Raw genomic sequence first — 55577 nt, forward strand, 5'->3', positions numbered from 1 at the left:
CTCCAGCCCGCCGGGCCTCTGCCCGAATCTGCCCCTCGATAATCCACAGTGGTATCTTAGGCAAAGCGACCCAAACGGCCACAGCCAGCAGGAAAATTACCACATTTCGCACAGTCCTCTGTCCACGGGTCAACCGAAAGGCGCTTTTCTTCATGGCTGTTCCTCTCACGCCAGCCCCAGGGCGTTGGCCCCGCCGGACAGCACGTCGCTGACGCCCTGACGAAAGTTCTTCCACTCCTCCTTTTTGTCGGCCAGCAGTTCCCGTCCCCGCCTGGTCAGGCGGTAATACTTCCGCTGCCGTCCCGTGGGGGCCTCCTGTTGGTAAGAGGTCAGATACTTGCCCTGCTCCAGGGCATGGAGGATAGGGTAGAGAGTGCCCTCCTTCATCTGAAAGGCATCGTTGGATCGGCGGGCCAGCTCCTCAATCATCTGATAGCCATACATATCTCCGCTCTCCAGCAGGGACAGCACCAGCAGCGTACTGCTCCCCGCCATCAGGCCCTTGTCAAACTTCATTTCGTTCATCCTTTCTTTCCTGGGAAATCTTCCACGCCAAATACCTCGTTTCTCTAGGTATAGAATACCTAGAGAAACGAGGTATGTCAAGTGCCTTTTGACAAATATCATAGAAAAAAGCCCTCCGGCCGTTTGGCCGGAGGGCTCATTTGATCCTGTTTACTTCATCTCGTGGCTGTTCAGCAAACCCTGCTTGATATCCCACAGCTTCTGAGACAGGTCCACATAGTAGTTATGGGGGTTCTCGAACCGCTTGACCTCGTCCCACAGGGCATCCACCTGCCGTTGGCAGTAGGCCCGGCTGGTCTGCAGGTCGGGGACCTGGTACACCAGCTCGCCTCCCCGGAACACAGGAACCAGCAGCTCCCGGGCCTCGATGCTGGTAAAGACCTTTCGCTTCCAGGTGGCGTCCGGGTCAAAGAGCTCCAGCGGCTGGTCAAAGTCAAACTCCTCGTCGTGGAGGCAAATCAGGTCGGCCTCCGCCTTTCCTGTGTCCTTGGAGAAAATACGGTATACTTTCTTAAAATGAGGTGTGGTAATCTTGGCGGCGTTCTCGCTGATCTTGATCTTGGGAATGATATTGCCCTGGTCGTCCTCGATGGCAGCCAGCTTATACACCCCGCCAAAGACGGGCTCAGAGCGGGAGGTAATGAGCCGCTCGCCCACGCCAAAGGAGTCAATACGGGCCCCCTGGCGGACCAAGTCCCGGATGATATACTCGTCCAGGGCATTGGAGGCCACGATCTTGCAGCCGGTCAGCCCCGCCTCGTCCAGCATCTCCCGCGCCTTCTGAGACAGGTAAGTCAAGTCGCCGGAGTCCAGCCGGATCCCACACTTGGTGATCCCCTGGGGCAGCAGGACCTCCTGAAAGGCCCGGATGGCATTGGGCACGCCGGACTTGAGCACGTTATAGGTGTCCACCAGCAGGGTGGCGTTGTTGGGGTAGAGCTGGCAGTACGTCTTAAACGCGGTGTACTCGTCGGGGAACATCTGGACCCAGGAGTGGGCCATGGTGCCGGTGGCGGGGGAACCATACCACTGGTCGGCCATGGTGCAGGCCGTGGCCGAGCAGCCGGCGATATAACTGGCACGGGCGCCCAGCAGGGCGCCGTCCGGCCCGTGGGCCCGGCGGGAGCCAAATTCCGCCACAGGCCGGCCCTCCGCCGCCCGAACGATACGGTTGGATTTGGTGGCGATCAGGGATTGGTGGTTCAGGGTGAGCAGCAGGAAGGTTTCGATAAACTGGGCCTGGATAGCGGGCGCCCGAACAGTGAGCAGGGGCTCGCCGGGGAATACGGGGGTGCCCTCCGGCACGGCCCAGATGTCGCCGGTAAACCGGAAGTCCCGGAGGAAGTCGAGGAACTCCTCGCTGAAGCAGCCCTTGCTCCGAAGATAGCCCAGGTCCTCCTCGTCAAAGCGCAGCTCCTGGATATACTCGACGACTTGGGCCAGGCCGGCGGCCAGGGCAAAGCCGCCCTTGTCGGGGACCGAGCGATAGAACACGTCAAAATAGCAGATCCGGTCGGCCAGCCCGGTCTGGAAGTAGCCGTTGGCCATCGTCAGCTCGTAGAAGTCGCAGAGCATGGTCAAGTTGGTCTTTGCTTTCATTTGAGAAAGCCTCCTTAGTTTCGGGTGACAAGACACCCCGTCATTGCTCCTATTATAATGCCCCTCTACGGAAAAGGCAAGAAAAAGGCCAAAAAAAGCCCAGGACATCCCGCTCTTGCCGGGAGTAAAGGTTCCGCTCCCTGGGCATACTGTGGGGGAATCCATATTTTATACCGAGGAGGGAGCTTTATGTCCGACAATATGCAGGCCTTTGCCCACAGCCAGACCAGGGAGAACCTGATGCGTGCTTTCGCGGGGGAGAGCCAGGCCCGGAACCGTTATACCATCGCCGCCGGCATTGCCCACAAGGAGGGGCTGGAGGTGCTCCGGGGTGTCTTTTTGTTCACCGCCGACCAGGAAAAGACCCACGCCAAGCAGTTCTATGGCCAACTGGCCCAGCTTAACGGCCAGACCATCCAGATCGACGGCACCTACCCCGTGGACCTGTATGACAACCTGCTGGCCCATCTGCGGGCGGCCCAGCATAACGAGTATCAGGAGTGGGAGCACGACTACCAGCACTTTGCCCAGGTGGCCATGTCCGAGGGCTTCCCCCTGGTCGGTAAGCTATTTGAGAATATCGCGCGGGTAGAGCAGACTCACGGAGACCGGTTCGGAAAATTCGCTGACCTGCTGGAGAAAGGCCAGTTGTTCTTTTCTGACGTGGAAGTGCAATGGACCTGCCTCCACTGTGGCTGGGTAGTCACCTCCACGGCCGCCCCGGCTCAGTGTCCTGTCTGCCGCCATCCCCAGGGCTATTTTGTCCGGGTGGAGCTGGCCCCCTGGAACTAAAAAGGCACAAAGAGGCCGCGGTCTATAAAGACCGCGGCCTTTTTTATTTCAGATAATTCAAGGGGTTAACAGCGCTGCCGTTCACGCGGACCTCGAAGTGGCAGTGATTGCCAGTGGACCGGCCAGTGCTGCCCGCCTTGGCGATAACTTGGCCCTGGTACACCTTCTCCCCAGCGGAGACCAGAAGGGAGGAGTTATGGGCGTAATAGGTCTGCGTCCCGTTGTCGTGGGTGATAATGACCAGATTGCCGTAGGTACCCTTCCAGCCCGCGAAGGTGACGGTTCCGCCGTCCGCTGCCTTGATGGAGGCGCCGTAGCTGGCCTTGATATCCAGACCTGAGTGGTAACTGTAACTGCCAAAAATATATCGGCCGCCGAAGTAGGAGTTGATCTTCCCCTTAATGGGCCAGATGAAATAGCCCTTGGAGGCTGTCTTAGGCTTCTCCTTGGTCCCCACCGCTTTAATGGTGGTGGTGGGCTCCCGGAGCGTGGTGGAGCTCTGGATGTCCCGCTCCTTCTCCACGCCGTTCACATAGGTAACGGTGGCCTCTACCAGCGCCTCGCCCTCCTCGCCCTGAACGAGGATCTTGGAGTCCCCCTTATACATGGAGCTGTCCTCCTGGGTCTCCACGGGGCAGGCGATGGCCTCGTGATAGGTGACCTCTTCCACGGTCTCCACCGATACGGTGGGGATGACCTCCTTCACGTTGACCACGTCTCCGATCATCAGCCGGTTGATATCCGCCTGGGGATTGAGGGCCATCAGATCACTGAGGGACATGTCGTTGGCGTAGGCGATGCCGTTATAGGTATCCCCCTTGACCACGGTGTAAGTGGTCTCGCCGGTGGTATTGGCCGTCAGGGCCTGGTGCATCTCCTCGACAGTCATCATATTGTCGGCGGAGTAGATATAGTCTACCGATACATCCTCCACGAAGTCAGCGGATACGGTATTCTCTGTGACGTACTGGTCCTGCATCTGGTCCAGCATCTCGTTGAGGGCAGCCTCGTCCTTGACCACGCCGATGACCTCTCCATCCACGGACACCTGGTATTTGCGCAGATGGTCGCTGACCGAGTTGAGCTGGTCGTAAAAGTAATTTTCGATCTCCTTTTCTCCGTCCAGCTCGGTCTTCAGCGTCAGGGTAAACTGATAGTCGATGTCCCCTTCCACCTGGTAGTCATAGCCCAGCAGGGAGGATCCTTCCGCCTCCACCTCCTGAATGGCGGCGGATACGATATCCTGGTCGGCCACCACGCCCACCTTCTCTCCGTCTACGGTGACGGCGTAACTGGAGGAGTAGAGAGTGGTGATGGTCAGCGCCAGCCCTAGGGCAGCGGACACACCCAAAAAGGAGGCGGGCCCCACAGTCCACCGGCCGCCCGATTCGCTGTGGAGCACATGGACCCAGCGGCGGAAATGGATGCGGGCCCACTCGCCCGTCCCTTTGCACTGGCGGATCAGTCCAAGACGGAGCTGCGCCCAGTTGATCTTTTCCTTTGGCTGCTTTTGATTTGGCCGCGGACCGGAGGACCTCCTCCGTGACCGCTCCCGATATTCGCTCATGGTATCCCTCGCAATCGACGACGCGAAAAAATTACAGATCGGATAAAAGAGTTACAATTTGGTTACAAAGTAGAATATACACGGTTTCCGCCGTCACGTCAACCCCTTTGCCAAAACTCGACGAGTTCGTTTTCCTCAATCGGGGGGAATTTTATAGCCCGGCATCCGCAATAAAATATTGTATTTTTTCTTTCCATCGGCGGAAATTACCACAAAAAGGCGGGGGCCGCCCAAAATTGGAGCGGCCTCCGCCAAAATTTCAGTGATTTTGCCGGGATGAGGGAAGAAATGAGCGGGAAGCATCCAAAACGGCCTTACAACGCCAGCACACGAAGGGTAAACGTCAGTGTCATGAGGAGCACACCCATGCTGGCACAAATATCCAGCGCCCAAGCCCGGCGGGCCGCCCTGTTGGAGTTCCGGGCACGTCGGTCCTGAAGTGCCACCAGATGCAGGCGGGGCGCTTCCGGTTCCTCCCGCTCCTCCGGCAGAGGGGCCAAGTTGCCCTCTCTAGTCAGGGCTAGCTTCCGGCGGTACTCCTCCAGATCTACCACATTTCCTGTGTGGCGGACAAAATGGGTGGTAGTATAATAGATCGTCTGCATCCAAGATCCCTCCTAACGCTTTGAACCTACTATAAGAAATAAAACGTCCTATAAAACGGACTTTTTTCAGTCTCTCCAAAACGGAACAAATGTTCTGTTTTAAAAATACAACAGATGTTCGAGTCTGTCAAGACATTTTTCGAACATTTTTTCGATTTTCTGGGTGCCCCTTCCAGGGAAGTAGTAGGGCCTTTCTATTTAGTCAGACGAAAATTGACGAAAAAGGTTTCCTTTCTTTGCGAAAAACCTGTAACATGGTGCCAACGATTGTAGATAGAGTCTGATTTTTTTGGAAAGCCGTTGCTTTTTTTTCGGATTGGAGATATAATACCACGTCTGAAACTCAAGCTTCCTCTGCCACATGGAACAAGTCCCTCCTGTGACCCTGTGTCTCGGAGAAATTATTAATGGATGTTGGGCGGGCGCTGGTCTCTCCACCGACGAGCTCCTGCCCCGCGCAGTATTTTATACACGCCATTCGGCGCGCCCCATGGGCAATAGGGCTCCGAGTGGTTTTGCCATAGGTAAGGAGAATCACTGCATGAAAAATGAAAAGTTGAGAAATGTCGCCATCATCGCCCACGTGGACCACGGCAAGACCACCCTGGTGGACGAGCTGTTGAAGCAGTCCGGTGTCTACCGGGAAAATCAGGCCGTGGTGGATCGGGTCATGGACTCCAACGACCTGGAGAGGGAGCGGGGCATCACCATTACCGCCAAGAACACCGCCGTCCAGTACGGCGATGTAAAAATCAACATCGTAGACACGCCGGGCCACGCCGACTTTGGCGGCGAGGTGGAGCGCATCTTGAAGATGGTTAACGGAGTCATCCTGCTGGTGGACGCCGCCGAAGGGCCCATGCCCCAGACCCGCTTTGTGCTGTCTAAGGCCCTGGAACTGGGCCACCGGGTCATCGTGGTGGTCAACAAGATCGACCGCCCTGACCAGCGGGTATACGAGGTCATCGACGAGGTGCTGGAGCTGCTGCTGGACCTGGACGCCACCGACGAGCAGTTGGACAGCCCTATGCTGTTCTGCTCCGGCCGGCAAGGCACTGCCTCCGTCCAGCCTGATGTGGCGGGCAGCGACTTGAAGCCCCTGTTTGATACCATCATTGACTACATCCCCGCCCCCGAGGTGGACCTGGAGGCCCCCTTCCAGATGCTGGTGTCCTCCATTGATTATAACGAGTTCGTGGGCCGCATCGCCATCGGCCGGATTGAGCGGGGCACTATCCGCCAAAACCAGGAGATCGCGGTGTGTAACTACCACGACCCGGACGCCGCCCCCAAGAAGGCCAAGGTGTCCGCCCTGTATGAGTTTGACGGCCTGTCCAAGGTGCCCGTCCAGCAGGCGGAGGCGGGCAGCATCGTAGCCATGAGCGGCATTGGGGATATCACCATTGGGGACACCATCTGCGCCCCCGACAAGGTGGAACCCATTGAGTTTGTCAAGATCTCCGCGCCCACCATCGAGATGACTTTCTCCGTCAACGACTCCCCCTTTGCCGGCCGGGAGGGCAAGTTCGTCACCAGCCGGCAACTCCGGGAGCGCCTGTTCCGGGAGACTATGAAGGACGTATCTTTAAAGGTAAGCGAGGTGGAGGGTTCCACCGACTCCTTCAACGTGGCCGGCCGGGGAGAGATGTCCCTGTCCATCCTCATTGAGACCATGCGCCGGGAGGGCTATGAGCTCCAGGTCTCCCCGCCCCGTGTGTTGTACCAGGAGATCGACGGAGTGAAGTGCGAACCCATTGAGCGGCTGGTGGTGGACGTCCCCTCTGACTGTGTAGGCGCCGTGATGGAGAAGATCGGCTCCCGGAAGGGGGATCTGGTGGAGATGACCCCTGTGGGCGACCGGATGAAGGTAGAATTTCTGGTCCCCTCCCGCGGGTTGTTCGGCTATCGCAACGAGTTCCTCACTGATACCAAGGGAGAGGGCATCATGGCCTCTGTCTTTGACCGCTACGCCCCCATGAAGGGGGAGATCAGCCGCCGCTCCACCGGCTCGCTGGTGGCCTTCGAGACTGGCGAGGCGGTGACCTACGGCCTGTTTAACGCCCAGGAGCGGGGCCAGCTGTTTATCGGCCCCGGCACCCCTGTCTACGGCGGCATGATCGTGGGCGAGTGCCCCAAGGCGGAGGATATCTCCGTCAATGTCTGCAAGAAGAAGCAGCTGACCAATATGCGGGCCTCCGGCTCTGACGAGGCCCTCCGCCTGGTGCCCCCAAAGGTCCTGTCCCTGGAGCAGTGCCTGGAGTTCCTGGCTGACGACGAGCTGTTGGAGTGTACCCCGGAGAATCTCCGTCTCCGCAAGCGGCTGCTGGACCACGGCGACCGGATGCGGGAGGCTTCCCGAAAGAAGTCCTGACTGCAAAAATAAGCTGCACCGTGTTCTGACGGAGGCCAGAACACGGTGTATTTTATCCTGGAGATAAGAAGAGCGCCCCGTCCAGATGGACGGGGCGCTTTTTGATCAGTGTACGATGCTCAGGGACAAGGTCAGCAGGATCCAGAGGATGGCCACCCACTTGGTCATCTTGGCCAGTTTGGCATCCACGCTCTTGGCCTTATTTTTGGACAGGAAGGTGTCCGCGCCACCGGCGATGGCACCAGACAGGCCGGCGCTCTTACCAGACTGGAGCATAACCACAGCGATAACAGCCAGACCACACAGGACCTGGAGGACAGTAAGAATCATATTCAGCATTGTTTTCGTTCCTTTCAAGGCCCGGTGGGGCACAGATTCCAGAAATTATCCAGGCGAACCCGGAAGTACAGGAAAGTGTACCACAATTTTTCCCGGATTGCAAGCCTTTTCCGCGATTTTCTTCCGACGCGCGCCTGAAACACCATAGCTTATATATCCAAACCAGGCCGCAAGCGCAGGATAGTTCTTACAGGACGGCGATGGCCTCGATCTCCACCAGTACGTCCTTGGGCAGCCGGGCCACCTGGACAGCGGAGCGGGCGGGGCATTCGGCCTCAAAAAAGGTCTTATATACCCGGTTCATCTCCACAAAGTTTTCCATATCGCTGAGAAACACTGTGGTCTTCACCACATGGCCCATCGTCCCGCCCGCATGGGCCAGGATGGCCTTCAGATTGGTCAGCGACTGAGCTGTCTGGGCCTGGATAGTGGCCTCTACCACCTCGCCGGTAGCGGGGTCCACGGGGATCTGCCCCGAAATGAACAGCAGGTTTCCGGCCTTGACCGCCTGGGAGTAGGGTCCGATGGCGGCAGGCGCCTTTTCGGTGGAAATGATCTCTTTCATGACAAAAGCTCCTTTCATATTTGCATAAGCTAGAGTCAGTATATCAGGAACTGCTCCGTTCCACAAGCGCCTGTCTATCTTTTTCTGTCAGAGACCGAAGGGGGCTCAAGCCTTGGGACGGCTGTACAGCACTACGCCCCTCTGGCATGACATTTCCAGCTGCCCTGTATCCACCAGATACTCCACAAAGAAGCGGATATTCCGCTCAAAGCGCAGGGCCCGCCGGTTCTTTCTGGTGTACAGCTCATAGCGGGCGCAGGCGGCCTGGTCGATCTCACTGGCCGTCATGGGCCGGTCCACCAGCTCGAATATCTCCTGGGCCCGGCGCCGAACCAGCTTCTGGTTCTCCTCAATAAGCGTGTCGATCTCCCCGGAACCGCACACCCCCCGATGGGCCATAATATAGTAGTCGCACCCCAGCCCCCGCAGCTTTTCCCGGCTGCCAATAGCCGCCTGGTGGCTCAAGCTGTATGGCAGCTTGGCCTCTATCATCTCATAGCTCAACAGGGCGTCAGCTGTATAGCACACATTGTCCGGCGTGACCGTACAGATGTGGCCAGCGGAGTGGCCTGGGGTGTGGACGATGTGAAACTCCGCGCCGCAGAAGGAGAAGGGGCCGTCCCCTGGCGGGATAATCACGTCGGGGGTATGAATCATATTGGAGGACTCCTCCGCCACCGTTTCAGGCGGCAGGGTGAGAAAATAGCACTTCAGCGTCAGCAGATTGGCGCACATCCCCGCTTCCGGAGCGGTAAGCGCTTCCGGTATACCGTATTTCCGCTGGAGATAGGCGCTGTTTCCACAGTGGTCGATATGGGCGTGGGAGCACAGGATGCCCGCCGGGACCAGTCCGGCCCCCTTCAGGCTCTCCTCCAGCTCCTTCTGCTCCTGGACCAGACCGTTGTCCAGCAGGACGCAGCGGCGCTCATCCAGCCTATAAAGAGGGATAAACTCCTGTCCCTCCAGCACCCAGGTATTGCCCTTGATTTGTGTCAGGTTCATGGTTCAGCTTCCCTCCAACGGATCGTAGTAAATCCATCTTCCCAGCTGATCCGGTCCATCTCTGTCTTATGAATCTCAAAACAGCATTGGGGGAGATCCCGAAATCCTTCCTTATCTTTTAAGCGTTCTATTGCTTCCCGCGCGTTGGCCTTCGAGGAAAAAACGCCAATCAGCTTTTCCTCATTATGAATACCAGTGCCATCTCTTTGCTCGTATATGTGCCATAGCATAAAAACATCCATGGATGGTCCTCCAAAATCAGATGCTGTTATTTTGCTTCAAATATACCATCAGCACCGCCACGTCCGCCGGGGATACCCCGGACACCCGGCTGGCTTGGCCCAGGTTTTGGGGGCGGATATCATTCAGCTTCTGCCGGGCCTCCAGCCGCAGTCCCTGGATGGACTGGTAGTCCAGGTCCGCAGGCAGAGGCCGGGCCTCCAGCCGCTTGACCTCCTCCACCTGGCGCAGCTGCCGCTGGATATAGCCTTCATATTTAATGGTGATCTCTGCCTCGCTGGCCACGGCGGGGGCCAGGTCCGGGCGGTCCGGGTCAAAGGGGGCCAGATCAGCGTAGGTCAGCCTGGGCCGGCGCAGCAGGTCGGCCAGCTTGGCCCCATTCCTCACCTGGGGCTCGCCCCGCTCCTCCAGCAGCCGGTCCAGCTCAGGGGAGGGCGGGGTGCCCGTGTGTTCCAGACGGCGGACCTCCAGCTCCACCGCCCGGCCCTTTTCCAGCACTCGCCCATATTGCGTCTCAGAGAGCAGCCCCAATTCCCGCCCGATGGAGGCCAGCCGCCGGTCGGCGTTGTCCTGGCGGTGGAGAAGGCGGTATTCTGTGCGGGAGGTCATCATGCGGTACGGCTCGTTGGTCCCCTTTGTCACCAGGTCGTCGATGAGGACGCCGATATATCCCTGGTCCCGCCGGAGGACCAGGGGGGGCCTTCCCAGTATCTTCAGGGCGGCATTGACACCGGCCACAAAGCCCTGGACCGCCGCCTCCTCATAGCCGGAGGAGCCGTTAAACTGTCCCGCTCCATATAGGCCGGACACCGTCTTTGTTTCCAAGGTAGGGAGCAGGCCGGTGGGGTCCATGCAGTCGTACTCGATGGCATAGGCGGGGCGTGTCATCTCGGCCTGTTCCAGGCCGGGAATCGTGTGGAGCATCTGAATCTGGACCTCCTCCGGCAGGGAGGAGGAGAGGCCCTGAATATACAGCTCCTCGGTATCCAGCCCCATGGGTTCAATGAACAGTTGGTGGCGCTCCTTGTCTGGGAACCGCTCCACCTTGGTTTCAATAGAAGGGCAGTAGCGGGGACCGATGCCCTCAATGGTGCCGTCATAGAGAGGGGAGCGGTCCAGATTGGCCCGGATCACCGAATGAGTTCTCTCATTGGTGTAGGTGAGATAGCATACAGCCCGGTTTTCCAGATGGTGGTCCGTCCAGAAGGAAAAGGGCTGGGCGTCCCGGTCCCCCTCCTGAAGCTCCATTTTCGAAAAATCCACCGAACGGCGGTTGACCCGTGGGGGCGTACCCGTCTTGAATCGACGGATCGATAGGCCCAACTCTACTAGGCAGGCAGTCAGCGGCAGGGCGGCCGCCAGTCCGTCGGGCCCGGAGTCCCGGACCACCTCTCCCACAATGGTCCGCCCCCCCAGATAGGTGCCGGTGGCGACGACCGCGGCTCTGACCTGGTACACCGCCCCGGTGTGGGTCACCACCCCGGATACGGCTCCCCCCTCCGTCAGCACCTGAACCACCTCTGCCTGTTTGACCCACAGGTTCTCCTGGCGCTCTAAGGTGTGCTTCATCACCTTTTGGTACTCCCGGCGGTCCGCCTGGGCCCGTAAGGACCAGACAGCGGGGCCCTTGCTCCGGTTGAGCAGTCGGTACTGGATGCAGGCCTGGTCGGCGGCCCGTGCCATCTCTCCCCCCAGGGCGTCCAGCTCCCGGACCAGGTGGCCCTTGCCTGTCCCCCCGATGGCGGGATTGCAGGGCATATTACCCACCGCGTCCAGGTTGATGGTAAAGCACAGCGTCCGCAGGCCCATCCGGGCGGCGGCCAGGGCAGCCTCAATCCCGGCGTGGCCCGCCCCAATGATAGCGATATCATATTGTCCGGCATTATAAGTCGTCATAGGTCTCTATCCTTTGGTATGATCGCGCGCCTGTCTGGCACCCTGTCCAGGCAGGCGTCTAATTCGGGGGGTATTGTATCACGATTTCCCCCCTGCCGCAAGAGGTGGTCCACAACGTCCCTTTTACATTTAGACTGATGGGTCCTAACTCTGTCGCTTTAGCTAAAACGACCTATTTTCAAGCATTGAAAGAATCACGAGAATGGTATATTATATAAAAACCGAGATGTTTTTCAGATTTTTTATTGATATTGTCTATGCAAATAGAACTATAACAAGGAGGTAATCTGTATGAGAAAATACATAGCGTTAGTTTTAGCGTTGATTTTAATGCTTGGGCTGGTCGGCTGCAAGGAAAAAACGGTCAATATCGACTTTCCATTTGAGGTCGGAGATGTTGAAACCATTGAACTGTATCGCTATGCGGGGGCGCCTGTTTCAGCAGAAAAGAAAGTTATTGACGCAGAAGAAACCATAAAAGACTTGTATGATAGGTTCGAGGGTTTAACCTTAAAACTCAAAGAGACAGAAGAAACCACAGGCGGGAAGATAACCAGTTTCAGATTTAATCTATCCGACGGAACAACCTATGAATTGATCTATGTCTGCTATGGAGTAAAGAGTGGCAAGCTAAAATCCTCAACAGGTAATTTTGAATACTTTACAAGTGCAGACATTGGATCTTATTGGAACGATATCGACCTTGAAGCAGTTTCCGTTGAAGAAAGCGAGTTGCCGAAGTAAGCCGGACCCATTTTAATTTGTGAACTGGGCTTATCTGAAAGGGCGCATGCTAAATTTTCATCAGTATGTTGGTATGTGTCCTTTAAGGCTCTCGGCATACAGGTCGAACACAGACCAGGGAAAAGCTCCGCCTGTTCAATGGCGGAGCTTTTTCTGTGCATCTGACGAATGAATTGTTAGGTAAGCCTAAATCAGTCCAAAAGGTAAAAGGGAGCCCGCAACGTGGAAAAAACTGAGACAAAACAGGCAAAAAGAGGTGCTGAACGGGATTTTGTCTTGATGGTCCCTCCGCCACTGTGATATAATAGATAAGTTAATACTCCCCATATCCGCCCTTTGGCGGGATCCTGCATGGTCTGGAGGTGGATGCCAATGAAATACAGACAGTGGTCAGTGGCGTCCCCCGACGCAGCCCTTCGCTCCGCCCTGGAAGGGGCGGGACTGCCCCCCTTGCTGGCCTCCATCCTGGCTGCCCGGGGCATTCATAGCGGGGACCAGGCCCAGCAACTGCTATCCCCCGGAGGGGAGTCCCTTCTGTCTCCTCTGTTGATGCTGGGCATGGATCAGGCGGCGGCAAGGGTCCGGCTGGCCCTGGAGCGGGGAGAGCAGATAGCGGTCTATGGGGACTATGATGTGGACGGCATCACCGCCACCTGTCTGCTCACCGAATTTCTGTCCGGCGAAGGGGGCGCTGTGCTGCCCTATATCCCCGGCCGGCTGGAGGAGGGCTATGGCCTGAACCGGGAGGCCATCGCCTCCCTGGCCCGACAGGGCGTCACGCTGATCGTCACTGTGGACTGCGGCATCACCGCCGTGGATGAGGTGGCCTTCGCCAGTCAGTTGGGTGTGGACGTGGTGATCACCGACCACCACACCTGCAAGGGTATTCTGCCTGATGCCGTGGCGGTGGTAGACCCCCACCAGCCCGGCTGTCCCTATCCCTTCAAGGGGCTGGCCGGCGTGGGAGTGGCCCTCAAGCTGGCCATGGCCGTGGCCGGTTCAGAGAGAGCCTGCAAGGTGTGGGAGTCCTCCTGCGACCTGGCCGCCATCGGCACCGTGGCCGACGTGATGCCTATGACCGGGGAAAACCGGCGCATCGTCAGCGCCGGCCTGGCCCGGTTGAACCCCTCCCGGCGGCTGGGGCTGGCCCGGCTCATCTCTCTGTCCGGACAGGGGGACCGCCCCATCAGCTCTGTGTCGGTGGGCTATACCCTGGCCCCCCGGATCAATGCCTCCGGCCGGATGGGGCGGGCAGAGGCCGCCCTGGAGCTGCTCATGACCGGGGACCCGGAGCGGGCGGAGGAGCTGGCTCAGGAGCTGTGCGCCCTGAACCGGGAGCGCCAGACCGTAGAGGGCGAGATCTTCCAGCAGTGCGTCCAGCGGCTGGGGGAGGCTCCCCAGGCCGAGGCCCTCGTGCTGGCTGGCCGGGCCTGGCACCAAGGGGTAGTGGGCATCGTGGCCTCCCGCCTAGCAGAAAAATATGCTAGGCCCTGCTTTATGATCTGCCTGGACCAGGGGATGGGCAAGGGCTCCTGCCGCTCCTGGGGCGGAATCAATCTGTTTGAACTCCTGGAGGAGTGCGCCCCTCTGCTGGAGAGCTTTGGGGGCCACGCCCTGGCCGCCGGCTTTACCGTCCGGGAGGAGCGCATCCCCGCCCTGGCGCAGGCTCTAGCACAGGCGGTGGCGGAGCGAGCCCAGGGGACCGAGCTGCCCTCTGTTCTGGAGGCGGATGGGGTAGTGCCACCGGAGCTGCTCACCGTGGAGGAGGTATCCGCCCTGGACCGGCTGGAGCCCTGTGGGGTTGGAAACCCGCGGCCCGTGCTGGTCCTCAGTGGAGTGCAGATCCATTCTATGGCTCAAGTGGGCCGGGGCCGGCACCTGAAGCTGAAACTGGAGTCCCGTGGCATTCTATTGGACGCCATCTGGTTTTCCGCCGACGGCGGGGAGCTGGGCCTGTCCCCCGGCTGCCGGGTGGACGCGGCTTTTTATCCCCAGATCAACGAGTTTCGCGGCTGTCGCTCCGTGCAGCTCCAGATCATCGACCTGCGCCCCGCCCCCTCCAGGGCACAGATGGAGCAGGCCATCTATGACAAGTATCGCCGGGATGAGGCCCTGACTCCCCAGGAGGCCCGGTTCTTATTGCCCAGCCGGGAGGAATTTGTCTGCCTGTGGAAATGGCTGGACCGGCATTGCTCCCCCGGTGGTCCACTGGAGGACACCCTGCCCCGGATCTCCCGGGCGGTGGCCCGCTCCGGAAGGCAGGTCGAGGTGCCTGCCCGGACCCTCCTGTGTCTGGAGGTGTTGGAGGAGCGGGGCCTGATCCAGCTGGGCCGCAGCGCCGGCCGCCTTCAGATCACCCTGAACCGGCTGGAGGGCAAGGTGGATCTGGACGCCTCTCTGCTGCTGCGGCGGCTGCGGGATGTCCTGCGTGAATAAGGCGAGCTCCTCAAACTTTTACTCTACTTCGAGGTGATCTTATGGACCCTATTCTGGTCCGTTATCAGGCCCTTGAGGACAAGGTGGCCTCCTATACCCCAAATCTGGATACCAAGCGGCTGTTCGACGCCTTCACCTATGCCGACGCTGCCCATAAGGGCCAACTGCGCAAGAGCGGAGAGCCCTATATCATCCATCCCCTGGCTGTGGCGGAGATCGTCGCCGACCTGGGGCTGGACGTGGACTCCGTCATCGCCGCTATGCTCCACGACTGCATCGAAGACACCGCCTCCACTCATGAGGAGATCGCCAAAAAATTCGGCGCCTCTGTGGCCGAGCTGGTGGAGGGCGTCACCAAGCTGACCAAGATGCAGTTCGTCACCAAGGAAGAGGAGCAGATGGAAAATCTGCGCAAGATGCTCATGGCCATGAGCCGTGATATCCGAGTCATCCTCATCAAGGTGTGTGACCGGCTGCACAATATGCGCACCATGGAGTACCAGTCCCCCAAAAAGCAGCGGGAAAAATCCTTGGAAACCATGGAGATCTATGCTCCCATCGCCCACCGCTTAGGTATGCAGAAGCTGAAGTGGGAGCTGGAGGACCTTTCTCTGCGCTATCTGGACCCCATTGGCTATAAGGAGATCGAGGACGAGCTGGCCCGCCGCTCCTCCGCCCATGAGGAGTTTATGACCTCCATCCAGCATAAGATCCAGCAGCGGCTGGCCCAGGACGGCATCCACTGCACCGTCTACGGCCGGGTAAAGCACATCTACTCCATTTACCGCAAGATGTTCGCTCAGAATAAGACCTTGGACGAGATCTTCGACCTGTACGCCTTCCGGGTCATCGTGGACGACATTCCGGAGTGCTACAACGTGCTTGGCTGCATCCACGATATGTTCAAGCCGGTGCTGGGGCGGTTCAAGGACTATATCGGCACCCCCAAGCCCAATATGTACCAGTCCCTCCACACCACCGTCATCGGCCGGGAGGGCATCCCCTTTGAGGTACAGATCCGCACCTGGGAGATGCACCAGACCGCCGAGTACGGCATCGCCGCCCACTGGAAGTACAAACAGGGGATGGCCAACCAAAAGCTGGGGACAGAGAAGGACTTTGAGTGGGTGCGCAAGTTGCTGGAGAGCCAGCAGGATACCGACGCTGAGGAGTTCGTCCGCACCCTGAAGGTGGATATGTTCGCCGACGAGGTGTTCGTCTTTACCCCCAACGGCGATGTCATCAACCTGCCCAACGGGGCCACCCCCATTGACTTCGCCTATAACATCCACTCCGCTGTGGGCAACCACATGGTGGGCGCCCGGGTCAACGGCCGGATGGTCACCTATGAAACGCCTCTGAAAAACGGCGACATCGTGGAGATCATGACCTCCAAATCCGCCAAAGGCCCCAGCCGGGACTGGTTGAAGATCTGCAAATCCAACGAGGCCCGGAACAAGATCCGCCAGTGGTTCAAAAAGGAGCGGCGGGAAGAAAATATCGCCACTGGCCGCGCTGCCTTCGAGGCAGAGCTAAAGCATGTAAAGATCCCCCTGTCCGCCATCACTGGGGAGGAGGTGCTGCCTCACATCCTCCACAAAGTGCGCTTTGGCACTCTGGACGAGCTGTACGCCTCCATCGGCTATGGCGGCACCACTGCGGTCAAGGCGGTGGCGCGGGTGAAGGACGAGCTGCTTCGGCTGGGCCGGCTCCAGGCGGAGAAGGCGGCGGCCTCCTCCAAGAGTCTGGAGGAGAGCGTGATCGTCCCCGGAACCGGCGCAGCCCCCGCCGCAGGCCAGGTCAAGCCCAAGCGCTCTGACTCCGGTATTGTGGTGGAGGGGCTGGGCAACTGTCTGGTCAAATTTGCCAAGTGCTGCACCCCCGTGCCAGGCGACCCAGTCATTGGCTTTATCACCCGCGGCTACGGTGTGTCCGTCCACCGGGCGGACTGTCCCAACGCCTCCCCCGACAAGCGCCGGCCAGAGGAAGCGGACCGCTGGGTCAAGGTGTCCTGGGTGGAGAGCGACCTTCCCAATTATAAAACAGCGTTGGAATTGGCCTCTAAGGACCGGGACGGCCTGACACTGGATGTGGCCATGGCCCTGTCCGCCGCCAAGGTGAAGGTGACCGCTCTGTCCGCCCGCTCCCAGCCGGACGGACACGCCACAGTCAACATCGTGGTGGAGGTCAAGGACAAGGCGGAACTGAGCGCCGTCATCAACAAGCTGAACAACATCCAGGGGGTCTATTATGTGGCCCGGTCTTCCGGGAAATAACGGGAGGGGTATGCTATGATTATCGAGCCTTTGGGGTATGTTTTTGTCTATACCTGGTTCATCTGGGCGCCGGTATTCGTCTATAATTTGATTGCCGCTATCAAATATGCCTGCCAGCCCCCCTCAAAGGAGCAGGAAAAAAAGAGCAGTCAAGCCTCCGCCTGGGCTGCCGTCTCCTTTAGCGTTATCGTGGGCGGCTTTATCTGCATATTCCAGTGGGTATCATGATCCCCATTTCGAAAAAGCGGGCATGCTCCGCTATCTCACCACGAAAGGATGTATCCAAGCTATGCGCGCAGTCGTCACAAGAGTTTCCTCCGCCTCTGTCACCATCGGCGGAGCGGTGGAGGGGACCATTGACCGGGGCTTCCTGATCCTGCTGGGGGTGGGCCCCAGCGACACCCCGGCGGTCTGTGATAAGCTGGCAGAAAAGATCTGCAACCTGCGGGTTTTCGAGGACGAAAACGGCAAAATGAATCTGGATCTGTCTCAGGTTGGCGGCTCTCTGCTGGTGGTGTCCCAATTTACTCTGTATGCCGACACCAAGAGCCGCCGCCCCGGCTTTAGCGGGGCGGCCAAGCCTGACCTTGCCGTCCCACTGTACGAGCGGTTTATCGACCAGTGCCGGGCCAGGGGATTTCAGGTGGCCCACGGCCGATTTGGAGCGGATATGCAGGTGGCCTCTGTTAACGACGGGCCGGTCACCATTTTATACGATTTATACGATACAGACCAGTAAGAGGAAAGCCAAAAGTATGAAGCGCGGAGATACCATATCCGGCCGCGCTGGGCGGGCTGTTCGCCTTCGGCCACCCCCACTGTCTACTTTTAACTCTCCACGTTCAACCTAAAGGGGTGTTTTCATGAAAGTCAAAGTCATGCAGGTCGGTCCCATCGGCACAAACTGTTATATTTTAGAGGACGAAGCCACCAACAAGGCCGCCGTTATCGACCCCGGCGACGAGGGGGACCGCATCCTGTCTGTTCTAAAAGAGGACGGGGTACAGGTGGAGTATATCCTCCTGACACACGGCCACTACGACCACACTACCGCTGTTCCCGACCTGATCCGGGCCCTGCCCCAGGCGGAGGTCTATATCCACCAGGCGGACGCCAACGGGGCTGGAAGCCAGCTCTTTCCCCTGGCCGGGCAGGTAGCGGACTTGAAATACTACACCGAGGGGGATACCCTCACTCTGGGCTCTCTCACTATCCAGGTCCTCCACACCCCAGGCCACTCCAAGGGCTCCGTCACCCTCCAGGTCGGGGATGTGCTGTTTACCGGGGACACCCTGTTCTGCGGCTCCTGCGGCCGCACCGACCTGCGGGGGGGCAGCTATGAAGAGATCATGTCCTCTCTAAACCGCCTGGGCCAGTTGGAAGGGGACTTCCACGTCTGCCCCGGCCATGACCGGACCTCCACGCTGGAGCGGGAGCGGCAGTACAACCCCTTCCTCCGGGAAGCCATGGGGCAATGAGGAGACTATCTTATGAAATTGGTTCTGAACGGGCATGATGAGCGGTATGTTGTAGAGCAGGGAATGCTCAATCTCTTTCCCGGCGAGCGTCCCGTCTATGAGCCCATCGGCCCTGGGGATGACAGCTGGGCCGTTGTCACCCTCCGGGAAGATGACCGCTGCCATGTCACCGTAGAGCTGTGCTTCCGCGGCAAGTCCCTGCCCTATTCCCTGGATGTTCCCCTGGTCGGCGACGAGTTCCAGCGGGAGGGCATCCGCCGCCGGGCCATCGGCAAGTGCTTTTTTCTGGCCGCCCGTGCGCTCACCGGCCATACGCCTCCCTGGGGGATGCTTACCGGTGTCCGTCCGGTGAAACTGCCCACCCGCGCCCTGCTGTCCGGGGCCACACCCCTTCAGGCCAAGCAGGAGCTAAGGGAGGAATACTATGTCTCTCCCGACCGGGCCGCGCTGGCGGTGGACTGCGCCCAGGCCAGCATCGCCGCCCAGCGGTCGCTGAAGGAAGGGGAGGTATCCCTGTACCTCGGCATCCCCTTTTGCCCCACCCGGTGCGCCTACTGCTCCTTTGTATCCGCCGACGTGGGCCGGACATTAACATTGGTGGAGCCCTATGTGGACGCCCTGCTGAAAGAAATCGATGGGACGGCCCGTGTACTGACGGAGAGTGGCAGGACCATCCGCTCCTTCTACATGGGGGGCGGCACCCCGACTACCCTAAGCGCCCGGCAGCTGGACCGGGTCCTGACCCGCTGTGAGCAGGTCCTCCCTCTGGAGGGATGCACCGAACTTACGGTGGAGGCGGGCCGGCCGGACACGATCAACCGGGAAAAGCTGGAGGTGCTCCGGGCCCACGGTGTCGGCCGCGTCTCCATCAACCCCCAGACGCTAGAGGACCATGTGCTGGAGGCCATTGGCAGAAAGCACTCCTCGGGGGATATTCAGACTGCCTACGACCTGGCCCGCAAGGTGGGCTTCGACTGCATCAACATGGACCTGATCGCCGGCCTGCCTCTGGACTCCCTGGGCGGCTTTCGCCGCTCTCTGGATGGGGTGCTGGCCATGGGGCCGGAGAATATCACCGTCCACACCCTGGCCATGAAGAAGGGCTCCACTTTGATCCAGAGGAAAGGCGCCCTTCCCGGCGGGGAGGAGGTGGCCCAAATGCTGGACTACTCCCGCACGACCCTGTCCGGCGGCTATCTTCCCTACTACCTCTATCGGCAGAAGTACATGTCCGGCTCTCTGGAGAATGTGGGCTGGGCAAGGCCGGGCACGGAGAGCTTGTACAACATCGTCATGATGGAGGAGCTCCACACTGTCATCTCTCTGGGGGCGGGCGGCGTTACCAAGCTCATCGATCCCCAGAGCGGCCGGCTCCTCCGGCTGTCCAACCCGAAGTATCCCCAGGACTACCTGTCCGCCGGGGAAAAGTTGGCGGAGCAGCAGAGGGAGATGCTGGCGTTTTTCCGCTGACCATCTATACCGCTGGGCAGCCTGCCCAAGGGAAAGGAGTTCCAAATGGCTTATCAACTGCAGGAGATCAACCGGCGCATTCAGACTGACGTGACCGCCTTCCTGACCGAGTGCGACGAAAATTACGCCCAACGGGTGTCCTTGGCGGCAGACAAGATCCTGGGCAATCTGGAGCACAGCCCCATCGTGCTTTTGTCCGGGCCCTCCGGGTCCGGCAAGACCACCACTGCCCTGAAGATCGCCGAGGAGCTGCGGCGCCGCGGAGTCAACTGTCACGCGGTGGCCATGGACAACTACTTCAAGACCATGAACAAAAAAGCCGCCCCCCGCACCCCGGAGGGAGACATCGACTATGAGTCCCCCCTGTGCCTGGACATGGAACTGCTGGATGAGCACTTTGCCGCCCTGTCCCGTGGAGAGGAGATCCTCATTCCCAAGTTCGAGTTTGCCCGCCAGATGCGCAACGACTCCCTGGGCCTCCCCCTTCGGCTGGAGAAGAACGAGATTGCCATTTTCGAGGGCATCCACGCCCTGAATGACGACATCGCCGGCCGCCACCCAGAGGCCACCAAGCTCTATATCTCCGCCCGGTCCAACGTGAACGAGGGGGCCGTCCTCCGCTTCAAGGGCACCTGGATGCGGCTGACCCGCCGGGCGGTCCGGGACTACAACTTCCGGGGCACCGGGGTAGCCGAAACTCTGGAGATGTGGGCCAATGTCCGCCGGGGAGAGAAGCTGTATATCTCCCCCTTTAAGGGCCGGGCGGATATCATCTTTGACTCCTCCCTCCCCTATGAAGTGCCGGTCATGAAAAATTACGCCATCCCCATCCTCCGCTCTGTCCCCCAAGAGAACGAGCGCCATGACGAGATGCTCCAGCTGGTGGACGCCTTTCAGCATTTCGAGGCCATTGACCCGGCCCTGGTGCCCAAGGACTCCCTGCTGCGGGAGTTCATCGGCGGTGGGAGCTACCAGTATCACTGACCTATCAAATCCATGGCGCTGTCTTGCGCGGGGAGGGGCAAAGTTTCCAGCCCCCGGCCCTGACTTCTCTTTCCGCAGTGGGCTCCAGCAAAGCTTTTATCCTATTTCCGGAGTGATCGACTTGACCGACCAGCCTATCTATAACTCCCGGGACTCCCGGTACAAGACGCCCTACGGGGCGGTCCCCTCCGGGACACAGGTCCGGTTCACCCTCCGCCCTGGAAGGGTGGAGGGCTTCTCCCGCGCCACCCTCTCCGCCCGCTTTGAAAGTCGTGGGGATCAAATCGAGTCCCTCCCGATGCTCTGGAGCGGTCTGGAGCTGGATCGGGACCTGTTTCAGGGCAGCCTGGACACTGGGGACTATGTGGGGCTGGTGTGGTACTCCTTCCTGCTGGAGCGGCTGGATGGAGGCCGCCAGGAACTGGGCCCCTATCAACTCACCGTCTATCAGGCGGAGGAGGTCCCCTCCTGGTTTGGAGAGGGGATGACCTATCAGATCTTTCCGGACCGCTTTCTCCGCTCCCGTGTCCCCGATCCCGCCGGGATGGTAGGAGGACGCTGGGTCCACCAGGATTGGGAGGAACTGCCTGAGTGGCGGCCTGACCAGCGTGGAGAGATCCGGAACCGGGACTTTTTCGGCGGCGACCTGCTGGGCGTCATGGAAAAGCTGGACTATCTGAAGGGCCTTGGAGTGGAGACCCTCTATTTTAACCCCATCTTTGAGGCATCGGAGAACCATCGTTACGGCACCGCCGACTACGACAAGATCGACCCCATGCTGGGCAGCAATCAGGACTTCTCCCGGCTGTGCGACGAGGCCCACAGGCGGGGGATGCGGGTGATGCTGGACGGGGTGTTCAACCACACCGGCTATGTCAGCCGCTACTTCAACGGGGACGGCTTCTATCCCGACGTGGGGGCCAGCCAGAGCTGGGACTCCCCCTACCGCCCCTGGTTCAATTTCATCCAGTGGCCCAAGAAGTACGAGAGCTGGTGGGGCATTTACTCCCTGCCCGCCGTCAACGAGAGCTGTCCCTCCTACCGGGACTTTATCTTCGCCGGGGAGAACAGTGTGGTCCGCCGGTGGCTCCGGGCCGGAGCGGACGGCTGGCGGCTGGATGTGGCCGACGAGCTGCCCGACGACTTCGTAGCGGGCATCCACCAGGCCGCCCGGGCAGAGAAGCCCGACGCCCTGGTCATCGGCGAGGTGTGGGAGGACGGCTCCACCAAAGTAGCTTACGGAGTACGGCGCAAGCACATTCTGGGCGGCCACTGTGACGGGCTGATGAACTACCCCCTGCGCAACGCGATCCTTGCCTTTTTCCGCGGCGGCGGAGGAGAGCACTTCGTATCGGCCATGGAGACCATTCGGGAGAATTATCCCCCCTCCGCCTTCTACTCCGCCATGAACTCCCTGGGCACCCACGACACCCCCCGCATCCTCACCCTGCTGGGGGCAGGAGGGGAGTACCGGGATCAGTCCAGAGACTGGCGGGCCCACTTCCGTTTGTCCCCTAAACAGAGGCGGCGGGGCAAGGACCTGCTCCGGGCGGCGGCCCTTCTGCTGTTCTGCTTTCCCGGCTCCCCTACCGTGTACTACGGAGACGAGGCAGGGATGGAAGGCTTTGAGGACCCCTTCAACCGCCAGACCTACCCCTGGGGCCGCGAGGACCGGGAGCTGGTGGACTGGTTTCGGGCTCTGGGCGCCCTGCGCCGGGACCACCCCGCCCTTCGACGGGGGGACATCCGGTATGTGGCCGGCCAGGGGCCTCTGCTGGCCTTCACCCGGTCGGCGGCAGGGGAGACCATCCTGTGTGCCTGCAACGCCGGGGATGGGCCCGCCGCCATGGAGCTGGGCTTTCCCGGGGAATTGACGCCCCTGCTGGGCCGGGCCCATGTGGACCCCGGGGAGGAGGGGCCCACCCTGACTATCCCCCCTCTGTCCGGCGCGGCCTTCCTGGTCCACGAAGGCTGAAAGCCTTGAGGCCCAGGGGGGCAACCACAGATTGACAACTTGTCAGGGACGGATGGTAGACCCCATTCGTCCCTTTATGCTATGTTTCTCACAGAAAAAAGTTGGGGGCCTGCGAGCCTGCCATATTCTGAAAAGGGAGATGAGAACATGACCCTTGGCCAGCGTATTCAGGCGTTGCGAAAGCAGCACGGCCTGTCCCAAGAGGGCCTGGGGGAGAGGCTGGGTGTCTCCCGACAGGCGATCTCCCGCTGGGAGATGGACGGGGCGGTCCCCGAGGTGGACAAACTCATCGCCATGGCCAGGCTCTTTGGAGTTTCTTTGAACCAGCTTTTGGGGGTAGAGGAGCCAGAACAGCCGGTGTCGGAAGCAAAACAGGTGTCTCATGGCAGGCGTTCCCGCCTGCTGGCCGCCCTGTGCGCCCTCCTTTCCGTGGTTTTGGCAGTATCTCTGGGCTTCAATTTTTATTATCGCTACCGGGTCCTCATGATCCTGGACCCACCTCAAGCCCCGTCTGCCCCCGTTCAGCAGGTGTTGTATGCCGTCCGGCCTGACTACGAAACCATGACCTATGACTTGGCGCTCTCCCTGACGGAGAATGGCGGGCTTAGGGGCTATGACACCCAGGTATCCCTCTTTACAGTCCTTCCGGAACAGCCATCCTACCAGGATGGGAACACCACAGTCATCCCTGCCCCCTCTTATCACCAGGAGGAATTTCCTGTCGCCTTCCGCAACAAAACGGCCACTCTGGTCCTGGAGGACCTCCCCTTCCGCTATCATAAAGCCGCCGTCATCTCCCTAACCTACTCCAAGGGGGAACTGGAGGGGACCCACGCTCTGCTGCGGCTGGAGCCCACCGGACGGGGCATTGACTGGATCATAGAGGCAGGCAGCAGTTCCTTCGGCCAACACCCTCCCGAGATCAAAGAGGAGCCGGAACTCTTAGCGCTCCAATGACCCCACCTCCCTGGTCGGCAACGATGAGCCGGCAGTGTGCTCCGCCCAGACGACACGTTGCCGCCCTACTGAGCTTCTATAAAAGACTACAATTCTCTACAAAAGTACCTATGGAAAGAGGAAAGCATCGGTTTCTTGACAAGGTCCTCCATCTAGTATAATATTTTACTGTGACGGCAAGAGTATGCGGAACTGACCCTTGCCCGTCAAGAGGAAGACGTTACTTCTGGAGGATGAAAACATTGATTGAAAAGCAACTCCCTTACAAATATAAAGTATATGAGATCATTAAGGAGGATATCCTTTCCGGGAAGTATCGGGCTGGAGAAGAACTGAACGAGCGAGAGCTGGCCGAGACTATGGGGGTCAGCCGCACCCCTGTCCGTGAAGCGATTCAGATGCTGGAACACAACGGCTGGGTGAGTATTGAAACTTACAAAGGGGCGGTCATTCGCAGCTTTGGTAGAAAATATCTGGCTGATTTAATGAAAGTCCGTACAGCTCTGGAGTTATCCGCCGTGGAAGACGCGGCCAAAAATATTACTGACGAAACTTTCGCCGCTATTGAACAGACCTATCAGCAGCAGGTCGCAGCTATGGACTCCTCAAACAATCTGGATTTCGCCCAACTTGACCGCCTCTTTCACCAGAGCATCTATGAGCTTAGTGGCAACAATACCCTAATCGACCTGTTAGGCAACTTGAACGATATGATTTTTGTCACCGCCACCAAGGCTTTGTCCGGCGCGCCTCGGCGCCAATCTACCATTCGAGAACATGCCGCAATTTTGGAGGCGCTGCGCTGCCGGAACGCGGACCAGGCAGTCCGGGCCATGAAACTCCACATGGAGCAGACTCACTGTAATGTTCAGCATAACACCTCTATAGACTGAATCTTTTTTATATGGCAGCAGACACACGGCAGGTCAAACCCCTGTCGTGTGTTTTACTTCGTATGTTGATAGTTTTATACAAAAAAGCAAATATTCTTTCGTGAAAATCTACAATCATGCAAGAAAGGCTGCGTAATTCTTGACAAAATAATGCCCTGCGTATAAAATCTATGTTGGAATTTTGAATTTGGTATACAAAATTCAAAATTACTGTTCTCAAGTTTCTCAAAAAGGAGTTATGAGATATGAAAGTCAGTCTGATCCAGATGGATATGAAGTTCGCCTCTCCTGACGAGAATTTCGCCCACGCGGAAGAGCTGATCCGTCAGGCGGCCCAGAGCCACCCAGATGTGATCACCCTGCCGGAAACCTGGAACGTAGGTTTCTTCCCCAAGGAGAACCTGGCAGAACTCAGCGACAAGGACGGCGCCCGTGTGAAGGAGACCTTCTCCCGTCTGGCCAGTGAGCTAAACGTAAACATCGTGGCCGGCTCTGTGTCGAATGTCCGGGATGGCAAGATTTATAACACCGCCTTTGTCTTTGACCGCAAGGGAACCTGCGTCGCCGAGTACGATAAGACGCACCTGTTTTCTCCCTCCGGCGAGCATGAATACTTTCAGTCCGGAGACCATACCGTCCGGTTTGAGTTGGATGGCGTCCCCTGCGGCTTAATTATCTGCTATGATGTCCGCTTCCCGGAGCTAATCCGTACCATTACCGTCCAAGGAATCGACGTATTGTTTGTCGTGGCCCAGTGGCCCTCTCTGCGCCGCTTCCATTGGCAGGCGCTGAACCAGGCACGGGCCATCGAGAACCAGTGCTTTGTAGCCTGCACCAATTCCTGCGGCACCGCTGGAGAAACCAAGAACGCCGGCTACTCCGCCGTCTACGACCCCTGGGGCGAACTGGTCGGCGGCTGCGGCCCTAATGAGATGATTCTGACCACCGACATGGATTTGAACATCATCAAGGGGATCCGCAGCAGCATCAATGTGTATAGGGACCGCCAGCCCGGTCTTTATCAAGTCAACTGACTTCATAGATACGGAGGATTGACATGAGCAAAATCAATTTTACTCTGGAGAAGGCAAATGGCAGTGAGGCTCTCGAGCTGAACTATGAGCGTGTCTTCGCCATCGGCTATGCCGGACGCAACATGGAAAAAACCATGGAGCACATCAAGGAGCTGGAGGAGCAGCTGGGTGTTCCCGCCCCCAAGCGCATCCCCACCATCTTTCAGTGTGGCAACTACACCCTGACTCAGGAGAAGGACCTGCACTTTGTGGGCGAGAAGACCTGTGGTGAGGTGGAGTACGTCATTATCATCAAAAACGGCAAGCGTTACATTGGCGTGGGCAGTGACCACACCGACCGTGCCCTGGAGAGCGCCAGCGTTCCCAAGTCCAAGCAGGCCTGTGCCAAGCCCATTGCTGTCCAGGTCTGGGACTATGAGGATATGAAGGACCATTGGGATGGCATTAAGCTGCGCTCCTATCAGACTGTGGATGGCAAAGAGATCGCCTATCAAGACGGTACTTTGGCCGACATCCTGCCCCCCGACCTCATCCTGAAGGAGCTGGACGAGCGTGTAGGCGGCATTGACAACGTGGTCATCTTCTCTGGCACCGTGCCCCTTTTGAATGGGTTTACCTTCGGCACCAATTTCCGTTATGAGATGGTGGACGAAGTTTTGAACCGCAAGATTACTTCTGACTACAACGTAATCGCTATTTCTGAGGAGGAAAGATAAATGAAAAGAATTCTGAGTTTTGCTCTGGCCGCCGCCATGACACTTTCTCTGGCCGCCTGCGGCAGCACGAACGGCGGGAGCTCCGCCGGGAACACCTCCAGCGGCGCCACCAACACCAACTCTGAGGGCAAATCCTACACCCTGAAGATCGCCACCACTGGTAACGAAGATCACCAGTCCACCATCGCCGCCCGCGCCTTTGCCGAGAAGGTCGAGGAGCTCTCCGGCGGCCAGATCAAGGGTGAGGTGTATCCCAACTCCTCCCTGGGCAGCGAGCGTGAGGCCGCTGAGGGCGTGCAGATGGGTTCTCTGGAGATGACTGTCGTGACCACTGACGGCACTCTGCCCAACTGGGTGCCTGAAACCCAGGTCCTGTCTATGCCCTACCTGTTTGAAACCAAGGAAGAGGCCTACTATGTGCTGGACAACTTCCTGCAGGACGAGTTTGCCCCTCTGTTCGAGGAGCAGGGCATCAAGCACCTGGCATTCTGTGAGCTGGGCTTCCGTCACTTCACTACCAACGGCAAGGAGATCAAGTCCGCCGCTGATCTGAAGGGCCAGTCCATCCGTGTTCAGGAGGCCACCATCTGGTTCGCTCTGGCCGACGCACTGGGCTTTATCGCCACCCCCATCGCTTTTAATGAGCTGTACACCGCTCTGCAGCAGGGCACCGTGGACGGCCAGGAAAACCCCATTGCCTCTATTGCCACCTCCGCTTTTGGTGAGGTCCAGAAGTATATGTGCATGGACGGCCACACCTATGGTGCTGAGAGCATCATTATGAACCTGGATCTGTACAACGGCATGACCCCTGAGCAGCAGGCCTGGGTGGACGAGGCTGCTGCCTATGCCAGAGATACCCAGCGCGCGGCCGTTGACGCTGTTGAGGCCGAGTACCTGCAGCAGATCAAGGACGGCGGCACCATCGTGTGCGAGGATCCTGACATCCAGTCCTTCAAGGATGCCACCGCTGATATGTACAAGCTGCCTGAGGTGGCTGAACTGGTCGATCCCTCTCTGACGGAGGCTGTCATGGCCAAGGTCGCCGAGTTCAACGCCAACAAGTAAGCCTCTCCCCGGATCTATTTCGGGAATCGGCCTGCAAGACGATGTCCGGCGCAGGCTCTGCCTGCGCCGGACGTTCCTTTGTACTAAGGGAAGGAGAAAATATGAAAGTAATTGACCAAATCGTCGACTTCCTTGCACGGCTGGTCATGGGCGTCAGCGCTATCGCCGTCTTCGGCGTTACCTTTGCCCAGGTCCTCTGCCGCTATGTTTTGAAGTCCCCCCTACCCTGGAGCCAGGATATCCTCCGCCTTGCCTTTACTTATCTAGTATTTTGGGGCGCCGCCTGGTGTGTCCGCGACAAGAACCATCTGAATGTAGACGTAATCCTTACCTCTCTGCCCAATAAGGTCCAGAAGGTAGTGGAAATAATAATTAACTTGGTTCTGTGCGGCTTCTTTGTTTTTTTGATTGTTATTGGCTATCAGTTCGCAATCGGCGGTATGCGCCAGACCACCTCTTATCTGCCCCTGCCCATGACCGCTTATTACGCAAGCATCCCCAGCGCTGCCGTGCTGATGTTGTACTACATGATCAAGAATATTATCGGCCAGTTCCGTAACTTTAATAAGGAGGAGGAAAAGAAATGATTTATATTCTGTTGCTCTTTGTTCTCTTCCTCATTGGTATTCCTATCTGCTTTTCCCTGGGGCTGGTTTCCCTGGGTGGCATCGTCGCCGGCGGTTATCCCCTTACCGTAGTCATCCAGCGCCTGTTTACCGGGGCTGACAGCACCGCACTGATCGCTATTCCTCTGTTCATCCTGGCTGGCGGTCTGATGGTACAGGGCGGCATTTCCAAGCGTATTGTCGACTTTGCCGATGCCCTGATTGGCCACCTGCCCAGCGGCCTGGCCTTGGTGAGTATTTTAGCCTGTATGTTCTTCGCCGCCATTACTGGTTCCGCCATTGCGGCTACCGCGGCAATCGGCGGAATTATGATGCCCATCATGGAGAAAAAGGGTTATGAAAACACCTTTTCCGCTCCTCTAATTGCCTGCGGCGGCTCCATCGGCCCCATCATCCCCCCCTCTATCCCTTTGCTGCTCTATGGCACCATGGCTGGCGTCAGCGTGGGCAAGCTGTTTATCGGCGGCTTCATCCCCGGCATCATCATGGGCGTTGGACTGATGATCCTCAGCTATTTCATCGGCAAGAAGCGCCACTATGTCGGCCGTGAGACCCGCGCCTCTATGAAGGAGATTCTTTCCACCGGTAAGGATGCCATTCTAGCTCTGATTATGCCCATTATTATCATTGGCGGTATCCTGTCCGGTGTCTTTACCGCCACCGAGTCCGGCGCCATTGCCTGCGCCTACGCCCTCATCCTGGGCATCTTCGTCTATCGTGAGCTGAAGCTGAAGGATCTCTTTGGCCTGTTCGTTGACTGTGCCAAGTCCACCGGCCAGGTGTTGCTGGTGGTGGCCTGCGCATCTCTGTTTACTTGGATCATCACTGTGGCCCAGGTACCTCAGATGGTTAGCTCCTTCCTGTCCGCTACCATTAGCAACAAGTATGTTCTGCTGCTGGTCATCAACATCGTATTGCTCATCGCCGGCACCTTTATCGACACCACCAGCGCCTTGGTCATCTTTACTCCCCTGTTCCTGCCCCTGGTTCAGTCCATGGGTATCGACCTGATTCACTTTGGCCTGGTTATGGCGGTAAACCTGACTATCGGTATGTGTACTCCTCCTCTGGGTGTGTGCCTATTTGTGGCTGGATCCATTGGCCGAGTCTCCTTGAAGGAGCAGATGAAGGACCTGGTGCCTATGCTGGGTGTGTTGCTCATTGTTCTGATCATCATTACCTATATCCCTGGTACGGTTACCTTACTGCCCAATCTAGTGGGTTAACCTTATAAAAACTCCCGACACGTTGTGTCGGGAGTTTTTTAATGTATTTTCTCCAAATGTCGGATGAGCACCTGGGCACATAGGCCGGTAAACAGACCGGCCGCCGCGCCGGCCATGACCAGATAGGGGAGATAGGCCAAAACCGCCCAGGTCTTCATTACTCCGGCTGCCACCAGGAGCTGGCCCAGGTTGTGAAATATGGCAGCCACAGGACAGCACAGCCAGATCTGGTCTCTGGAGAGGACCCTTCTCAGCAGGCATAGGGCCAGCCAGCACAGCAGTCCGCCTCCGGCGCTGTACAACAATGTACTCATCTGTCCGGAGAACACCGCGCCCAGGAAAACCCTGGCGGACAGCACCAGCAGGGCATCACCGGGCCCCAGGACAAACATCACATACACAGTGACAATGTTGGCCAGCCCCAGCTTCACTCCTGGAATCGGAATCGGCACGGGGATCTGGGCCTCGACCATAAAAATCGTCAGGGCGATAGCGGTAAATAGGGCCAGCAGAGTAAGCCTGCGGGCCCCCCTAGCCGGTGGCCGCGTCAAGGCCGCCACCCCCTCCTGTAATCTCGATGATAAGCTGATGGGGCAGGCAGACGATGGGTACCGTACCGTCGGATATGGCGCCCTGGTCCACACAAACCTGGTCGGGACAGTTGGCCTGACTGATCCGGATACGCCCCCGCTCCACCTGTACCGTATTTGTACCGCCCGCTCCGTCAGACAGTACAAAGGAGTAGGGCGCGGACACCTTGTCCAGCTCTATCTTTTGGAGCACCTGTCCATGCTGGGTGATAACAGCCACAGGGGCCTCGGGGCGTTCCTGCTTCAAGAACACCGCCAGGGCAGAGGCAGCTACCGCTGCCCCAAGCAGGGCCAGGATGATCTTGGTATTTTTATTCATGACAGCACCTCTACCTCCCGGTCCTCATAGCCCTGCGCCAGAGTAAAACTGTCCTTTAGCCCAGAGGTAAGGGCCAAAGAGCCGTCCTCCAGAATAAAGAGGGCCTCAAACTCCAGTTCGGGGTGATCCCGCCAAAATTGTGTCCCCCGCTCCAGTCCCATAACGAACAGAGCGGTGGACAGGCCGTCACAGGCAAGGCCGGAGGGGGATACTACTGTGACCGAGAGCAGGCCGCTTCGGGCTGGAGCAGCGGTGGCCGGATCAATAATGTGCCAGTAACGCACTCCATCCCTCTCAAAGTACCGCTGATAGCCGCCGGAGGTGCCCATGGCCTGCCCCTCCAGCTCCAGAACGCCCAGATAGCCCTCTCCCTGGGGATCCTGGATTCCAATGCGCCAGGGAGAACCATCGGGCTTGGCTCCCAGGGCCAAAATGGTGCTCTGGCCCAGGTCCAGCAGGGCGGAGGTGATGCCTCGCTCCTGGGCTAGCTTGGCCAGACGGTCAGCCGTGTATCCCTTGGCCACAGCCCCCAGATCCAATTTCATTCCATCGGGCAGGGAGGCGCCCTCCTGGTCCAGGCTCACTTGCGTATAGTCGATACGGTCACCCAACTCCTCCAGCTCCGCCTGATTGGGTACTCGGTACTCCCCGGTGGTGAAACCCCATGCCTCCACCGCGGGGTAGGCTGTGATATCCAGCGCCCCCCCGGTGAGGGCACACAGCTCCAGAGCGGCGGAGAGCAGTTGGGCCGTGTCAGGGGAGAGGTGCGCCTGTCCCGCTTCATTAAGGGCAGATATCTCGCTGTCCGGGGCGGTGGCGGACAGCAGGTCCTCCAGCTCATAGACCGCCGCCACCCCCTCCTCTAGGGCCTCCCGTCCGCTCTCTCGGTCCTGCCCGTAGTAGGTCAAGGTCATGACCGTATCCATGGCAAAGATTCGGCTCTCCTTCTCGACATCCTCCACCTGGCAGCCTGCCGGCAGAGAGAGGAGCAGCCCCAGGACCAGGGCGGCGGTCCATATGCGCGTTTTGACCACAGAGGTCCCTCCTTTTCCTTCTCCGCTCAGGCTTTACAGAACCTCACGATACATAGCCGCCGCGTCGCTTTTCCCAACATTATCGGCCACCACCAGCACCTCTACCTTGACAACGCGCTCTCCAAAGCGGAGCTCCAGGATGTCTCCTGCTTTTACATCATAGCTGGCCTTCACTGGACGGCCGTTGGCGACCACCCGGGCATTGTCACAGGCCTCATTAGCCACGGTGCGGCGTTTGATGAGGCGGGAAACCTTCAACCATTTGTCCAATCGCATAGAATGATCTCCTCTACGGAAAACGGGGACGCTGTATACAGCGTCCCCGTTCTATTTACGGAACTTACTTGGACACAGCATCCTTCAGAGCCTTGCCGGCCTTGAAAACAGGGGTCTTGGAGGCGGGGATCTGAATGGTCTCCTTGGTCAGGGGGTTGCGGCCGACGCGTTCAGCGCGGGCCTTAACCTCAAAAGATCCAAAGCCGACCAGCTGTACCTTCTCACCGTTCTTCAAAGAGTCAGTAATGGCGTCGATGGTGGCAGTAATGGCGGCCTCAGCGTCCTTCTTGGACAGCTCGGCCTTCTCAGCAACAGCAGCAATAAGTTCGGTCTTGTTCATGGTGGTTTTCTCCTCCTGTGAATTTGGGCAGCGCCAGCGCGCCGCCGCCGTGATTATACTTAAATCCCGGGGGATGTTAAGTCATCGAAGTGGAGTCGCTATCCCGCTTTGCCTGTGCCCAGAACCGCTCCAAATCAGATAGCTCCATCTGGGTCATCGGCTGCCCGGCCAGCTCTTCTGTCCGGCGGAAGCGCCGGATAAATTTTTCACAGGCCGCGTGGAGTGCCAGCTCGCTGTCCAGTCCCAGAAACCGGCCGACCTTGACTGCAGCGAACAGCAAATCGCCCAGCTCCTCCTCCACGTTGGAGCCCTGGGTCGCGGCCGTCTTCAATTCTCCCAGCTCCTCGGACAGCTTGTCCAGCGCCGGACTGATATCCGGCCAGTCGAATCCCGCCTTTTTGGCCTTGTCCTGAATTTTCTCCGCCCGCATCAGCGCTGGCAGAGAACGGGCCACACCGTCCAGAGAATCAGCGGCGGTCTTCTGTCCTTTCTCCTCCCGCTTCTGCTTCTCCCAGGCGGTAAGAGCGCCGTCCGCATCCCCGGCCTCTACAGTGCCAAAGACATGGGGGTGGCGGAATACCAGCTTCTTGCAGATGCCGTCCACCACATCGTCAAAGGTAAACAGCCCCTCCTCCTGGGCCATGCGGGAATGAAACACCACCTGAAGCAGTACGTCGCCCAGCTCTTCCTTCAGGTTGGCTGTGTCCTGGTTATCGATGGCTTCGGCCACCTCATAGGCCTCCTCCAGCATATTGCGCCGGATGGACTGGTGGGTCTGCTCTCTGTCCCAGGGGCACCCCTCCGGAGCGCGGAGCAGCTCCATGATGCGGAGAAGGTCCTCCATGGAATAGTGGTCCATACACTGAAAATTTACCACAATTTCGCTTCCTTATCAAGTCATTTTATATATTTTCAAGTTTTTCAGGAAAAATACCTAAAATCTTTGAAATAATGCCACATTATGGAATTTGCGCTTACAGCCGGAGCAACCGGGCCAGCTTATCCCCCTTGGGCATCAGGGACAGGTCCTCCCGTGAGATGGCCCGCAGGGCCACCACCAGCACCAGATAGACCACCATAGCCACTCCGATAGCCGCCAAGGTGGCCACAGCGTTGCCCATCCTGCTGAGGACCGCCTCCGTCCCCCCCTCGGGGACCGCACTGAGCAACCGGGCCAGCACACGGTAGACTACCCATGCGGCTCCGCCCATCAGAGCGGAAGCTGCCAGCGGTTTAACAAAAATAGGCAGATACCGGGGCCTCTTGGGGATGACCCGGGAAATAATAAGCAAGTCCAGCGCCAGGCATAGGCCGAAGCACAGAATATTACCCGCCGGTGCGCCGAAGATACCGACTTCGGGCCGGACCACCAGGTTATAGTTGGTCACGATCTTCAGCACCCCACCCAGCACCATGACCAACACGGGCAGGTTGACAAACCCATGGGCCTGGAGGATGGAGTTGCACACCAGCATCATACACACAAAGACAGTAGCCAGGCCCAGAGTGGACAGCAGGGGACCAGCCAGATCCGGGTTGAGCTTGGTAAAAAGCAGCCGCATGATAGGCTGGCCCATGACGAACAGGCCCACTCCCATTGGGAAAGCCAAAAGGGCGGTGATGCGTAGAGCGGAGCCAGTGATCTTGGCGCTTCCCCGGCGGTCCCGGCGGGCCAGCGCACCAGAAACGGCTGGGATAACCGAGGCAGTGATGGCAGCCATAAGGGAAGTAGGCAAATTATAGATATTCAGCGCCCCGCCATAATTCCCGTAGAGGGTCCGGCTCACATCCTGCACCGCGTCGCTCAGGGCTTGGGCAGCGGCCGGCGGGGCCTCCAGGGCCATCTGCTGGGTCAAAGAGGCCATGTTAGCGGCGGCCCCAGCAGCCAGAGTTTCCTTCCATGTGTTCAGTGCGTTCTCCAGGGCGCCAAAGTCCACAAAGTCGGCATACAGCGCCCAACTGGCGGGGTCCTCCACCAGTGCCCGCTGAAGCTGCCCCTGGACCAGCGAGGAGTCGATGACCGTAACGATGCCCACCATAGAGGAGCTGAGGGTGATTGGAATAGCGATGCGCAGGATATCCTTCAAAATACTGCCCGCGCCGTCTGGCACATCTCGGGACAGCCGGGGCTCACGGGCCCGGCCAAAGCCGTAGCTGAGCAGCATATAGGCCAGGGCCACCACAGTACCCACCGTCACGCCGGTAATAGCGCCGGCAGCGGCCACATGGGCGGGCTGCCCCGCCTGAATCAGCCAGTAGGCCAGGGACAGGCCGATGACCAGCTTGCAAAGGGCCTCAATGATCTGGGAGATGGAGGTGGGGGCCATGTCGCTGTGTCCCTGGGAATACCCCCGGAAGGCGGCCAGACAGCCCACGCACACTACGGCGGGAGCCAGCGCCTTGATGCCGGCGGCGGCCTTGGTGTCGTTCATCATGGCGGCCAGCGTATCGGCCTTGAAATACATCACTAAAAAGGAGACCAGACCCAGGGACAAAAACAGGAGCATCGATACCCGAAAGGTCTTGCGCATCTGATTGTGGCGACCCAGGGCACTGGCCTCGCTGACCAGCTTGGACACGGCCACAGGCAGGCCGGCAGTGGAGATGGTCAGCAGGACCGCATAGATATTATAGGCGTTGGTAAAGTCGGTGTTCCCCTGCTCCCCAATGATATTGACCAGGGGGATCTTGTAGAACATACCGATGAGCTTGACCACCAGGATGCCCACAGCCAGGATGGCCGCTCCGCCAAAAAAGGTATTTTGTTTCTGACCGCTGATCCGGCGGGGGGCGGTATCTCGTTGGGACATAGGCAGCCTCCTTTATGCTGGGCACAGAGAGGGGAGAGAGCTCCGCTTTCCCACCTCTCCGTGGGTATCGCTTCATATGCCAAAGATTCGGGGCAGGGCGTAGCCCTCCACCTCGGCCCGGATCTTCTCCAGGTCCAGGGTGAAAAATTCCCCCTTCTCATATATGACCTTCCCCCTGGCCATATTCATGACCACGTTGGAACCTCGGGCAGAAAAGGCCAGGTTTTCCACCGCGTCGTGACAGGGGAACAGGTTGGGGGCGGAAAAGTCCACCAGGATCAGGTCGGCCGTCTTGCCGGGGGCGATGACTCCGGTATCCCGGCCCAGGGCCCTGGCCCCATTGACCGTGGCCATCTCCAGGGCCTGTTGGGCCGTGACCGCCTCCGGGTCCAGGCCGACTCCCTTGTGGAGAATCGCGGCCAGCTTGATCTCCTCAAACAGGTCGTGACTGTTGTTGGAGGCCACCCCGTCGGTCCCCAGGGCCACGTTGACCCCGGCCTTTAGCATCTGGGGGACTCGGGCCACGCCGGAGGCCAGCTTCAAATTGGAGACCGGGTTGTGGACGGCGGTGATGTGTTTCTGGGCCATGATGTCCATATCCTGGTCAGACACCCAGACACAGTGGGCGGCGATACCCCCCCGCTCCCACACTCCGTATTGGTCCAGGAGGGCGACGGGGGTTTTCCCATATTTCTTCCAGCAGTTCTCATGCTCTGACTGGGTCTCAGAGATGTGGACCTGCATCCCTAAGCCATGCCTTCGGGCAAAGTCAGCCGTCCACTCCCACAGTGGGGGACAGGAGGTATACTCCGCGTGAATGGATGCGTCCACTAGGATCTGCCCCTCACCGGCGCCATGCCAGGAGTCCCTCAGGATCTCTTCATTTATGCAGTCCTCACAGCGGGCAGGATCAAACTCCTCTGGTTTTCCAAAATACACTCCACCACAGGACAGATTGGCGGAGATACCCGCCTCCAGCACAGTTTTGGCGATGGCATCGGTGTACATATACATATCCGCGATACAGGTAGTGCCGCTAGCAATCATCTCGGCCAGCCCCAGAGCGGTGCCCGCGGCAACGCATCGGGCATCCAGCTTGTCCTCGGCCGGGAAGATATAGTCGTTCAGCCAGTGGTGCAGGTCGTGTCCGCCTCCGTACCCCCGCAGGAGGGCCATGGCCACATGAGTGTGGGCGTTGACCAGGCCGGGCATGAGCACCTTGCCAGTCCCGTCAATGACCCGGTCAAACTCCCCCTGGGGGCGGGCAGTGCCCACCGAGGCGATTTTTGTGCCCTCCACCGCTACAAATGCGTCTTTCAGGACCGGTTGGGCCGAGTCCATGGTCACAGCGGTGACATGTTCCAACAACAGTGACATATCAGATCCCTCTCAGTATCGCTCTGGCCCAGTCCAGATCCTTCCGGCGGACATAGAGCTTATATTCCACCCAGGCCCCGTCGTTCATACCGAAGGTGCCGGTGCGGCCCCGGCTGCTGCCGCCGCACAGCCCCTCCCACATAGTGGGGCTGGTCAGATCCTTGCTCCGGTAGATATAGTCGAGCCCCGCCCCCTCCAGGGTGTCGCGCACCTGGTTAAAGCGGCTGAGGTCATAGGTCAGGAACAGCTCTGCGCGGTTGAAAATCGTAATCATGGACAAAGCCACCTTTCATCGCCGGGCAAAGACATCACATCTTCCTCAGACACGCCCGCACCAGACCGGAGAACTTTTCACGGGCCGTCTCGCCGGCCTCCAGCACCTCCTGCTCGCTGAGAGGCTGGTCCAGGATGCCGGCAGCCATATTGGACAGCAGAGTCAGGCCCAGCACCTCCATGCCACAGTGGCCGGCCACGATGACCTCCGGCGCGGTGGACATGCCCACGGCGTCGCCCCCCAGGACGCGGGCGGCCCGGACCTCTGCCGGGGTCTCATACTGAGGCCCGTAGCAGTAGAAGTAGACCCCCTCCCGCAGGGGAATGCCCAGCTCCTGGGCCGTCTGGCGGGCCAGCTCCTGGAGGCGGGGGGTGTACAGATGGGAGGCGTCGGGGAATCGGACCCCGAACTCGGGCAGATTTTCCCCCCGGAGGGGAGACTCGGAAAACATCTTGATGTGGTCGGTAATGAGCATCAGGTCCCCGGCCTGCCAGCTGGTGTTGACGCATCCGGCGGCATTGGTGACGATCAGGGTGTCACACCCCAGCAGGCGCAGCACCCGGACGGCGTAGGACACCTCCTCATAGGAGTAGCCCTCGTAGTGGTGCGTTCGGCCCTGCATGACCGCCACCCGCTGCCCCTCCAGAGTGCCGAAGACCAGCCGCCCCTTGTGTCCCGGCGCGGTGGATGCCTTAAAGTTGGGAATATCCAGGTAGTCGATGGCGACGGCACCCTCCACCTCGTCCCCCATATAGCCTAGACCGGAGCCCAACACCATGGCCACCTTGGGGATAAAGTCTCCAAGGCGGTCCCGGATCGCTTTGGCGCTGGCCCGGTATTGTTCCATCGTATAGCCCATGGCCCCCTCCTTACAGGGAGGCGCCGCAGCTGCGGCAGAACTTGTCCCCTTTACCGCAGGGCGCGCCGCAGGCGGGGCAGCTGCGGGACTGGCGCAGGTCGGCGATGCGGGATTTGACCTCCTCCACCTTGGCCGCGGTCTCATCGGCCTCGGCCAGCAGCTCTGTCACCGGGTCTCCCTCTGGGGTCTGGCCCCTGTGGGTGTCATACATCACCTGGCCCAGTCGGCGCAGGATGTCGTTGAAATCTCCGTTCAGATCGAAGAGCTGGACATTCAGCTTGGCCACGTCCACCATCTGGCCCGCCTTCTTACCCGCCACCCTGGCGGTGTCGGCGGCGGCGTCGGCGGCCACAGAGGCAGTGCCGCGGATCTTATCCAGCAGTTCCTTCACCTTGTCGTCCATACTATGCGCTCCTTTCCCGCATCTGTATTTCAGTTTCGTCAGAGGGGAGGAGGCCACTCTCCACCCGTGACAGTTCCCTGTTATTTTACACCAATCCCCCTGTGATTGCAACAAATCCCTGTGCAGCCGGCGGTTTTCCGTAAAAAATAGCCCGCCCGCGCCGGGCGCGGACGGGCTGAAGCCGATATTCCGTTACAGGGGACCGATCTTGGAAGGGGGCCACAGGCCGCACACCACCTTGCCCAGCACATAATCCTCGTCGATGGCGCCCAGGCGGGCATCCCGGCTGTCGGTAGACTTGTTCCGGTTATCTCCCATCACAAAGATAGAGCCCTCAGGCACCTCCCAGTGGGTCTGAACTCCCGTGGAGTCGTAGGCGGAGGGAGTATAGGGCACCCCCATAGGCTCTCTGATATAGGGCTCGTCCAGAGCCACCCCGTCCACATAGACCGTACTGGTGCCATAGTCGATATCCACGGTCTGACCGCCGGTGGCGATGACCCGCTTGACGATGGCCTTGCCCCCTAAAAACTCAGCCGTGGTCTTGTTGACAACCACGATATCCCCCTGCTGGGGCTGGTAGCCCAGGGACCAGACCAGCATCATCTCCCCGTGCTGCAGGGTGTTGTTCATAGACTCTCCATCCACCCGGGTCAGACGGCCCAAGCAGGTAAACAGCAGCACCGCGGCCAGGACACAGCCCATCAGCATCTGGAGCCACTCATACAGCTCCGACCCCAGAGGCCGCACCTCCTGGGGCTCCTCGTCCTTCTGGTCCAGGAACTGATCCATCTCTTCTGACAAAGGGTATCCCTCCTTCTGTATCACCGTGAAGCCCTGCTATTATAGCCGCTTTTCCATCCAAATTCAACTTATAATTCCAACCGGGTAACCGCAGACGTCCCCTCCAGGGCAGCCCCTTCCCGGCGCTGGCAGGTAAAGAGGAGGACCTGCTGCTCACGGGCCAGCTCCTCCAGCAGCTCCAGCGCCAGGACCATCCGCCTGTCGTCAAAGGCGGCCAAGGCGTCGTCCAGCAGGATGGGGGGCTTCTCAGGCAGACATAGGCCGCACACCGCCAGCCGCACCGACAGGTACAGTTGGTCCGCGGTCCCTCGGGACAGGAACAGCGCGTTTCTAGGCGACACATCTTCTATCCGGGCGGCAGCACCCTCCAGCTCCCGGTTCAGTGCCACCGACTGGTACCGCTGCCCGGTGAGCCGGGCCAGATACTGGCCGGACAGCCGGTTCAGCTCCGGGGAGAATCGCTGCTGGAGCTGGGCGTTGGCCTCTTTCAGCGCCTCCAGCGCAACAGCCAGGGCACGATATTCCTCCTGTCGGCGGTCCAGTTGGGCAGCCAGCTCCTCCCGACGGGCAGCCAGGGCCGCCGGATCGCCCACCGCCTTCCGCTGTCCCAGGGCCTGATTCAGGTCCTGGTCAGTCTGGGCCAGCCGGCGCTCCGTCTCCGCCAGGGCCCGCTCTGTTTCCTCCGGGGTCCGGGCGGGGGACTCCGCCTCCCCGACGGGTTCAGGCAGCCCGCCTCCCTGGGCCTCTAAGTCATCCAGACGGCGGCGGCGCTCCTCCACCCGCTCCCGCGCCAGGGACAGCTCGTGGTCCAGATTCAGCCCTCTGGACAGGGCGGCGGAGCAGCCGAACAGGTCGGTGACCTGGGGGGAGAAAGTGTGGACAAAGTCCAACAGGTCCGTCCGGCTGTTGTCCCGGCGGGCCTGCCGGTCGCTCAACGTTCCCCGGATGGTCCGAACCTGGCGGGCCGCCTCTTCCGCCGCCTGGCACCGCCGCCGGTAGTCCTGGGCCAGTTCCTCCAGCTCCTGGGGGGACTGCACCCGGTACCGCTCCAGCAGCTTGGCGCACCGGTCCTCCCAGGCCCGTCGGCCGGTGTGGTTGACAAACCCCGCCATCAAGGTAAGCAGAAAGATGAAGCCCCCGGCGTAGAGGGGATAGGACAGCAGTTGTCCCTCCCGGACCCCGCCGACCACACCGGCAATCAGGGCAAACAGCAGGCCCAGAGCAGGGAACAGCTTGGCCGCCATCCCCTTGACCCGCGCGGTGGCCAGGCCGGTGTTGTAGTCGGACAGGGCCTTCTGGACGGCCTGGACCCCCTCCTCCCAGGTCATGCCAGGAAAGCGGTCGTCCTGGGCCGCGATCTGTGCCTGGACATAGACCTCCTCCGCCTCCTTCCGGGCCGCCTCGCCCTGGCGCAGTTCCTCGTCCAGCACCTTCAAATATTGCAGCTCTCCCTGTGCCTTCTTCAGCAGGTCCTTGTCGGGCAGCGGGCCGTATTTGGCCGTCTCCCCCTCCAGGGTGGCCAGTTGGCTCCTGGCCGCCTCAAGCTCCTCCCTGGCCTGGGCAAAGCGCCGGTCCAGCTCTCGCTGGGCCAATCGGCGGTGGGTCGCCCGCTCGGCGGCCAGCAGGTCTCTACGGGCGGACAGGGCGGTCCGCTCCCCCTCCAGCAGGGCGATGCGGCCGGACAGCTCCTCCAACTGCTCCAGGGCCTGGTCCACCTCCCGCAGCTCTCCCTCCAGCCTGGGGATCAGCCCCACGCTTCGGTTGACCTTTCGGCGGTTGAGCCACTCCCGCAGCCTCCCCTCGGTCTGGGAGTAGGACACGTCCTCCTCCCCGGAGGACACCAGCGCGGCAATACGCCGCTCCAGCTCCGGGGCCGCTGTAACCGCCAGGTCTCCACCCGATCCAATGAAGGCCGACCGCTCAAAGACCTCCCGTCCCACACCGGTGAGCAGCTCGCCGCAGTTGGCGGCAGTCAGGCCGGGGACCGCCTCCTCCGTCCCGGTGTAGACGGCGGAAAAGGCCCCGAAGGGAGCGCTGCCCTTGGGACCCCGGCGGAGGGTGATGTCCCGGCCCTGCCACTCCAGGTCCATAGTCCCCTCCATGGGGGCGCCGGACCAGGGCTGATACCGGTTCTTGTCCGCCAAATACCCCTTTTTATCCCGGTCCCGGGTATCGATGCCATAGAGCATAGCCTTCCAAAAGGCGGCCCAGGTGGATTTGCCCCCCTCGTTGGGGGCATAGATCAGATTTAAGCCATCCCCCAGCTCCAGCCGGGCGTGGTCCAGCTTGCCGAAAGTGGCCGTCATGGATCTTATCTTCATAGGGACACATCCTCCCCGCCCTCCAGGGCGGCCAGGCCGAACCGGGCGGCCATCTGATAGGTCCGCTCCTCCGGCTCCTCTTGACATTTTGTCCACATGGCCCGGAGAAAGAGGCCAGTCAGGGTGTCCTCCTCCCGCCGTTTCCACAGGTCTGTGGGCAGTCTTGTCTGGTCCCGGAGGGTCAGGCCGTAAAACCGGGGGGCCAGTTCCCGCTCCAGCGCCGGCAGATTTGGGCTCTCTCCCTCGCCGGTGAGCAGAATGCGGTAAATGTGCTCGCTGGTGTCCTGGGGCAGGGCGGCCAGTACGGCCTCCAGCGGTTCCTTTCCCGTAACATCCACCGGCAGAATCTCATACCGGCGGCGGCCCAGGGGGAGGAGCTGGGCCTGGGCCCGGCCCTCCTCCAGCTCTACATAGAGCACGCCCTTCTGTCCCAGCTCGTCAAAGCCGCGGCCCTCCGGGCAGCCGGGATAGGCCCAGAAGGTCCGGCCCGCCCGCCGCAGGCCGCTCCCCTGGTGGATATGGCCCAGGGCCAGGTAGTCCAGGCCGCTGGTCTCGATCTCGGCGGGGGAGAGGGGCCCATACTCGCTCTGGGGCGCCGTGTCGCCGTGGACGCACATGATCTGCACACCCTTCCCCTCTGGGGCCCGGAAGCCGGCCAGCGGGCTGTCTGTCTGGCGGCTGTCATAAAAGGCCCGGCCCCAGACCGTGCAGCCCAACTGGGGCAGCTCTACCGCCTCCATCTGTGGGGAGGAGAAAATATGGACGTTTTCCGGCCAGTCCAGGGTGGCGTACACCGACCGGGGGGACCAGAAATCGTGGTTTCCCGGAGAGAGGAACACCGGGCAGGGGATGTCCCCCAGGGCCCGGGCCAGGGCCTGGGCCGTCTCCTGAAAGACCCGCTCCGAGTCCAGCAGATCTCCGGCCAGCAGCACCAGGTCGGCCGCCCTCTCCCGTGCCGCCTGGGCCATGCGGCCCAGCAGCTCCCTCTGCTCTCCCCGCCGCCGTGCCGCCTGGTCCGGGGAGAGGCCAGAAAAGGGGCTGTCCAGGTGGAAGTCAGCCCCATGGATTATTCTAATCATGATTATTCCTCCAGGTCCGCCCGGCGGACCTCCACGCACCGCTTCTTCTCCGTGTCGATGGTAAACAGGCAGGCGTTGAGCTTGCAGTTCCCCTCCGCCTCCTCATACCGCCGGGGCAGTCCTCCCAGGAACAGATTGATGGAGTGCTCCGGCCGTATGCCCAGCACGGACCGCTTGGGGCCTGTCATTCCAAGGTCGGTGACAAAGCCCGTGCCCTTGGGCAGGATCTGGCAGTCGGCGGTGGGCACATGGGTGTGGGTGCCCCAGACGGCCTGGACCCTCCCATCCAGATACCAGGCCATGGCCCCCTTCTCGCTGGTGGCCTCGGCGTGGAAGTCTACCAGGGCCAGGTCGTAGTCCTGCCCCCGGAGGAGGAAATTGGTGGCCTTAAAGGGGCTATCCAGGTTGGGGTTCAGCTCCACCCGGCCCATCAGGTTCAGGACAGCGACGCGCTGGCCCTGGCACTGGTATATCCCCATTCCCCGGCCCGGCACCCGGCCGGCGTAGTTGGCCGGACGGAGGATATGGGGGTCCTTGTCCAAAAATTCGCCGATCTGGATACGGTTCCAGGTGTGGTTGCCCAAGGTGATAACGTCGGCCCCCGCCTCCAGCATCCGCCGGGCCTGGGCGGGGGTGATGCCCACACCAGAGGCGTTCTCCCCATTGACCACGGCAAAGTGGGCCCCGGTGTCCTCCCGCAGCTCCCGCAGCCGGCGGGCCAGGATATCCTGGCCTCCCTCGCCCACCACATCCCCCACGGCCAGTATCTTCAACAGCATAACAAAGCCCCTCCTCCAAGTTGGTACCACTTCTATTCAAATGGATTATACCGTATCCCAGGCCGGTCCGCAACCACCGGAGGCAAAAGAAAGCGCCGCCCATGGAGGTCATGGGCGGCACGGAGGGCCTGATTGCGGGGCGGAGGGGCAGATCAATAGGCCAGCTTCTCCTCCAGCCAGCCCTTCAGCCCGCTGATGGGAACACGGACCTGCGCTCCCACACAAAGCTCGCTTTGTGTGGGGCCCCAAGGCAATTAAAATCCTCGGACGGAATGGATCCGCCCTCCGGAAATTCTCCCTGCGGTCGAATTTTTAAACCGCCGCTTCAGCAGGCGGCATGGAGCAGGTGGCGGCCGTCTGCTTAATAGGCCAGCTTCTCCTCCAGCCAGCCCTTCAGCTCGCTGATGGGAACACGGACCTGCTCCATGGTGTCCCGGTCCCGGATGGTAACGGCGTTGTCCGCCTCATCGGTGTCGCTGCCCACGGTCTGGAAGTCCACGGTGATGCAGTAGGGGGTGCCGATCTCGTCCTGCCGGCGGTAACGCTTGCCGATGGAGCCGGCGTCGTCGTAGTCCACCATGAAATACTTGGACAGCTCGGCCTGGATCTCCCGGCCCTTGTCGGCCAGCTTCTTGGACAGGGGAAGCACGGCGCACTTGAAGGGGGCCAGGGCAGGGTGGAGGCGCAGGACAGTGCGGACATCGTTCTTCTCGGCATCCACCACCTCCTCGTCATAGGCGTCCACCAGGAAGGCCAGTGTCACCCGGTCGGCGCCCAGGGAGGGCTCCACCACATAGGGGATATAGTGCTCGTTCTTCTCCTGGTCGAAGTAGGTCATGTCCTTGCCGGAGGTGTTCTGGTGGGCGGTCAGGTCGAAGTTGGTCCGGCTGGCCACGCCCCACAGCTCGCCCCAGCCGAAGGGGAATACGAACTCAAAGTCAGTGGTGGCGTTGGAGTAGTGGGACAGCTCCTCCGGGTCGTGGTCCCGCAGGCGTAAATTCTCATCCCTCATGCCCAGGTTCAACAGCCACTGATGGCAGAAGTCCTTCCAGTAGGCGAACCATTCCAGCTCGGTGCCGGGGGTGCAGAAGAACTCCAGCTCCATCTGCTCAAATTCACGGGTACGGAAGGTGAAGTTTCCGGGGGTGATCTCGTTGCGGAAGGACTTGCCCACCTGGCACACGCCGAAGGGCAGCTTCCGGCGGGTGGTGCGCTGGACGTTCTGGAAGTTGACAAAGATGCCCTGGGCGGTTTCGGGGCGGAGGTAGACGGTGTTTTTTGCGTCCTCGGTAACACCCTGGAAGGTCTTGAACATCAGGTTAAACTGGCGGATGTCGGTCCAGTTGTGCTTGCCGCAGGAGGGGCAGGGGATGTTGTGCTCCTCCACAAACTCCTTCATCTGGGCCTGGCTCATGGCGTCCACGCTGTGGCCCAGGTCAAAGCTGTTCTCCTGGCACCAATCCTCGATGACCTTGTCGGCGCGGAAGCGTTCCTTACACTCCTTGCAGTCCATCAGGGGGTCGGAGAAGCCGCCCACGTGGCCGGAGGCCACCCACACCTGGGGATTCATCAAAATGGCGGCGTCCAGGCCCACGTTGTAGGGGTTCTCCTGAACGAACTTCTTCCACCATGCCTTTTTCACATTGTTTTTCAGCTCCACACCCAGGGGACCGTAGTCCCAGGTGTTGGCCAGTCCGCCGTAGATCTCGCTGCCGGAGAAAATGAAGCCCCGGCCCTTACACAGGTTGACGATCTTCTCCATGGTCTTTTTGGTGTTTTTCATGGTAACTGCTCCTTTTCATCATACTGTTTGATTGGCTCAGAGCAAAAAAAGCGCCCCGAGCCCTTGGGGCTCAGGGCGAATATGTTACAAATATCCGCGGTTCCACCTGAATTCGTGTCTGGCTGACACGCGCTTCGTTCCCGGTAACGGCGGGGGGACCGGCGGGCCATTTCCTGCCCGCGCTCCAGAGGCGCCTTCCCTTCGCGGCTTTGGAGGATTTTCACCAGCCATCCTCTCTCTGAAGCCCCGCCGCTGGGTACTATTCTCTGTCCTTGCTTTGAAGCGTATTGTATGACAGTTTTTATCCGTTGTCAAGGGAATTTACGGTTTTTTCGCCCCGTCAGCCCCGTTTTTTTCCATCCGCTCCAGATGGGCCTTCAGGAGCAGATTGATATAGCTGGACAAAGAGCGGTCCTCTCTTTCAGCCAGACGCTTTGTCTGCTCCAGTACCGGGTCATCCAATGTAATACTGATTTTTGTTTTAAGCGGCTTCATACTTATCACCATATACGACTATACTATCAAATAGTATTTAATATTGACGAATCCTATCGAATCGCCTATAATCGTACTAAAAGAGGTGATGCATATGTATTCCAATGATTTTGAAGCCGCCTTCTCCTGCTTTTTAGAGCGGAGGGACTATGACGAGGCGGCGAACCAGATGTTCACCCTGGCCCGTCTGGCCTTTGCCGCTGGATGGCAGGCGGCGGGGGGGACCCCGCCTCAGGAGGAGCCCATCTTTACCCTCCTCCGCGGCGGCGCGGAAGATGGACAGCGTGAAGCGGCCTCTCAGCCGGAAATCGGTTGAGAGGCCGCTTATTTCACGCCGGACAAGTCCGGCTCTCTTCATTTGATCTCATAGTCTCGGCCGAACTGGAGCTCACCGAAGTTAATGCGGCTGCCCCGGACTGGGGGCAGATCCTCCTCATCTTCGTCCTCCGCCTCGCCGCCCGACACGGGGCCAAACTCGGCGGTATCCTCCAGATCCTCAGGCTCCTCCTCCGCCTCCTGGCGGGCCTTCAAATTCTCCGCCGTGGCCTCCAGCATGGCCTGGTTCAGCAATCGCTGAACATTGTCGTCTATCTCGGACACCGTTTCCTCCACCGGATCAGGGGCCGGCTGGGGCTGGGCGTCGGGACACATCTCGCCCAGCTGGTCCAAAAATTCCTCCTGCTTGGCGTGGATGGCCCGCAGCTTATCCACAAAGGCGGCGGTGGCGTTCTTGGCCTGCTGAAGCCGGAACTCCTCCGCCTCCACCTCCTTGGTAATGCTCTCCATACGCTGGCGCGCTTCGCCCTCCGCCTCGTGGATCAGGGCGGCACGCTTCTGCTCCGCCTCCCGGACCAGATCATCCGCCCGGCGCTGGGCGATCATAAAGGCCTGCCGCATGGCGTCCTCGGTGGCCCGGTACTCCTCCACCTTGTCGGCCAACACCTTCATCTTGCTTTTCAGCACGGCGTTCTCGCTGTACAGGGCGGAGTAATCCGCCGTCAGAATATCCAAAAATTCGTCCACCTGGGACATATTGTAGCCGTTGAAGGTGGCCTTTTGAAAGGCGCGCTCAGACACTTCCTGGGGCGTAAGCATAGTGTGATCCCTCCTAAAATCTTTCTACTGCCAAAAGGGAAGCGGGCCGACGGGTATGCCGGCCCTTCCAATTTACGGCGCTTGCCGCGCCGCCCCATCCGTGACGGGGCTTGGGCGGCGATCTCAGAAATATAGCCCGTTGTTCTCCAGTTCGTCGATCAGGTCGCCCAGGATATCCACGTTGTAAGGGGTGATGATATAGGTGGAGATGGCCACCTTTTTGATCTTGCCCTCGTTGGCGTAGGCCACGCCGGACAGGAAGTCCAGCAGGCGGCGGGCGATCTCCTTGTTGGTGGACTCCAGGTTCAGCACCACCGTTCGCTTCTCCCGCAGATGGTCGGCGATGGCGGAGGCGTCCTCAAACTTCTCCGGTTTGACCAGCACCACCTGGAGCTGGGTCGCCGCCCGGATGTTGACCACCTTGTTGCTCCGGCGCTCCTCCTCCTGGGAGGAGCCGTACAGGGTGTCCACATTCCGGGAGGACCGCTCCAACCGCTCGGGCCGCTCCCGGCGCTCTGCCCGTGGGGCGGGGGCGTCGAAGTCGTCAAAGCCATCAAAGTCGTCGTCGGGCTCCTCGTCCTCATAGGGGTGGGCCAAACGCTTAAATTCGTCAAAAAGTCCCATCACACGTTCCTCTTTTCTTCAGCGCGTCATTTGTGTATGTCCGTCCGGGGCGTGCCCATGGGAGGCCGGGGCCCAAACAGGGCGGTGCCCACCCGGACAAGAGTAGATCCCTCGGCGATGGCGTCGGCGTAGTCGCCGCTCATCCCCATGGACAGACAGTCTATACTAGCTTGATTATCCGACATTTTCTCCTTTATGTCAACAAAAAGCTGTCGCATGGCCTGAAAATATGGCCGGTTGGAACCAATTTCCAGTGAGACCGGAGGAATAGCCATCAGGCCCCGGAGCCGGACATGGGGAAGCTGGGCCGTCAGCCGGGCCAGCTCCTCCGCCTCCTGGGGGGAGCAGCCCCCCTTGCTCTCCTCGCCGGCGATGTTGACCTCCAGCAAGATGTCCTGGACGATGCCCAACTTCTCCGCCTGGCTGTGGATGGCCCGGAGCAGGCGCTCCGAGTCCACCGAATGGATGAGCTCCACCTTTCCCACCACCTGCTTGACCTTGTTGGTCTGGAGGTGGCCGATAAAGTGGACCCTTGCCCCCTCATAGGCCCCGGCCTCCAGGTGGGCGGTCAGCTCCTGAACCCGGTTTTCCCCGCACACCTGGACCCCGGCGGCAATAGCCGCCCGGATGGTTTCGTCCGTCTGTACCTTGGTGGCGGCGCACAGGGTGATCTCACCCGGCGTCCGGCCGGCGTCAGCCGCCGCCTGGGCGATTTTTGCCCGCACCGCCTGAATATTTTGTGCCAGCTCCATAAAATATGACCTTCTCTCTATCTCAAGGGATCTTCCCCTTTTAATCCTCTCTAGAATTGAAGCAGTTGGCCGTCAAACAGCCCGATGGCCTGGGTGATGACCTCGTCCCCGGCCCGCAGGGCATCGCTGCTGGTGGAAGTAGGCTTGACCACATAGTAGTCGCCGCCCTCCGTCACCACCTGGATGCCCTTAAACTCCGCCCGGCCGGCCACCAGCACATAGACGCCCAGCTTGCTGACCTCCCGCTCCTCGCCGGTCTCCTCATCTTTCTGGGTAGATTTTATCATGCGGACCGCCTCCTTGGGCACCCGCAGGCCGGAGAAGCTCTCAAAAATCAGCTCTGCCGTCTGATGGCGCAGCAGAGTGGTACGGGCCAGATACCGATCCGAGGAAAAGACCACCAGGGTCACCTCTCCCTCTGTGGGACCCACCTGCTCCACCCGCATGTCCACGTCCTGGGAGAAGTCCCCGGTAAACCGAAGGAGGGCCGTTCCCCCCTCCCGCAGCCGCTCCGCCGCCTCGTTGGGCAGGCTGGCGGCAAAGTACCACCGGTCGGAGGTGATAAGCTTGCCCACCGCGCCCTCGTCGGCGCTCTGGCTGTCCATCATGGCGGCCAGGGAGGAGGGGGTGAGCTGGAACACCGTTTCCGGGGTCAGCAAGCTCTCATAGCCGTCCACCAGGCTGGAGAACACGCCGGACCGGTCGGCGGTGATCCGGGTCGTGGCCCCGGAAGACTGCTTGTACAGAGCGGAACGCTGGCTCTTCAGGCTCTGGAGCTGGGCCGTCAAATCGGCGGAGGTGAGGCCGTCGCCGTAGGTATAGCCCCGCTTCAGGACGCCGCTCTTTACCTCCCGCACCTGATCCTCCAGATCGGCGTAGTCCCCCAGGGCCGTAGAGGCCCGCAGAGATACCACGGACTGGAGGATATCCTCATCCAGCCGGGCGGCCGACTCCACGTCGCCGCTCTGGGCGGCGGCATATTGGAGCAGCTCGATCTCCATGGACAGCCTGTCCAGCTCGGCCTGGTCGGCCTGGGCCTGGCTGTCCCGGTAGATGAGAGCCACGGTCTGGCCCACGCCCACCTTCTCTCCCTCGGTCCGGGTCACGTCCAGGATGCCGGCCTGACCGGACAGCGCCTTCTCCTCCCGGACCAGCAGGCCATCGGCCTCCACGCTGTCGTTGACCGTGTAGGAGTAGGCCAGAGTGGTGGTGAAGGGGTCGTTAAAGGTGTCAAAGACGTAGTAGCCAAAGTAGATGGCCAGCGCCCCGGCGATGAGGACCATCACCAGTGTGATGACAGATTGTCCTTGCTTCATGGGTATTCTCTCTTTCTGTACAGCGTGCCTGCCCCGGCGGAACCCCGGAGGCCCCGCAATTCACAGCCCTGGAGCCACTAGACCGCCCTTGGGACAGGCGGTGGTCATTCCAGCTCCCCCGGATCGCACAGGGGCACAGGCCGCTCCGGGACGATGGTGGAAATGGCGTGTTTATAAATGATCTGCTGCTTTTCCCATGGGGGGCAAGCCCCCATGGGGTCCCGTTTTTTTATATCCTCGGGGCAAATGAATTGCCCCTCCGGAAATTGCCGGCTCGGCCGGCAATTTTACGCGCTTCGCGCGGGTCGCTGGCGCTCCCGCGGCAAGCAGCAGATTAGTCTCCCTCCCCGGGCTCGCACAGGGGCACCGGCCGCTCCGGAACGATGGTGGAAATGGCGTGTTTATAAATGATCTGCTGCTTGCCATCGCTGGTCAGCACTACAGTAAAGGCGTCAAATCCGGTGACATAGCCCCGCATCTGAAAGCCGTTCATCAAAAACATGGTGACGGGCCGGCGGTCCCGGCGGACCTGGGTCAGGAAGATCTCTTGAAGGTTGTTGGTTTTCTGCATGATATGTAGCACTCCTTTTTTCTTTAAGGGGGAAATCAGATTTGTTTTCCACCCTTGAGTGCTTCCACTATATACCAAAATCTTCCAGATATCCTGTCGAAACCTGGAGGGCCTGGGCAAAATTTGGCTCAGAGTCCCAGGTGATCCATTTGGCCGCCCCGTTCCGGCGGAACCAGGTGAGCTGCCGCTTGGCGTACTGACGGGAGCGCAGCTGGATCTCCCTCGCGGCCCGGTCCACATCCCCGTCTCCCCGCAGGGCGGCGGCCATCTCCTTATAGCCGATGGCCTGCATGGCAGTGCACTTCTCCGGCACGCCGCTGTCCAGCAGGGAGCGGACCTCCTGTGCCAGCCCCCGTTCCATCATTTCGTCCACCCGGCGGTCGATGCGGGCCCACATATCCTCCCGGCGCTGAAAGGCCAGGGTGATGGTCAGGGCGTCATAGCGGGGGGGCAGGGCGAGGGTCTCCCTGTTGTGCTGGGTGATGGTCTTTCCCGTGGACAGATAGACCTCCAGGGCACGGACGATCCGCTTCTCATCGTTGGGGTGGAGGCGGGCGGCGGTATCCGGGTCCGCCCTGGCCAGCTCGTCCAGCAGGGCCTGGCCCCCCTCCCGCCGGACCCGCTCCTCCAGTTGGGCACGGAGGGCGCTGTCCGGGTCAAAGTGGGCGAAGGTCCGCCCGGAAAGCAGGGAGTCGATATACAGTCCGGTCCCTCCGGCCACGATGGGCAGACCGCCCCGGGCGAGGATGTCGTCCACACAGCGGGCGGCCATGTCCACATACCGGGCCACAGAGAAGTTTTCCTCCGGCTCGGCCACATCCAGCATATGGTGGGGCACACCCTCCATCTCCTCATGGGTGGGCTTGGCGGTGCCGATGTCCATGCGGCGGTAGATCTGCATGGAGTCGGCGGACACCACCTCGCCGCCCCGGGCCTTGGCCAGCGCCACCGCCAGCTTTGTCTTGCCGGAGGCGGTGGGGCCGCTGATGACTAAGATTTTTGGGGGCATAAGAGCCACCTCCGCTGTCAGTTACGTTGTCTTGGGCATAGGCCACATGGTCACCCCGTCCCGTGCCGCCCGGAGGAGCCCTAAAAACCCGTCCATTTGAGTATTAAAGCACCTGCTGCCCGCCTGTAAAAGGGCTTCCTTGTCCTCCGGGTCCATATAGAGGGTATCAGCGGCCATAGCCTCATTGATCCAGGGGGAGGCACCCCCTATTGTGCCGAACACATCGCCGGCATTGACTTCTATCCTATGCCAGCCCCCGCCCTGGGGGGCCTCTCCCACCTGGATGGAATCTTTTTCCCGCATAGCCAAAGCGTTGCGGAGGGCCAGATCTCCCAGCACCAGCTTGGTAAAGGCGGGGCTGTTGGTGGTGATGATCCGGCCACGGGTGGCCTCAGGATATCCAAACTCCATATCTCCGCCCACGAGACCCATCACGTTCTGAACCCCCGCCCCCACCACGCTCTTGGCCCGGATGTGTAACGTATACTCCCCATCCAGCCACACCATGGTCCGGGCCCTCAGCACGTCTCTGCTGCTCCCTCCGGTGAATTCCGTGTCAAACCAGACCAGAAGGGGGGTCTTTTCCCCCTCCGCCAGTACCAGATATCCGTCCCAGCAGGAGTCTCCGTTGCCGAAGAAATAGCCGCCCCGCTCCTGCTGGTAGCGCGCCAGATACCGATTCCATTCGATCGCCATGGATCTTCACCTCCAACCACCGGGGGCGGTCTGCCGCCCCTCGCTTTTCGACGCTCCGTTTCCTTATGGAAAGGGGGCTTCCACGCCGGGAGCCCTTTTTTGATTTCTCCTCGGGGGAAAATAGATTCCCCCCTGCGGCGGCTGCGCCTGTAAAATATTGCCCTATCAGGCTCTTTTGAACTGTTTTTCCAATTCCTTTTTCGTCAGCTCGATGGCTACCGGCCGACCGTGAGGGCAATATTTTACGCTGCCCTCCATGACCGCCTGGGCTACCCGCTCCAGCTCCTGAGGACTGGTCTTCCAGCCCCCCTTGATGGCCGCCTTGCAGGCCATGGTGTGGAGCAGCTCATCCCGGGCGGCGGCGGGGTCCGCCCCGCCCGTAGTCAGCAGCTTTTGGGCGATCTCCTCCAGGGTGGCGGGGATATCCTCCACCGCCACGTCAAAGGGGGCCTGACGGACCGCCAGGTCCTGCCCCAGCTGGTCCACCTCAAAGCCGAACTCCTCCAGCAGCGCCCCGTGGGCCAGCAGGACCTCCCGCTCCTGGGCGGACAGGCGGCAGATGGCGGGGGCCAGCAGGCTTTGGGCCATGGGGTCATAGCCCGACGCCTTCATCCGGTCAAAGTTCATCCGCTCATGGGCGGCGTGCTTGTCGATCAAATACACCGTGTCCCCCCGCTCCACGATGATATAGGTGTTGAGCACCTCCCCAGCCAAGCGCCAGCCCTCCTCCTGGGGGATAAGGGGGGTGTCCCCGGCGGAGGCGTCCCGCTCTTGACCAGGCCGCTCCTCCGCCACCGTCACTTGCGGCGGAGCCTCCTGATTCCTACGGGGCAGCTCCCCCTGCCCGGTGGAATCGCCCTTTGGCGGAATGGGGCTCCCTGTGGCACGGCCGGGCGCCTCCTCCCGCCTCGCCGGGGCGGCCGGGGTCAGGACGGCGGCCAGAGGGCTGGGGCTGAAGCGCCCAACGGGCTTCCTCTCTCTGGCGGGGGCGGCCGGCCGACCCTGGTAGCTGGTGTCATGGACCTGGACCACGCCGGACGGGACGCTCTCCCGGCGGGAGGGATGGGGTGGGGCGGGGGGCCTTTCCCCCTGCCGTCCCTCCGCCGCCCAGGACGGACCTCCGAGCCGGGTCTGGTTCGGCGTAACCGTGTCCTGGGGCCTCACCCCGGCCAGGACGGTGTTTTTCAGCTCCACCTGGGGGTGGGAGTGGTCGCTCTCCAGGGCGGAGAGGACCGCGTGGTATATGGCGGAAAATACCTGGCGCTCCTGGCCGAACTTCACCTCGGTCTTGGCGGGGTGGACGTTCACATCCACAGCGGACAGCTTTAACACCAGATGGAGGACACAGCCTGGAAATTTGCCCACCATCTTCTGGTTTTGATAGGCCTGCTCCAGGGCGGCGGCCATTAGCGGGCTTTTCACCTGGCGGCCGTTGACGAAAAAGAACTGCCAGCTCCGGCTGCCCCGACAGCAGGCGGGCATGGACACGAAGCCGGTCACAGTCATATCCTCGCCGCTTGCCTTCACCGGGCGGAAGCCCAGTGCCAGCTCCCGGCCCAGGACAGAATAGACGGCGGACTGGAGCTGTCCGTCACCGGGGGTGAGCAGCTCCTGCTTGCCGTCCCGGATAAATTTCACACTCACCTCCGGGTGGGACAGGGCCGCCCGCTGGACCACGGCAAAGACGGCCGCCCCCTCGGCGGCGTCCTTTTTCATGAATTTCAGCCGGGCGGGGGTGTTGTAGAACAGGTCCCGCACCACCATGGTGGTGCCCAGGGGGCAGCCCGCCTCCTCCACCTGTCCCGGTACTCCGCCCTCCAGGGCCAGGGAGGCCCCCAGAGGGGCGTCCGCTGTCCGGGTCATCACCTCCACACGGGACACGGCGGAGATGGCGGCCAGAGCCTCCCCCCGGAAACCCAGGGTGCCAATGGCCTCCAGGTCATACTCAGTGCGCAGCTTGCTGGTGGCGTGGCGGAGGAAGGCGGTTTTCAGCTCCCCGGCGGGGATGCCCTTCCCGTCGTCCGTCACCCGGAGGAAGGTCATTCCTCCGTGGGAGATCTCCACCGTGATGGCGGAGGCCCCAGCGTCGATGGCGTTCTCCATCAGCTCCTTGGCCACGCTGGCGGGCCGCTCTACGACTTCACCGGCGGCGATCAGGTCGGCAACATGGGGGTCTAACACTTGGATATTTGGCATGATATACCTCTTTTTCTGTTCTAAGCTGTGGGGCGTTCAGGCCGCTGTGCCTACAACACTGTGGCAACGCTGTCCGGATCCACCGCCGCCCGGCGCGGCTTTTTTGCGTCCAGATAAACAGTGACCGGTCCGGATCTGACCGGCTCCCGCCATATCAGGGGGCTTTGAACGGTGTACTCCCTTCCCTCCCATGTGTATCGGCACGAAACACTCCAGGGGGAATTCTTTCCCGGAAAATTGATCCAGTCATTTTCATTCCAGGTGATAAAAATGTGGCGCCGGATCTCCAGGATCTCTCCCGGAACAGGCTGTCCCTCCGTCAACAGGCGGATGCGGGCGGCTTTTTTACTCCGTGCCCACAGGTCGCACGCCCCTCCAACAGCCAGAATGACCAGTCCCATAGGGAGAAATCCCCGCGCCTCACCCGCTTTCATGGGCAGGTCTAATACATACCCCAGCAGGCCCAGCACAGAAAACAAAGTACCCAGAGCCATAAGTATTAAGGCCGCTATTTGGGATATGGAATCCGGGCTGTTTTTTCCGGCGTTTTTGCGGGACATGGTCAGCCCTCCTCCTGAAACAGCAGCTCTATCATCCGCTCCGGGGCCTCCAGAAACCGCCGTGTCAGCTGATAGTGCTCTGTATCTCGATAGTTCACCTGGGAGATCCCTGTTTCTGACAACTGATAGATACAGGCGCCGGGGTACGCCATCAGGATCGGGGAATGGGTGGCGATGAGAAACTGGGAGTCCCGTCCCACCAGATGGCGGATGTGGACCAGCAGAGTCATCAGCCGGGCAGGGGAGAGGGCGGCCTCCGGCTCGTCCAGTAGGTATAGGCCCTGGCCGCCAAAGCGGTGCTCCACCAGGGAGAGGAAGCTCTCCCCGTGGGACTGCCGGTGGAGGGACACCCCGCCGTAGCTGTCAATGACCCGTCCGCCCGGCCCCGGCTCCTCGTCCATCTCATCGATGTTGGTAGCCACGTTATAGAAGCTCTCCGCCCGAAGAAAAAAGCCGTCCCGTGGGTAGCTCCTTCGCCCCACCGTCAGATAGCGGTGCAGGGGAGAGTGGGTGTCACGGGTGGAAAAGCTGAAATTTCGGGTGCCTCCCTCGGCGTTGAAGCCACAGGCCACCGCAATGGCCTCCAACAGAGTGGATTTGCCCGTGCCGTTCTCCCCCACCAAAAAGGTGACGGGAGCGGGGAAGGTCAGGGGGTGGTCCCGGCCCCCCAGGGCCCGGACGGCCGGGAGGGCGGCAAGATAGCTGTCCGCCGGGACAGGCTGCTTTAAGTAGATACGGTCGATATAGCGGCGGTCCATGGCGCTCCCCTCACTGGGCCAGATCCTGCTTCAGCTCGGCCAACAGATTCAGCGCCTCGATGGGGGAGAGGACGTTCACATCGGTCATCCGCAGCTTCTTCAGCACGGTCTGGCCCCCCAGGTCGCCCAGGGAGATCTGCTCCTCAACCGATAGCTGTGTCCCGGCAGCGGGCTGGGGTACTCCTGCCTCCAATTCCTCCAGAATCTCCCTGGCCCGGCGCACCACCCGGTCGGGCACCCCGGCCAGCTTGGCCACCTCCACGCCGTAGCTCTGATCGGCCCCGCCCCGGACGATCTTCCGCAGAAAGATGACGTCAGAGCCCTTTTTCTTGGCGGCGATGTTGTAGTTCTTCACCCCTGGGATCTGGCCCTCCAGAGCGGTAAGCTCATGGTAGTGGGTGGCGAACAGGGTCTTGGCCCCCAGCCGCCTGGGGTCGGCGCAGTGCTCCAGCACCGCCCGGGCGATGGCCATGCCGTCATAGGTGGAGGTGCCCCGGCCGATCTCGTCCAGGATCAGCAGGGATCGCCGGGTGGCGTTTTTCAGCAGGGCGGCCACTTCGGTCATCTCTACCATAAAGGTGGACTGGCCGGCGGACAGGTCGTCGCTGGCTCCGATGCGGGTAAACACCCGGTCCACCACCCCGATATGGGCCGACTTGGCTGGGACGAAGGAGCCCATCTGGGCCATGAGGACAATGAGGGCCACCTGGCGCATATAGGTGGACTTGCCCGCCATGTTCGGGCCGGTAATGATGGCGCACATATCCTGGCCGCAGTCCATGTGGGTATCGTTGGGGACAAAGAGGGCATTTTTCAACACCTTTTCCACAACGGGGTGGCGGCCCTCCACAATGGTCAGAGAGTTGGAGGCGTCCACCTGAGGCATACAGTAGCCGTTGGCGGCGGCCACGGCGGCAAAGGAGTTGAGCACGTCCACCTGGGCCACGGCGGCGGCGGACTTCTGCACCCGGTGGACCTGGGCGCACACGGTCTGCTTTAATTGGCAGAAGATCTGGTACTCCAGGGCGGTCACCTTATCCTGAGCGGACAGGATGGCGTGCTCCAGCTCCTTC

General features: G+C 60.3%; 58 protein-coding genes and 1 other annotated feature (2 of these 59 cut by a window edge). Of the genes, 19 read left to right on the forward strand and 39 right to left on the reverse strand.

All coding sequences use genetic code 11. The annotated features are described in order from the left end of the window. The 3 genes from OCV64_RS05595 to OCV64_RS05605 form a co-directional block, all read right to left on the reverse strand. A protein-coding gene (locus OCV64_RS05595) for a hypothetical protein (RefSeq protein WP_262669519.1) crosses the window boundary here: on the reverse strand, positions 1-154 show its beginning. 512 nt of this gene lie to the left of the window's left edge; the window shows 154 of its 666 coding nt (coding positions 1-154); it begins with the start codon at positions 152-154; the stop codon falls past the left edge of the window. Between the two features lie 11 nt (positions 155-165). Next, positions 166-516, reverse strand: a complete 351-nt coding sequence (locus OCV64_RS05600) for a PadR family transcriptional regulator (protein WP_240286424.1) — start codon at positions 514-516, stop codon at positions 166-168. A gap of 159 nt (positions 517-675) precedes the next feature. Beyond that, positions 676-2124, reverse strand: coding sequence for a nicotinate phosphoribosyltransferase (locus OCV64_RS05605; protein WP_262669520.1), 1449 nt, complete (start codon positions 2122-2124; stop codon positions 676-678). A 189-nt stretch (positions 2125-2313) separates the two neighbouring features. Between OCV64_RS05605 and rbr the strand changes: the two genes are divergently transcribed. Next, on the forward strand, positions 2314-2916 hold the full coding sequence (rbr, locus tag OCV64_RS05610; RefSeq protein ID WP_240286421.1) for a rubrerythrin: 603 nt from the start codon (positions 2314-2316) through the stop codon (positions 2914-2916). 43 nt (positions 2917-2959) lie between these two features. Here the strand turns inward: rbr and OCV64_RS05615 are convergent, their stop codons facing one another. Both OCV64_RS05615 and OCV64_RS05620 read right to left on the reverse strand, forming a co-directional pair. Then, on the reverse strand, positions 2960-4483 hold the full coding sequence (locus OCV64_RS05615; protein ID WP_147572433.1) for a peptidoglycan DD-metalloendopeptidase family protein: 1524 nt from the start codon (positions 4481-4483) through the stop codon (positions 2960-2962). A 314-nt stretch (positions 4484-4797) separates the two neighbouring features. Next, complete coding sequence (locus OCV64_RS05620; RefSeq protein WP_186852906.1) at positions 4798-5088, reverse strand: hypothetical protein; 291 nt, start codon at positions 5086-5088, stop codon at positions 4798-4800. A gap of 541 nt (positions 5089-5629) precedes the next feature. Between OCV64_RS05620 and typA the strand changes: the two genes are divergently transcribed. Then, positions 5630-7459, forward strand: a complete 1830-nt coding sequence (typA, locus tag OCV64_RS05625) for a translational GTPase TypA (RefSeq protein WP_147572435.1) — start codon at positions 5630-5632, stop codon at positions 7457-7459. A 105-nt stretch (positions 7460-7564) separates the two neighbouring features. Here typA and secG read toward each other — a convergent pair whose 3' ends face one another. The 5 genes from secG to mnmG all read right to left on the reverse strand — a co-directional run bounded on the left by secG (position 7565) and on the right by mnmG (position 11501). Then, positions 7565-7798, reverse strand: a complete 234-nt coding sequence (gene secG, locus OCV64_RS05630; RefSeq protein WP_147572436.1) for a preprotein translocase subunit SecG — start codon at positions 7796-7798, stop codon at positions 7565-7567. A gap of 187 nt (positions 7799-7985) precedes the next feature. Next, a complete protein-coding gene (locus OCV64_RS05635) occupies positions 7986-8363 on the reverse strand; it encodes a RidA family protein (protein WP_147572437.1) in 378 nt (125 codons plus the stop codon). A gap of 105 nt (positions 8364-8468) precedes the next feature. Beyond that, on the reverse strand, positions 8469-9365 hold the full coding sequence (locus OCV64_RS05640; RefSeq protein WP_240286419.1) for an MBL fold metallo-hydrolase: 897 nt from the start codon (positions 9363-9365) through the stop codon (positions 8469-8471). After that, positions 9362-9607: a DUF7336 domain-containing protein gene (locus OCV64_RS05645; protein WP_147572439.1), complete on the reverse strand. Its 246-nt coding sequence runs from the start codon at positions 9605-9607 to the stop codon at positions 9362-9364. Before OCV64_RS05645 ends, OCV64_RS05640 begins: the two co-directional genes overlap by 4 nt. A 16-nt stretch (positions 9608-9623) precedes the next feature. Beyond that, positions 9624-11501, reverse strand: a complete 1878-nt coding sequence (gene mnmG, locus OCV64_RS05650) for a tRNA uridine-5-carboxymethylaminomethyl(34) synthesis enzyme MnmG (protein ID WP_262669521.1) — start codon at positions 11499-11501, stop codon at positions 9624-9626. 291 nt (positions 11502-11792) lie between these two features. On the opposite strand from mnmG, the gene OCV64_RS05655 reads away from it, so the two are divergent. The 16 genes from OCV64_RS05655 (at position 11793) to OCV64_RS05730 (ending at position 29384) form a co-directional block, all read left to right on the forward strand. Next, positions 11793-12245 carry a hypothetical protein gene (locus OCV64_RS05655; protein ID WP_186852909.1) on the forward strand — a complete coding sequence of 151 codons (453 nt, stop codon included), beginning with the start codon at positions 11793-11795 and terminating at the stop codon, positions 12243-12245. A gap of 372 nt (positions 12246-12617) precedes the next feature. After that, complete coding sequence (gene recJ, locus OCV64_RS05660; RefSeq protein ID WP_262669522.1) at positions 12618-14681, forward strand: single-stranded-DNA-specific exonuclease RecJ; 2064 nt, start codon at positions 12618-12620, stop codon at positions 14679-14681. A 41-nt stretch (positions 14682-14722) separates the two neighbouring features. Further along, positions 14723-16957, forward strand: a complete 2235-nt coding sequence (locus OCV64_RS05665) for a RelA/SpoT family protein (protein WP_262669523.1) — start codon at positions 14723-14725, stop codon at positions 16955-16957. Positions 16958-16972: 15 nt separating this feature from the next. After that, positions 16973-17185, forward strand: a complete 213-nt coding sequence (locus OCV64_RS05670) for a hypothetical protein (protein WP_147572444.1) — start codon at positions 16973-16975, stop codon at positions 17183-17185. Between the two features lie 61 nt (positions 17186-17246). After that, positions 17247-17696: a D-aminoacyl-tRNA deacylase gene (gene dtd, locus OCV64_RS05675; protein ID WP_262669524.1), complete on the forward strand. Its 450-nt coding sequence runs from the start codon at positions 17247-17249 to the stop codon at positions 17694-17696. 124 nt (positions 17697-17820) lie between these two features. Then, a complete protein-coding gene (locus tag OCV64_RS05680) occupies positions 17821-18435 on the forward strand; it encodes an MBL fold metallo-hydrolase (RefSeq protein WP_262669525.1) in 615 nt (204 codons plus the stop codon). A gap of 12 nt (positions 18436-18447) precedes the next feature. Beyond that, positions 18448-19905 carry a coproporphyrinogen dehydrogenase HemZ gene (gene hemZ, locus OCV64_RS05685; protein ID WP_262669526.1) on the forward strand — a complete coding sequence of 486 codons (1458 nt, stop codon included), beginning with the start codon at positions 18448-18450 and terminating at the stop codon, positions 19903-19905. Positions 19906-19950: 45 nt separating this feature from the next. Beyond that, entirely contained in the window at positions 19951-20889 is a 939-nt protein-coding gene (locus tag OCV64_RS05690) for a uridine kinase family protein (RefSeq protein WP_262669527.1), read from the forward strand. Between the two features lie 112 nt (positions 20890-21001). Next, entirely contained in the window at positions 21002-22864 is a 1863-nt protein-coding gene (locus OCV64_RS05695; protein WP_262669615.1) for a glycoside hydrolase family 13 protein, read from the forward strand. A 147-nt stretch (positions 22865-23011) separates the two neighbouring features. Then, positions 23012-23821 (forward strand): helix-turn-helix domain-containing protein, encoded by an 810-nt coding sequence (locus tag OCV64_RS05700; protein WP_240286406.1) that lies wholly within the window; start codon positions 23012-23014, stop codon positions 23819-23821. Positions 23822-24063: 242 nt separating this feature from the next. Continuing rightward, positions 24064-24714 carry a GntR family transcriptional regulator gene (locus tag OCV64_RS05705; RefSeq protein WP_240286405.1) on the forward strand — a complete coding sequence of 217 codons (651 nt, stop codon included), beginning with the start codon at positions 24064-24066 and terminating at the stop codon, positions 24712-24714. 245 nt (positions 24715-24959) lie between these two features. Next, a complete protein-coding gene (locus OCV64_RS05710) occupies positions 24960-25748 on the forward strand; it encodes a carbon-nitrogen family hydrolase (protein ID WP_186852918.1) in 789 nt (262 codons plus the stop codon). 23 nt (positions 25749-25771) lie between these two features. Further along, on the forward strand, positions 25772-26464 hold the full coding sequence (locus OCV64_RS05715; RefSeq protein ID WP_186852919.1) for a DUF2848 family protein: 693 nt from the start codon (positions 25772-25774) through the stop codon (positions 26462-26464). Then, positions 26465-27532 (forward strand): TRAP transporter substrate-binding protein DctP, encoded by a 1068-nt coding sequence (dctP, locus tag OCV64_RS05720; protein ID WP_262669528.1) that lies wholly within the window; start codon positions 26465-26467, stop codon positions 27530-27532. A 101-nt stretch (positions 27533-27633) separates the two neighbouring features. Next, positions 27634-28119, forward strand: coding sequence for a TRAP transporter small permease (locus OCV64_RS05725; RefSeq protein WP_186852921.1), 486 nt, complete (start codon positions 27634-27636; stop codon positions 28117-28119). Continuing rightward, positions 28116-29384, forward strand: a complete 1269-nt coding sequence (locus tag OCV64_RS05730; protein ID WP_262669529.1) for a TRAP transporter large permease — start codon at positions 28116-28118, stop codon at positions 29382-29384. The genes OCV64_RS05725 and OCV64_RS05730 overlap by 4 nt, the downstream gene beginning before the upstream one ends. A 38-nt stretch (positions 29385-29422) precedes the next feature. On the opposite strand, the gene OCV64_RS05735 is transcribed toward OCV64_RS05730, so the two are convergent. The 17 genes from OCV64_RS05735 to OCV64_RS05815 form a co-directional block, all read right to left on the reverse strand. Next, on the reverse strand, positions 29423-29935 hold the full coding sequence (locus OCV64_RS05735) for a Gx transporter family protein (RefSeq protein WP_262669530.1): 513 nt from the start codon (positions 29933-29935) through the stop codon (positions 29423-29425). Next, positions 29916-30293, reverse strand: coding sequence for a NusG domain II-containing protein (locus OCV64_RS05740; protein WP_240286397.1), 378 nt, complete (start codon positions 30291-30293; stop codon positions 29916-29918). Before OCV64_RS05740 ends, OCV64_RS05735 begins: the two co-directional genes overlap by 20 nt. Then, a complete protein-coding gene (locus tag OCV64_RS05745) occupies positions 30290-31327 on the reverse strand; it encodes an FAD:protein FMN transferase (RefSeq protein ID WP_262669531.1) in 1038 nt (345 codons plus the stop codon). The genes OCV64_RS05740 and OCV64_RS05745 overlap by 4 nt, the downstream gene beginning before the upstream one ends. Before the next feature lie 33 nt (positions 31328-31360). Further along, complete coding sequence (locus tag OCV64_RS05750) at positions 31361-31603, reverse strand: RNA-binding S4 domain-containing protein (protein ID WP_147572461.1); 243 nt, start codon at positions 31601-31603, stop codon at positions 31361-31363. 64 nt (positions 31604-31667) lie between these two features. Continuing rightward, on the reverse strand, positions 31668-31943 hold the full coding sequence (locus OCV64_RS05755; RefSeq protein ID WP_147572462.1) for an HU family DNA-binding protein: 276 nt from the start codon (positions 31941-31943) through the stop codon (positions 31668-31670). Positions 31944-32019: 76 nt separating this feature from the next. Continuing rightward, complete coding sequence (mazG, locus tag OCV64_RS05760) at positions 32020-32820, reverse strand: nucleoside triphosphate pyrophosphohydrolase (RefSeq protein ID WP_262669532.1); 801 nt, start codon at positions 32818-32820, stop codon at positions 32020-32022. Positions 32821-32917: 97 nt separating this feature from the next. Further along, complete coding sequence (locus OCV64_RS05765) at positions 32918-34753, reverse strand: putative polysaccharide biosynthesis protein (protein ID WP_147572464.1); 1836 nt, start codon at positions 34751-34753, stop codon at positions 32918-32920. Between the two features lie 72 nt (positions 34754-34825). Continuing rightward, positions 34826-36130 carry an amidohydrolase gene (locus OCV64_RS05770; protein ID WP_262669533.1) on the reverse strand — a complete coding sequence of 435 codons (1305 nt, stop codon included), beginning with the start codon at positions 36128-36130 and terminating at the stop codon, positions 34826-34828. Position 36131: 1 nt separating this feature from the next. Next, the gene (locus tag OCV64_RS05775; RefSeq protein ID WP_186852927.1) at positions 36132-36404 is read right to left on the reverse strand and encodes a hypothetical protein; all 273 of its coding nucleotides are present in this window, start codon (positions 36402-36404) and stop codon (positions 36132-36134) included. 34 nt (positions 36405-36438) lie between these two features. Continuing rightward, positions 36439-37263, reverse strand: coding sequence for a purine-nucleoside phosphorylase (locus OCV64_RS05780; protein WP_262669534.1), 825 nt, complete (start codon positions 37261-37263; stop codon positions 36439-36441). 10 nt (positions 37264-37273) lie between these two features. Further along, positions 37274-37666 (reverse strand): zinc ribbon domain-containing protein, encoded by a 393-nt coding sequence (locus tag OCV64_RS05785; RefSeq protein WP_147572468.1) that lies wholly within the window; start codon positions 37664-37666, stop codon positions 37274-37276. 192 nt (positions 37667-37858) lie between these two features. Then, a complete protein-coding gene (lepB, locus tag OCV64_RS05790; RefSeq protein ID WP_240286383.1) occupies positions 37859-38470 on the reverse strand; it encodes a signal peptidase I in 612 nt (203 codons plus the stop codon). A 68-nt stretch (positions 38471-38538) separates the two neighbouring features. Then, entirely contained in the window at positions 38539-40791 is a 2253-nt protein-coding gene (locus tag OCV64_RS05795) for an ATP-binding protein (protein WP_262669535.1), read from the reverse strand. Then, positions 40788-41870: a metallophosphoesterase family protein gene (locus OCV64_RS05800; protein ID WP_262669536.1), complete on the reverse strand. Its 1083-nt coding sequence runs from the start codon at positions 41868-41870 to the stop codon at positions 40788-40790. Before OCV64_RS05800 ends, OCV64_RS05795 begins: the two co-directional genes overlap by 4 nt. Positions 41871-41872: 2 nt before the next feature. Next, positions 41873-42649, reverse strand: a complete 777-nt coding sequence (locus OCV64_RS05805) for a TIGR00282 family metallophosphoesterase (protein ID WP_147572471.1) — start codon at positions 42647-42649, stop codon at positions 41873-41875. 361 nt (positions 42650-43010) lie between these two features. Continuing rightward, on the reverse strand, positions 43011-44432 hold the full coding sequence (locus tag OCV64_RS05810) for a glycine--tRNA ligase (protein ID WP_262669537.1): 1422 nt from the start codon (positions 44430-44432) through the stop codon (positions 43011-43013). 68 nt (positions 44433-44500) lie between these two features. Beyond that, positions 44501-44714 (reverse strand) — a binding site (T-box leader). Between the two features lie 39 nt (positions 44715-44753). Then, positions 44754-44927 carry a ribbon-helix-helix domain-containing protein gene (locus OCV64_RS05815; protein ID WP_240286377.1) on the reverse strand — a complete coding sequence of 58 codons (174 nt, stop codon included), beginning with the start codon at positions 44925-44927 and terminating at the stop codon, positions 44754-44756. Positions 44928-45021: 94 nt separating this feature from the next. Here OCV64_RS05815 and OCV64_RS05820 point away from each other — a divergent pair, with 94 nt between their 5' ends. Next, the gene (locus OCV64_RS05820; protein WP_147572474.1) at positions 45022-45243 is read left to right on the forward strand and encodes a hypothetical protein; all 222 of its coding nucleotides are present in this window, start codon (positions 45022-45024) and stop codon (positions 45241-45243) included. A 38-nt stretch (positions 45244-45281) separates the two neighbouring features. On the opposite strand, the gene OCV64_RS05825 is transcribed toward OCV64_RS05820, so the two are convergent. The 12 genes from OCV64_RS05825 to mutS form a co-directional block, all read right to left on the reverse strand. Beyond that, positions 45282-46022 (reverse strand): DivIVA domain-containing protein, encoded by a 741-nt coding sequence (locus OCV64_RS05825; protein WP_147572475.1) that lies wholly within the window; start codon positions 46020-46022, stop codon positions 45282-45284. A 123-nt stretch (positions 46023-46145) separates the two neighbouring features. Beyond that, positions 46146-46646, reverse strand: coding sequence for a cell division protein SepF (locus OCV64_RS05830; RefSeq protein ID WP_147572476.1), 501 nt, complete (start codon positions 46644-46646; stop codon positions 46146-46148). 26 nt (positions 46647-46672) lie between these two features. Further along, positions 46673-47398: a YggS family pyridoxal phosphate-dependent enzyme gene (locus OCV64_RS05835; protein ID WP_262669538.1), complete on the reverse strand. Its 726-nt coding sequence runs from the start codon at positions 47396-47398 to the stop codon at positions 46673-46675. Positions 47399-47448: 50 nt separating this feature from the next. Beyond that, positions 47449-48714 (reverse strand): HlyD family efflux transporter periplasmic adaptor subunit, encoded by a 1266-nt coding sequence (locus OCV64_RS05840; protein ID WP_262669539.1) that lies wholly within the window; start codon positions 48712-48714, stop codon positions 47449-47451. Between the two features lie 104 nt (positions 48715-48818). Next, a complete protein-coding gene (locus OCV64_RS16165) occupies positions 48819-48929 on the reverse strand; it encodes an RNA chaperone Hfq (RefSeq protein ID WP_147572479.1) in 111 nt (36 codons plus the stop codon). Positions 48930-49048: 119 nt separating this feature from the next. Next, entirely contained in the window at positions 49049-49285 is a 237-nt protein-coding gene (hfq, locus tag OCV64_RS05845; protein WP_147572480.1) for an RNA chaperone Hfq, read from the reverse strand. 67 nt (positions 49286-49352) lie between these two features. Next, entirely contained in the window at positions 49353-50294 is a 942-nt protein-coding gene (miaA, locus tag OCV64_RS05850; protein ID WP_147572481.1) for a tRNA (adenosine(37)-N6)-dimethylallyltransferase MiaA, read from the reverse strand. 21 nt (positions 50295-50315) lie between these two features. Next, on the reverse strand, positions 50316-50990 hold the full coding sequence (locus tag OCV64_RS05855) for a hypothetical protein (RefSeq protein ID WP_240286369.1): 675 nt from the start codon (positions 50988-50990) through the stop codon (positions 50316-50318). A gap of 165 nt (positions 50991-51155) precedes the next feature. After that, on the reverse strand, positions 51156-53186 hold the full coding sequence (gene mutL / locus OCV64_RS05860; RefSeq protein ID WP_262669540.1) for a DNA mismatch repair endonuclease MutL: 2031 nt from the start codon (positions 53184-53186) through the stop codon (positions 51156-51158). Positions 53187-53236: 50 nt separating this feature from the next. Beyond that, entirely contained in the window at positions 53237-53746 is a 510-nt protein-coding gene (locus OCV64_RS05865) for a DUF3592 domain-containing protein (protein ID WP_147572485.1), read from the reverse strand. A 2-nt stretch (positions 53747-53748) separates the two neighbouring features. Then, positions 53749-54504 (reverse strand): AAA family ATPase, encoded by a 756-nt coding sequence (locus OCV64_RS05870; RefSeq protein WP_262669541.1) that lies wholly within the window; start codon positions 54502-54504, stop codon positions 53749-53751. A 10-nt stretch (positions 54505-54514) separates the two neighbouring features. Beyond that, a protein-coding gene (gene mutS, locus OCV64_RS05875; RefSeq protein WP_262669542.1) for a DNA mismatch repair protein MutS crosses the window boundary here: on the reverse strand, positions 54515-55577 show its 3' end. The gene runs 1544 nt beyond the window's last position; 1063 of the gene's 2607 nt are visible here — the last part of the coding sequence; its start codon lies beyond the right edge, outside the window; the stop codon is at positions 54515-54517.

The organism is Muriventricola aceti, from assembly GCF_025567565.1.
Lineage (GTDB): Bacteria > Bacillota > Clostridia > Oscillospirales > Oscillospiraceae > Lawsonibacter > Lawsonibacter aceti.

What these genes read in the sequence shown, in the direction of transcription:
- OCV64_RS05670 (WP_147572444.1), top strand. Translation starts at nt 16,973, where the DNA reads ATGATTATCGAGCCTTTGGGGTATGTTTTTGTCTATACCTGGTTCATC.
- OCV64_RS05775 (WP_186852927.1), bottom strand. Translation starts at nt 36,404, where the DNA reads ATGATTACGATTTTCAACCGCGCAGAGCTGTTCCTGACCTATGACCTC.
- OCV64_RS05820 (WP_147572474.1), top strand. Translation starts at nt 45,022, where the DNA reads ATGTATTCCAATGATTTTGAAGCCGCCTTCTCCTGCTTTTTAGAGCGG.
- OCV64_RS05615 (WP_147572433.1), bottom strand. Translation starts at nt 4,483, where the DNA reads ATGAGCGAATATCGGGAGCGGTCACGGAGGAGGTCCTCCGGTCCGCGG.
- typA (WP_147572435.1), top strand. Translation starts at nt 5,630, where the DNA reads ATGAAAAATGAAAAGTTGAGAAATGTCGCCATCATCGCCCACGTGGAC.
- dctP (WP_262669528.1), top strand. Translation starts at nt 26,465, where the DNA reads ATGAAAAGAATTCTGAGTTTTGCTCTGGCCGCCGCCATGACACTTTCT.
- OCV64_RS05800 (WP_262669536.1), bottom strand. Translation starts at nt 41,870, where the DNA reads ATGATTAGAATAATCCATGGGGCTGACTTCCACCTGGACAGCCCCTTT.
- OCV64_RS05785 (WP_147572468.1), bottom strand. Translation starts at nt 37,666, where the DNA reads ATGGACGACAAGGTGAAGGAACTGCTGGATAAGATCCGCGGCACTGCC.
- OCV64_RS05780 (WP_262669534.1), bottom strand. Translation starts at nt 37,263, where the DNA reads ATGGGCTATACGATGGAACAATACCGGGCCAGCGCCAAAGCGATCCGG.
- OCV64_RS05710 (WP_186852918.1), top strand. Translation starts at nt 24,960, where the DNA reads ATGAAAGTCAGTCTGATCCAGATGGATATGAAGTTCGCCTCTCCTGAC.
- OCV64_RS05855 (WP_240286369.1), bottom strand. Translation starts at nt 50,990, where the DNA reads ATGGCGATCGAATGGAATCGGTATCTGGCGCGCTACCAGCAGGAGCGG.
- dtd (WP_262669524.1), top strand. Translation starts at nt 17,247, where the DNA reads ATGCGCGCAGTCGTCACAAGAGTTTCCTCCGCCTCTGTCACCATCGGC.
- OCV64_RS05750 (WP_147572461.1), bottom strand. Translation starts at nt 31,603, where the DNA reads ATGCGATTGGACAAATGGTTGAAGGTTTCCCGCCTCATCAAACGCCGC.
- OCV64_RS05770 (WP_262669533.1), bottom strand. Translation starts at nt 36,130, where the DNA reads ATGTCACTGTTGTTGGAACATGTCACCGCTGTGACCATGGACTCGGCC.
- OCV64_RS05620 (WP_186852906.1), bottom strand. Translation starts at nt 5,088, where the DNA reads ATGCAGACGATCTATTATACTACCACCCATTTTGTCCGCCACACAGGA.
- OCV64_RS05825 (WP_147572475.1), bottom strand. Translation starts at nt 46,022, where the DNA reads ATGCTTACGCCCCAGGAAGTGTCTGAGCGCGCCTTTCAAAAGGCCACC.
- hfq (WP_147572480.1), bottom strand. Translation starts at nt 49,285, where the DNA reads ATGCAGAAAACCAACAACCTTCAAGAGATCTTCCTGACCCAGGTCCGC.
- OCV64_RS05655 (WP_186852909.1), top strand. Translation starts at nt 11,793, where the DNA reads ATGAGAAAATACATAGCGTTAGTTTTAGCGTTGATTTTAATGCTTGGG.
- OCV64_RS05810 (WP_262669537.1), bottom strand. Translation starts at nt 44,432, where the DNA reads ATGAAAAACACCAAAAAGACCATGGAGAAGATCGTCAACCTGTGTAAG.
- OCV64_RS05765 (WP_147572464.1), bottom strand. Translation starts at nt 34,753, where the DNA reads ATGTCCCAACGAGATACCGCCCCCCGCCGGATCAGCGGTCAGAAACAA.
- OCV64_RS05640 (WP_240286419.1), bottom strand. Translation starts at nt 9,365, where the DNA reads ATGAACCTGACACAAATCAAGGGCAATACCTGGGTGCTGGAGGGACAG.
- hemZ (WP_262669526.1), top strand. Translation starts at nt 18,448, where the DNA reads ATGAAATTGGTTCTGAACGGGCATGATGAGCGGTATGTTGTAGAGCAG.
- mutL (WP_262669540.1), bottom strand. Translation starts at nt 53,186, where the DNA reads ATGCCAAATATCCAAGTGTTAGACCCCCATGTTGCCGACCTGATCGCC.
- OCV64_RS05700 (WP_240286406.1), top strand. Translation starts at nt 23,012, where the DNA reads ATGACCCTTGGCCAGCGTATTCAGGCGTTGCGAAAGCAGCACGGCCTG.
- OCV64_RS05805 (WP_147572471.1), bottom strand. Translation starts at nt 42,649, where the DNA reads ATGCTGTTGAAGATACTGGCCGTGGGGGATGTGGTGGGCGAGGGAGGC.
- OCV64_RS05725 (WP_186852921.1), top strand. Translation starts at nt 27,634, where the DNA reads ATGAAAGTAATTGACCAAATCGTCGACTTCCTTGCACGGCTGGTCATG.
- rbr (WP_240286421.1), top strand. Translation starts at nt 2,314, where the DNA reads ATGTCCGACAATATGCAGGCCTTTGCCCACAGCCAGACCAGGGAGAAC.
- recJ (WP_262669522.1), top strand. Translation starts at nt 12,618, where the DNA reads ATGAAATACAGACAGTGGTCAGTGGCGTCCCCCGACGCAGCCCTTCGC.
- OCV64_RS05665 (WP_262669523.1), top strand. Translation starts at nt 14,723, where the DNA reads ATGGACCCTATTCTGGTCCGTTATCAGGCCCTTGAGGACAAGGTGGCC.
- OCV64_RS05645 (WP_147572439.1), bottom strand. Translation starts at nt 9,607, where the DNA reads ATGGATGTTTTTATGCTATGGCACATATACGAGCAAAGAGATGGCACT.
- OCV64_RS05690 (WP_262669527.1), top strand. Translation starts at nt 19,951, where the DNA reads ATGGCTTATCAACTGCAGGAGATCAACCGGCGCATTCAGACTGACGTG.
- OCV64_RS16165 (WP_147572479.1), bottom strand. Translation starts at nt 48,929, where the DNA reads ATGGGGGCTTGCCCCCCATGGGAAAAGCAGCAGATCATTTATAAACAC.
- OCV64_RS05740 (WP_240286397.1), bottom strand. Translation starts at nt 30,293, where the DNA reads ATGAATAAAAATACCAAGATCATCCTGGCCCTGCTTGGGGCAGCGGTA.
- OCV64_RS05830 (WP_147572476.1), bottom strand. Translation starts at nt 46,646, where the DNA reads ATGGGACTTTTTGACGAATTTAAGCGTTTGGCCCACCCCTATGAGGAC.
- OCV64_RS05680 (WP_262669525.1), top strand. Translation starts at nt 17,821, where the DNA reads ATGAAAGTCAAAGTCATGCAGGTCGGTCCCATCGGCACAAACTGTTAT.
- OCV64_RS05795 (WP_262669535.1), bottom strand. Translation starts at nt 40,791, where the DNA reads ATGAAGATAAGATCCATGACGGCCACTTTCGGCAAGCTGGACCACGCC.
- miaA (WP_147572481.1), bottom strand. Translation starts at nt 50,294, where the DNA reads ATGCCCCCAAAAATCTTAGTCATCAGCGGCCCCACCGCCTCCGGCAAG.
- OCV64_RS05755 (WP_147572462.1), bottom strand. Translation starts at nt 31,943, where the DNA reads ATGAACAAGACCGAACTTATTGCTGCTGTTGCTGAGAAGGCCGAGCTG.
- OCV64_RS05865 (WP_147572485.1), bottom strand. Translation starts at nt 53,746, where the DNA reads ATGTCCCGCAAAAACGCCGGAAAAAACAGCCCGGATTCCATATCCCAA.
- secG (WP_147572436.1), bottom strand. Translation starts at nt 7,798, where the DNA reads ATGCTGAATATGATTCTTACTGTCCTCCAGGTCCTGTGTGGTCTGGCT.
- OCV64_RS05605 (WP_262669520.1), bottom strand. Translation starts at nt 2,124, where the DNA reads ATGAAAGCAAAGACCAACTTGACCATGCTCTGCGACTTCTACGAGCTG.
- OCV64_RS05635 (WP_147572437.1), bottom strand. Translation starts at nt 8,363, where the DNA reads ATGAAAGAGATCATTTCCACCGAAAAGGCGCCTGCCGCCATCGGACCC.
- mnmG (WP_262669521.1), bottom strand. Translation starts at nt 11,501, where the DNA reads ATGACGACTTATAATGCCGGACAATATGATATCGCTATCATTGGGGCG.
- OCV64_RS05730 (WP_262669529.1), top strand. Translation starts at nt 28,116, where the DNA reads ATGATTTATATTCTGTTGCTCTTTGTTCTCTTCCTCATTGGTATTCCT.
- OCV64_RS05815 (WP_240286377.1), bottom strand. Translation starts at nt 44,927, where the DNA reads ATGAAGCCGCTTAAAACAAAAATCAGTATTACATTGGATGACCCGGTA.
- OCV64_RS05715 (WP_186852919.1), top strand. Translation starts at nt 25,772, where the DNA reads ATGAGCAAAATCAATTTTACTCTGGAGAAGGCAAATGGCAGTGAGGCT.
- OCV64_RS05835 (WP_262669538.1), bottom strand. Translation starts at nt 47,398, where the DNA reads ATGGAGCTGGCACAAAATATTCAGGCGGTGCGGGCAAAAATCGCCCAG.
- OCV64_RS05870 (WP_262669541.1), bottom strand. Translation starts at nt 54,504, where the DNA reads ATGGACCGCCGCTATATCGACCGTATCTACTTAAAGCAGCCTGTCCCG.
- OCV64_RS05600 (WP_240286424.1), bottom strand. Translation starts at nt 516, where the DNA reads ATGAAGTTTGACAAGGGCCTGATGGCGGGGAGCAGTACGCTGCTGGTG.
- OCV64_RS05840 (WP_262669539.1), bottom strand. Translation starts at nt 48,714, where the DNA reads ATGAAGCAAGGACAATCTGTCATCACACTGGTGATGGTCCTCATCGCC.